At 58.9% G+C, this 57,091-nt stretch carries 54 protein-coding genes and 1 pseudogene (2 of these 55 running past the window's edge); 31 read left to right on the top strand and 24 right to left on the bottom strand.

All coding sequences use genetic code 11. The annotated features are described in order from the left end of the window. On the top strand, positions 1-133 hold the end of the coding sequence (cysD, locus tag ACI514_RS20795) for a sulfate adenylyltransferase subunit CysD (RefSeq protein WP_007912374.1). It extends 785 nt beyond the left edge of the window; only the last 133 of its 918 coding nucleotides appear in the window; its start codon lies beyond the left edge, outside the window; its stop codon occupies positions 131-133. A 9-nt stretch (positions 134-142) separates the two neighbouring features. Next, on the top strand, positions 143-2,041 hold the full coding sequence (cysN, locus tag ACI514_RS20790) for a sulfate adenylyltransferase subunit CysN (protein ID WP_160055889.1): 1,899 nt from the start codon (positions 143-145) through the stop codon (positions 2,039-2,041). A 171-nt stretch (positions 2,042-2,212) separates the two neighbouring features. Here the strand turns inward: cysN and ACI514_RS20785 are convergent, their stop codons facing one another. The 3 genes from ACI514_RS20785 to ACI514_RS20775 are packed head-to-tail and all read right to left on the bottom strand — an operon-like array spanning position 2,213 to position 5,605. Continuing rightward, a complete protein-coding gene (locus ACI514_RS20785) occupies positions 2,213-3,118 on the bottom strand; it encodes an acyltransferase (RefSeq protein ID WP_160055891.1) in 906 nt (301 codons plus the stop codon). After that, entirely contained in the window at positions 3,119-5,218 is a 2,100-nt protein-coding gene (gene pta, locus ACI514_RS20780; RefSeq protein ID WP_160055893.1) for a phosphate acetyltransferase, read from the bottom strand. 60 nt (positions 5,219-5,278) lie between these two features. Beyond that, positions 5,279-5,605 (bottom strand): DUF3565 domain-containing protein, encoded by a 327-nt coding sequence (locus tag ACI514_RS20775; RefSeq protein ID WP_077571443.1) that lies wholly within the window; start codon positions 5,603-5,605, stop codon positions 5,279-5,281. Here ACI514_RS20775 and ACI514_RS20770 point away from each other — a divergent pair. The 3 genes from ACI514_RS20770 to ACI514_RS20760 all read left to right on the top strand — a co-directional run bounded on the left by ACI514_RS20770 (position 5,574) and on the right by ACI514_RS20760 (position 7,964). Then, positions 5,574-6,059 (top strand): peptidylprolyl isomerase, encoded by a 486-nt coding sequence (locus ACI514_RS20770; protein WP_160055895.1) that lies wholly within the window; start codon positions 5,574-5,576, stop codon positions 6,057-6,059. The genes ACI514_RS20775 and ACI514_RS20770 overlap by 32 nt on opposite strands. Before the next feature lie 123 nt (positions 6,060-6,182). Then, entirely contained in the window at positions 6,183-6,665 is a 483-nt protein-coding gene (locus ACI514_RS20765) for a glutathione peroxidase (protein ID WP_160055897.1), read from the top strand. Positions 6,666-6,860: 195 nt separating this feature from the next. Then, on the top strand, positions 6,861-7,964 hold the full coding sequence (locus ACI514_RS20760) for an NADH:flavin oxidoreductase (protein WP_405122294.1): 1,104 nt from the start codon (positions 6,861-6,863) through the stop codon (positions 7,962-7,964). 109 nt (positions 7,965-8,073) lie between these two features. Here ACI514_RS20760 and ACI514_RS20755 read toward each other — a convergent pair whose 3' ends face one another. Together ACI514_RS20755 and cysZ are read right to left on the bottom strand one after the other, a co-directional pair. Then, positions 8,074-9,273 (bottom strand): glycosyltransferase family 4 protein, encoded by a 1,200-nt coding sequence (locus tag ACI514_RS20755; protein WP_405122293.1) that lies wholly within the window; start codon positions 9,271-9,273, stop codon positions 8,074-8,076. Positions 9,274-9,326: 53 nt separating this feature from the next. Continuing rightward, positions 9,327-10,079, bottom strand: coding sequence for a sulfate transporter CysZ (cysZ, locus tag ACI514_RS20750; protein ID WP_160055903.1), 753 nt, complete (start codon positions 10,077-10,079; stop codon positions 9,327-9,329). 311 nt (positions 10,080-10,390) lie between these two features. On the opposite strand from cysZ, the gene trxB reads away from it, so the two are divergent. Then, positions 10,391-11,353, top strand: a complete 963-nt coding sequence (gene trxB / locus ACI514_RS20745) for a thioredoxin-disulfide reductase (RefSeq protein ID WP_007912350.1) — start codon at positions 10,391-10,393, stop codon at positions 11,351-11,353. A 183-nt stretch (positions 11,354-11,536) separates the two neighbouring features. On the opposite strand, the gene ACI514_RS20740 is transcribed toward trxB, so the two are convergent. From ACI514_RS20740 to ACI514_RS20715, 6 genes are all read right to left on the bottom strand, one after another. Further along, positions 11,537-11,875 (bottom strand): HopJ type III effector protein, encoded by a 339-nt coding sequence (locus ACI514_RS20740; protein WP_160055907.1) that lies wholly within the window; start codon positions 11,873-11,875, stop codon positions 11,537-11,539. After that, positions 11,868-12,164 carry a DUF1244 domain-containing protein gene (locus ACI514_RS20735; RefSeq protein WP_160055909.1) on the bottom strand — a complete coding sequence of 99 codons (297 nt, stop codon included), beginning with the start codon at positions 12,162-12,164 and terminating at the stop codon, positions 11,868-11,870. The genes ACI514_RS20740 and ACI514_RS20735 overlap by 8 nt, the downstream gene beginning before the upstream one ends. 99 nt (positions 12,165-12,263) lie before the next feature. Beyond that, entirely contained in the window at positions 12,264-12,635 is a 372-nt protein-coding gene (gene folX, locus ACI514_RS20730) for a dihydroneopterin triphosphate 2'-epimerase (RefSeq protein WP_007914273.1), read from the bottom strand. Then, complete coding sequence (gene folE / locus ACI514_RS20725; RefSeq protein ID WP_160055911.1) at positions 12,636-13,196, bottom strand: GTP cyclohydrolase I FolE; 561 nt, start codon at positions 13,194-13,196, stop codon at positions 12,636-12,638. Between the two features lie 21 nt (positions 13,197-13,217). Beyond that, the gene (gene folM, locus ACI514_RS20720; RefSeq protein WP_405122292.1) at positions 13,218-13,928 is read right to left on the bottom strand and encodes a dihydromonapterin reductase; all 711 of its coding nucleotides are present in this window, start codon (positions 13,926-13,928) and stop codon (positions 13,218-13,220) included. Positions 13,929-14,061: 133 nt separating this feature from the next. Then, on the bottom strand, positions 14,062-14,628 hold the full coding sequence (locus ACI514_RS20715) for an antibiotic biosynthesis monooxygenase (protein ID WP_160055915.1): 567 nt from the start codon (positions 14,626-14,628) through the stop codon (positions 14,062-14,064). 213 nt (positions 14,629-14,841) lie between these two features. Between ACI514_RS20715 and ACI514_RS20710 the strand changes: the two genes are divergently transcribed. Beyond that, positions 14,842-15,801 (top strand): MerR family transcriptional regulator, encoded by a 960-nt coding sequence (locus ACI514_RS20710; protein ID WP_160055917.1) that lies wholly within the window; start codon positions 14,842-14,844, stop codon positions 15,799-15,801. Between the two features lie 3 nt (positions 15,802-15,804). On the opposite strand, the gene ACI514_RS20705 is transcribed toward ACI514_RS20710, so the two are convergent. Then, entirely contained in the window at positions 15,805-16,410 is a 606-nt protein-coding gene (locus ACI514_RS20705) for a hypothetical protein (protein WP_016987019.1), read from the bottom strand. Positions 16,411-16,482: 72 nt separating this feature from the next. Continuing rightward, positions 16,483-16,941, bottom strand: a complete 459-nt coding sequence (locus ACI514_RS20700; protein ID WP_160055919.1) for a PAS domain-containing protein — start codon at positions 16,939-16,941, stop codon at positions 16,483-16,485. A 154-nt stretch (positions 16,942-17,095) separates the two neighbouring features. Here ACI514_RS20700 and ACI514_RS20695 point away from each other — a divergent pair, with 154 nt between their 5' ends. After that, a complete protein-coding gene (locus ACI514_RS20695; protein WP_405122291.1) occupies positions 17,096-17,551 on the top strand; it encodes a flavodoxin in 456 nt (151 codons plus the stop codon). Here the strand turns inward: ACI514_RS20695 and ACI514_RS20690 are convergent. Next, positions 17,541-18,428, bottom strand: a complete 888-nt coding sequence (locus ACI514_RS20690) for a LysR family transcriptional regulator (protein ID WP_160055923.1) — start codon at positions 18,426-18,428, stop codon at positions 17,541-17,543. The genes ACI514_RS20695 and ACI514_RS20690 overlap by 11 nt on opposite strands. A 96-nt stretch (positions 18,429-18,524) precedes the next feature. On the opposite strand from ACI514_RS20690, the gene ACI514_RS20685 reads away from it, so the two are divergent. The 9 genes from ACI514_RS20685 to ACI514_RS20645 all read left to right on the top strand — a co-directional run bounded on the left by ACI514_RS20685 (position 18,525) and on the right by ACI514_RS20645 (position 32,596). Continuing rightward, positions 18,525-18,911, top strand: coding sequence for a CidA/LrgA family protein (locus tag ACI514_RS20685; protein ID WP_160055925.1), 387 nt, complete (start codon positions 18,525-18,527; stop codon positions 18,909-18,911). Beyond that, entirely contained in the window at positions 18,901-19,587 is a 687-nt protein-coding gene (locus ACI514_RS20680) for an LrgB family protein (protein ID WP_405122290.1), read from the top strand. Before ACI514_RS20685 ends, ACI514_RS20680 begins: the two co-directional genes overlap by 11 nt. A gap of 131 nt (positions 19,588-19,718) precedes the next feature. Beyond that, entirely contained in the window at positions 19,719-20,501 is a 783-nt protein-coding gene (locus tag ACI514_RS20675; protein WP_077571168.1) for a class II aldolase/adducin family protein, read from the top strand. Next, positions 20,501-21,403, top strand: a complete 903-nt coding sequence (locus tag ACI514_RS20670) for an alpha/beta fold hydrolase (RefSeq protein ID WP_160055931.1) — start codon at positions 20,501-20,503, stop codon at positions 21,401-21,403. Before ACI514_RS20675 ends, ACI514_RS20670 begins: the two co-directional genes overlap by 1 nt. Before the next feature lie 187 nt (positions 21,404-21,590). Continuing rightward, positions 21,591-22,502: an SDR family oxidoreductase gene (locus ACI514_RS20665; protein WP_186625405.1), complete on the top strand. Its 912-nt coding sequence runs from the start codon at positions 21,591-21,593 to the stop codon at positions 22,500-22,502. A gap of 528 nt (positions 22,503-23,030) precedes the next feature. Beyond that, the gene (locus ACI514_RS20660) at positions 23,031-24,824 is read left to right on the top strand and encodes a DUF1302 domain-containing protein (protein ID WP_160055935.1); all 1,794 of its coding nucleotides are present in this window, start codon (positions 23,031-23,033) and stop codon (positions 24,822-24,824) included. 23 nt (positions 24,825-24,847) lie between these two features. Beyond that, on the top strand, positions 24,848-26,215 hold the full coding sequence (locus tag ACI514_RS20655) for a DUF1329 domain-containing protein (RefSeq protein ID WP_077571173.1): 1,368 nt from the start codon (positions 24,848-24,850) through the stop codon (positions 26,213-26,215). Between the two features lie 138 nt (positions 26,216-26,353). Beyond that, a complete protein-coding gene (locus ACI514_RS20650; RefSeq protein WP_405122289.1) occupies positions 26,354-28,912 on the top strand; it encodes a LuxR C-terminal-related transcriptional regulator in 2,559 nt (852 codons plus the stop codon). 168 nt (positions 28,913-29,080) lie between these two features. Further along, on the top strand, positions 29,081-32,596 hold the full coding sequence (locus ACI514_RS20645; protein WP_405122288.1) for a dermonecrotic toxin domain-containing protein: 3,516 nt from the start codon (positions 29,081-29,083) through the stop codon (positions 32,594-32,596). Positions 32,597-32,648: 52 nt separating this feature from the next. On the opposite strand, the gene ACI514_RS20640 is transcribed toward ACI514_RS20645, so the two are convergent. Further along, entirely contained in the window at positions 32,649-33,437 is a 789-nt protein-coding gene (locus ACI514_RS20640; protein WP_160055941.1) for an IclR family transcriptional regulator, read from the bottom strand. Between the two features lie 164 nt (positions 33,438-33,601). On the opposite strand from ACI514_RS20640, the gene hmgA reads away from it, so the two are divergent. The 4 genes from hmgA (at position 33,602) to ACI514_RS20620 (ending at position 38,360) form a co-directional block, all read left to right on the top strand. Continuing rightward, on the top strand, positions 33,602-34,906 hold the full coding sequence (hmgA, locus tag ACI514_RS20635; RefSeq protein WP_160055943.1) for a homogentisate 1,2-dioxygenase: 1,305 nt from the start codon (positions 33,602-33,604) through the stop codon (positions 34,904-34,906). A gap of 3 nt (positions 34,907-34,909) precedes the next feature. Further along, positions 34,910-36,214: a fumarylacetoacetase gene (gene fahA, locus ACI514_RS20630; protein ID WP_405122287.1), complete on the top strand. Its 1,305-nt coding sequence runs from the start codon at positions 34,910-34,912 to the stop codon at positions 36,212-36,214. Positions 36,215-36,226: 12 nt separating this feature from the next. After that, positions 36,227-36,862 (top strand): maleylacetoacetate isomerase, encoded by a 636-nt coding sequence (maiA, locus tag ACI514_RS20625; protein WP_405122286.1) that lies wholly within the window; start codon positions 36,227-36,229, stop codon positions 36,860-36,862. A 142-nt stretch (positions 36,863-37,004) separates the two neighbouring features. After that, entirely contained in the window at positions 37,005-38,360 is a 1,356-nt protein-coding gene (locus ACI514_RS20620) for an aromatic acid/H+ symport family MFS transporter (RefSeq protein ID WP_160055949.1), read from the top strand. An 88-nt stretch (positions 38,361-38,448) separates the two neighbouring features. Here ACI514_RS20620 and ACI514_RS20615 read toward each other — a convergent pair whose 3' ends face one another. Continuing rightward, positions 38,449-39,252 (bottom strand): SirB1 family protein, encoded by an 804-nt coding sequence (locus ACI514_RS20615; RefSeq protein WP_160055951.1) that lies wholly within the window; start codon positions 39,250-39,252, stop codon positions 38,449-38,451. Between the two features lie 185 nt (positions 39,253-39,437). Here ACI514_RS20615 and ACI514_RS20610 point away from each other — a divergent pair, with 185 nt between their 5' ends. Continuing rightward, entirely contained in the window at positions 39,438-40,457 is a 1,020-nt protein-coding gene (locus ACI514_RS20610) for a Glu/Leu/Phe/Val dehydrogenase dimerization domain-containing protein (RefSeq protein ID WP_405122285.1), read from the top strand. A gap of 142 nt (positions 40,458-40,599) precedes the next feature. Here the strand turns inward: ACI514_RS20610 and ACI514_RS20605 are convergent. Then, positions 40,600-40,854, bottom strand: a pseudogene (locus ACI514_RS20605) (YebG family protein); the annotation flags it as partial. 327 nt (positions 40,855-41,181) lie between these two features. Here ACI514_RS20605 and ACI514_RS20600 point away from each other — a divergent pair. Further along, entirely contained in the window at positions 41,182-41,682 is a 501-nt protein-coding gene (locus tag ACI514_RS20600) for a phosphate-starvation-inducible protein PsiE (protein ID WP_026000737.1), read from the top strand. Here the strand turns inward: ACI514_RS20600 and ACI514_RS20595 are convergent. The 3 genes from ACI514_RS20595 to ACI514_RS20585 all read right to left on the bottom strand — a co-directional run bounded on the left by ACI514_RS20595 (position 41,679) and on the right by ACI514_RS20585 (position 45,065). Continuing rightward, a complete protein-coding gene (locus tag ACI514_RS20595; RefSeq protein ID WP_160055955.1) occupies positions 41,679-41,996 on the bottom strand; it encodes a DUF3509 domain-containing protein in 318 nt (105 codons plus the stop codon). The genes ACI514_RS20600 and ACI514_RS20595 overlap by 4 nt on opposite strands. 304 nt (positions 41,997-42,300) lie before the next feature. Then, positions 42,301-43,602 carry a serine/threonine transporter gene (locus tag ACI514_RS20590; protein WP_405122284.1) on the bottom strand — a complete coding sequence of 434 codons (1,302 nt, stop codon included), beginning with the start codon at positions 43,600-43,602 and terminating at the stop codon, positions 42,301-42,303. An 86-nt stretch (positions 43,603-43,688) separates the two neighbouring features. Continuing rightward, positions 43,689-45,065: an L-serine ammonia-lyase gene (locus ACI514_RS20585; protein ID WP_160055959.1), complete on the bottom strand. Its 1,377-nt coding sequence runs from the start codon at positions 45,063-45,065 to the stop codon at positions 43,689-43,691. Between the two features lie 135 nt (positions 45,066-45,200). On the opposite strand from ACI514_RS20585, the gene ACI514_RS20580 reads away from it, so the two are divergent. Beyond that, positions 45,201-46,148, top strand: coding sequence for a LysR substrate-binding domain-containing protein (locus tag ACI514_RS20580; RefSeq protein ID WP_160055961.1), 948 nt, complete (start codon positions 45,201-45,203; stop codon positions 46,146-46,148). A 200-nt stretch (positions 46,149-46,348) separates the two neighbouring features. Then, on the top strand, positions 46,349-46,753 hold the full coding sequence (locus ACI514_RS20575; RefSeq protein WP_116029519.1) for an HPF/RaiA family ribosome-associated protein: 405 nt from the start codon (positions 46,349-46,351) through the stop codon (positions 46,751-46,753). 388 nt (positions 46,754-47,141) lie between these two features. Here the strand turns inward: ACI514_RS20575 and ACI514_RS20570 are convergent, their stop codons facing one another. The 4 genes from ACI514_RS20570 to ACI514_RS20555 form a co-directional block, all read right to left on the bottom strand. Next, a complete protein-coding gene (locus tag ACI514_RS20570; RefSeq protein ID WP_160055963.1) occupies positions 47,142-47,510 on the bottom strand; it encodes an endonuclease domain-containing protein in 369 nt (122 codons plus the stop codon). A 299-nt stretch (positions 47,511-47,809) separates the two neighbouring features. Beyond that, positions 47,810-50,143 (bottom strand): TonB-dependent Fe(3+) dicitrate receptor FecA, encoded by a 2,334-nt coding sequence (gene fecA / locus ACI514_RS20565; RefSeq protein ID WP_405122283.1) that lies wholly within the window; start codon positions 50,141-50,143, stop codon positions 47,810-47,812. Between the two features lie 89 nt (positions 50,144-50,232). Next, a complete protein-coding gene (locus ACI514_RS20560) occupies positions 50,233-51,165 on the bottom strand; it encodes a DUF4880 domain-containing protein (RefSeq protein WP_405122282.1) in 933 nt (310 codons plus the stop codon). Next, complete coding sequence (locus ACI514_RS20555) at positions 51,162-51,650, bottom strand: sigma-70 family RNA polymerase sigma factor (protein WP_405122281.1); 489 nt, start codon at positions 51,648-51,650, stop codon at positions 51,162-51,164. Before ACI514_RS20555 ends, ACI514_RS20560 begins: the two co-directional genes overlap by 4 nt. Before the next feature lie 188 nt (positions 51,651-51,838). Between ACI514_RS20555 and ACI514_RS20550 the strand changes: the two genes are divergently transcribed. The 6 genes from ACI514_RS20550 to ACI514_RS20525 all read left to right on the top strand — a co-directional run. Then, entirely contained in the window at positions 51,839-52,144 is a 306-nt protein-coding gene (locus ACI514_RS20550; protein WP_038357590.1) for a DUF3649 domain-containing protein, read from the top strand. After that, positions 52,141-53,727, top strand: coding sequence for a PepSY-associated TM helix domain-containing protein (locus ACI514_RS20545; protein ID WP_405122280.1), 1,587 nt, complete (start codon positions 52,141-52,143; stop codon positions 53,725-53,727). Before ACI514_RS20550 ends, ACI514_RS20545 begins: the two co-directional genes overlap by 4 nt. Next, positions 53,727-54,053, top strand: coding sequence for a DUF3325 domain-containing protein (locus ACI514_RS20540; RefSeq protein ID WP_405122279.1), 327 nt, complete (start codon positions 53,727-53,729; stop codon positions 54,051-54,053). Before ACI514_RS20545 ends, ACI514_RS20540 begins: the two co-directional genes overlap by 1 nt. 1 nt (position 54,054) lies before the next feature. Next, the gene (locus ACI514_RS20535; RefSeq protein ID WP_160055976.1) at positions 54,055-54,621 is read left to right on the top strand and encodes an RNA polymerase sigma factor; all 567 of its coding nucleotides are present in this window, start codon (positions 54,055-54,057) and stop codon (positions 54,619-54,621) included. Further along, on the top strand, positions 54,618-55,607 hold the full coding sequence (locus ACI514_RS20530) for a FecR family protein (protein ID WP_160055978.1): 990 nt from the start codon (positions 54,618-54,620) through the stop codon (positions 55,605-55,607). Before ACI514_RS20535 ends, ACI514_RS20530 begins: the two co-directional genes overlap by 4 nt. 200 nt (positions 55,608-55,807) lie before the next feature. Then, on the top strand, positions 55,808-57,091 hold the 5' portion of the coding sequence (locus ACI514_RS20525; protein ID WP_160055980.1) for a TonB-dependent receptor. The gene runs 1,146 nt beyond the window's last position; 1,284 of the gene's 2,430 nt are visible here — the first part of the coding sequence; the start codon lies at positions 55,808-55,810; the stop codon falls past the right edge of the window.

Here is a 57,091-nt window from a genome sequence, read left to right as displayed (position 1 = left end):
GTCCGAGGCCGAAAGCCTGACGGACATCATCCAGGAAATGCTCCTGACGCGAACTTCCGAGCGCCAGGGCCGAGTCATCGACCACGATGGCGCAGGCTCGATGGAAGATAAAAAACGTCAAGGCTATTTCTAAGGGGCTGTCATGTCGCATGTTTCTGATTTGATCAGCGAGGACATCCTCGCCTACCTGGGCCAGCACGAACGTAAGGAACTGCTGCGCTTTTTGACCTGCGGTAACGTCGATGACGGCAAGAGCACCCTGATCGGGCGCTTGCTGCACGACTCGAAGATGATCTACGAAGATCACCTTGAAGCGATCACCCGCGACTCGAAGAAAGTCGGCACCACCGGTGACGATATCGATCTGGCATTACTGGTCGACGGTCTGCAGGCCGAGCGGGAGCAGGGCATCACCATCGATGTCGCCTACCGCTATTTCTCCACCGCCAAGCGCAAATTCATCATCGCTGACACGCCCGGCCATGAGCAGTACACCCGCAACATGGCCACCGGAGCGTCCACCTGTGACCTGGCGATCATTCTGGTCGACGCGCGTTACGGCGTGCAGACCCAGACCCGTCGCCACAGCTTCATCGCCTCCCTGTTGGGGATCAAACACATCGTCGTCGCCATCAACAAGATGGACTTGAAGGGCTTCGATGAAGGTGTGTTCGAGTCGATCAAGGCTGACTACCTGAAGTTCGCCGAAGGCTTGAAGATGAAGCCGACCAGCATGCACTTCGTGCCGATGTCTGCCCTAAAAGGCGACAACGTGGTGAACAAGTCCGAGCGCTCGCCTTGGTACAAAGGCCAGTCGTTGATGGAAATCCTCGAGACCGTGGAGGTCGCGGGCGATCGCAACTTCACCGATCTGCGTTTCCCGGTGCAGTACGTCAACCGTCCGAACCTGAACTTCCGTGGTTTCGCCGGCACGCTGGCCAGCGGCATCGTGCACAAGGGTGACGAAGTCGTGGTGCTGCCGTCGGGCAAAAGCAGCCGGGTGAAATCCATCGTCACTTTCGAAGGTGAGCTGGAACACGCCGGTCCAGGTCAGGCCGTAACGCTGACCATGGAAGACGAAATCGACATCTCCCGTGGTGACTTGCTGGTGCATGCCGACAACGTGCCGCCGGTCACCGACAGCTTCGAAGCGATGCTGGTGTGGATGGCTGAAGAGCCGATGCTGCCGGGCAAGAAATACGACATCAAACGCGCCACCAGTTACGTGCCGGGCTCGATTGCCAGCATCGTTAACAAGGTCGACGTGAACACGTTGGAAGAAGGCCCGGCGAGCGCGTTGCAGCTCAACGAAATCGGCAAGGTGAAGATTGCACTTGATGCGCCAATCGCCCTCGACGGTTACGAAAGCAATCGCACCACCGGCGCGTTCATCATCATCGACCGCTTGACCAACGGCACCGTTGGCGCCGGCATGATCGTCGCGCAGCCAGTGACGCATGGCACTGCCACGCACCACGGCAAACTGGCGCACGTGGCGACTGAAGAGCGTGCTCAGCGCTTCGGCCAGCAACCGGCGACCGTGCTGTTCAGCGGCCTGTCGGGCGCGGGCAAAAGTACACTGGCTTATGCGGTCGAGCGCAAGCTGTTCGACATGGGGCGTGCGGTGTTTGTGCTGGATGGCCAGAACTTGCGTCAGGACCTGAACAAAGGCCTGCCACAGGATCGCGCCGGTCGCACCGAGAATTGGCGTCGTGCCGCGCACGTCGCGCGTCAGTTCAACGAAGCAGGTCTGCTGACCCTGGCCTCGTTCGTCGCGCCAAGCGCTGAAGGGCGTGAGCAGGCGAAGGATCTGATCGGCAAGGATCGTCTGCTGACGGTCTACGTTCAGGCCTCGCCGGCCGTGTGCGCCGAGCGTGATCCGCAAGGTCTGTATGCCGCCGCTGGCGACAACATCCCGGGCGAATCCTTCCCGTACGATGTGCCGCTGAATGCCGATCTGGTGATCGACACGCAGACGCTGAGTCTGGAAGAAAGCGTCAAGCAAGTGCTGGATCTGCTGCGTCAGCGTGGCGCGATTTAAGCATTAGCTGCCAAATAAAAAGCCCGCCGATGAGTGATCATCGGCGGGCTTTTTTATTGGGGCCAACTCGGTCAATTGTAGGAGTGAGCCTGCTCGCGATAGCGGTGTGTCATTCAACATTGTTGGTGGCTGATCCACCGCTATCGCGAGCAGGCTCACTCCTACAGGGGGTTAGTGTTTGGCTGGATACTCGCGGTGCATCTGTTCGAGCAGCGCATCCTTGTCCAGCCACAGCTGGTTGATCCAGCCCTGAAACTGCAAACGATACTCGCCGTCCTGATCGTAGTTCTTGCCAATGAATTGCTGCGGAATCTTCAGCTCTTCAAAATGCACCACCACATCGCGCACATTACCGCAGAGCAAATCCCAGAACCCCGGACGCCCGGCCGGGTAGTGGATCGTCACGTTGACGATCGACTCCAGTTGCTCGCCCATCGCATCCAGAACAAACGCAATCCCGCCAGCCTTGGGCTTGAGCAGATATTTGAACGGCGATTGCTGCTGCGCATGTTTGCCTTCGGTAAACCGCGTGCCCTCGACGAAGTTGAAAATCCCCACCGGGTTATTACGAAACTTCGCGCAGGTTTTGCGCGTGGTTTCGAGGTCTTTGCCTTTCTTCTCCGGGTGCTTGGCGAGGTACGCCTTGGAGTAACGCTTCATGAACGGAAAGCCCAGCGCCCACCAGGCCAGACCGATTATCGGGACCCAGATCAGCTCCTGCTTGAGGAAGAATTTCAGCGGCTGAATCCGGCGGTTAAGCACGTATTGCAGCACCAGAATATCAACCCAGCTCTGGTGGTTGCTGGTGATCAGGTACGAGTGCTTGTAGTCGAGCCCTTGCAGACCGCTGATGTGCCAGCGCGTGCGCCGAACCAGGTTCATCCAGCCCTTGTTGTTGCTGATCCACGCTTCATGGGTGTGGCTCATCAGCCACAGTGAGGCACGCCGGGCGAGGTCGAACGGCAACGCTTTGATCAGCGCCACGCAGAACAGGAACGAGCACAGCAGAATGGTGTTGAGGGCCAACAGCAGCGAGGCGATCACGCCGCGCACGGGTGCAGGTAGAAAATCCAGCATTTACACATCCATAGGTCGGTTGGCGGCTTGAATCGCGGTGAGGGCGATGGTGTAGACGATGTCATCGACTTGCGCGCCGCGCGGCAAGTCATTGACCGGTTTGCGCAGGCCTTGCAGCATTGGCCCGAGGCTGACGCAATCGGCGCTGCGCTGCACGGCTTTGTGCGTGGTGTTGCCGGTGTTCAGATCCGGGAACACGAACACGGTGGCGCGACCGGCGACCTGACTGTTTGGCGCCAGTTGTCGGGCGACGTCTGCGTTGGCAGCGGCGTCGTATTGCAGCGGGCCGTCGATCAGCAGCGAATGCTGTTGTTCGTGGGCGAGGAGGGTGGCCTCGCGGACTTTTTCGACTTCTTCACCGGTGGCAGATTCGCCGCTGGAATAACTGATCATCGCTACGCGCGGAGTGATACCGAACGCGGCGGCCGAGTCGGCGCTTTGCAGCGCGATTTCGGCAAGTTCGGTGGCACTCGGATGCGGGTTCATCACGCAGTCGCCATAGACCAGCACTTCTTCCGGGAACAGCATGAAGAACACCGACGACACCAGCGTACAGCCCGGCGCGGTCTTGATCAGTTGCAGGGCTGGACGGATAGTGTTGGCGGTGGTGTTGATCACACCCGAGACCAACCCGTCGACTTCATCCAGCGCAAGCATCATGGTGCCGATCACCACGGTGTCTTCCAGTTGCTGCTCGGCCATCGGTGCATTGAGGCTTTTGGTCTTGCGCAGGGCGACCATCGGCTCCACGTAGCGCTCGCGGATCAGATCCGGATCAAGAATCTCCAGGCCCGGCGGCAACACGATGCCTTGGGCGCGAGCGACCGCTTCGACGTCTTCCGGTTTGGCCAGCAATACGCAACGGGCGATCCCGCGTTCCTGACAGATCGCCGCCGCTTGCACAGTGAACGGTTCGCTGCCTTCGGGCAGGACGATGCGCTTGTTGGCGGCTTGGGCGCGCTGAATCAATTGATAGCGGAACACCGCCGGCGACAGGCGCATCTCCCGTGGCGTGCCGCAGCGCTGGTGCAGCCACTTGGCATCGAGATGGCTGGCGACGAAATCGGTGATGATCTCCGCTCGCTCGCGGTCATCGATGGGGATTTCCTTGTTCAGACCGTTCAGCAGGTTGGCGGTGTCGTAAGAGCCAGTGCTCACCGACAACACTGGCAAACCGGCCTGTAAGGCGCCCCGGCACAGATCCATGATGCGCGGATCGGGCAGCGTGTCGCTGGTCAGCAACAGACCGGCCAGCGGCACGCCGTTGATCGCGGCGAGGCTGACGGCGAGGATGATGTCGTCGCGATCACCCGGCGTCACCACCAGCACGCCGGGTTTGAGCAGCTCGACGGTGTTGCGCATGGTCCGTGCGCAAATGATGATTTTGGTCATGCGCCGGGTTTCGTAGTCACCGGCATTGAGCACTTGCGCGCCCATCAGGTCGGCGACGTCGCGGGTGCGTGGTGCGTTGAGTTCGGGTTGGAACGGGATGCAACCGAGCAAGCGGAAATCACCGCTGCGCAGCAACGGCGAATGCTCTTTCAGACGCGTGGCGAAGGCGTCCATGCTCTCGTCGGTCTTGACCTTGTTGAGGATCACGCCGAGGACTTTCGGGTCTTTCGGCCCGCCGAACAATTGCGCCTGCAACTCGACGCGGCCAGACAGCTCGGCGAGCACTTCGTTTTCCGGCGCCGAGACCAGAATCACCTCGGCATCGAGGCTCTTGGCCAGGTGCAGGTTGACCCGCGCGGCGTAGCTGGCGCTGCGAGTCGGCACCATGCCTTCGACAACCAGCACGTCTTTGCCGATGGCGGCTTGCTGATAGAGGGCGATGATTTCTTCGAGCAGCTCATCGAGCTGACCGTCGCCGAGCATCCGCTCGACGTGGGCCAGACCCAACGGTTGTGGCGGTTTCAAGCCGTGAGTGCGCGACACCAGTTCGGTGGAACGCTCAGGGCCGGTGTCGCCCGGATGCGGCTGCGCGATCGGCTTGAAGAAGCCGACTTTCAGCCCGGCGCGCTCAAGCGTGCGTACCAGCCCGAGGCTGATGGAGGTCAGACCCACGCCAAAATCGGTGGGGGCGATAAAAAAAGTTTGCATGCGAATTCTCTAAAGTTGCATGGCAATGGCGATCATCTATCTCTGACAATCTGCCGAAATTCAGTCGCCAAGGTTAGCGCTAACCGAGCCTTGTGCGCACCAACCGCAGGCAAAGGGTTGGCCTATTTTTTCAATACGTTGCGCTGGGTCCAGCACCCAGGCGCGCGATTGCCATGGCGGCTGGTGGCGCAGGTGCTGGGTGTGACCACAGGAAAGCTCGGCCACCCAATGGCCTTCCTCGTCTTGATGGAAGCCTGCGATCGTCGAAACCCGTTTGTCCGGGTTGTGTTCGCTTTCGCGCGTTTGCTTCGCTAAACTTGGCCTTTCTATATTCTTCTGCAAAAGGTCTCGCCCCATGCTGATCGCCGCCAATAAGGCTGTCTCCATCGACTATACCCTGACCAACGACGCTGGTGAGGTCATCGACAGCTCCGCCGGCGGCGCTCCGCTGGTCTACCTGCAAGGCGCAGGCAACATCATCCCGGGCCTGGAAAAAGCTCTGGAAGGCAAAGCTGTTGGTGACGAGCTGGAAGTTTCCGTTGAGCCGGAAGACGCTTACGGCGAATACGCCGCTGAGCTGGTCAGCACCCTGAGCCGCAGCATGTTCGAAGGCGTTGACGAGCTGGAAGTCGGCATGCAGTTCCACGCTTCGGCGCCGGACGGCCAAATGCAAATCGTCACCATCCGTGACCTCGACGGCGACGACGTGACAGTCGACGGCAACCACCCACTGGCCGGTCAGCGCCTGAACTTCAAAGTGAAGATCGTTGATATCCGTGAAGCCAGCCAGGAAGAAATCGCTCATGGTCACGTCCATGGCGAAGGTGGCCATCACCACTGATTTTCTGCGCTAAGCTTCGAGTACTGGAGAGGCGCCTGCGGGCGCCTTTTTAGTCCGCGGCTGTCCTTGGTGGCCTCGCCAAGTGGCTGTTTCGAGTAGAACATCGGAATCCTGGAGTTCGTCATGAGTGCTTTTCACGACCTTAAGTTGACAGCCCTGGATGGTCAGGAGCTACCGCTGGCGCCGTTCAAGGGCCAAGTCGTGCTGGTGGTCAACGTCGCCTCCAAGTGCGGCTTGACCACACAGTACGCGGCGCTGGAAATCCTCCATCAGCAATTCAAAGGCAAAGGCTTCAGTGTGCTGGGCCTGCCGTGCAACCAGTTTGCCGGCCAGGAACCTGGCTCTGAAAAGGAAATTCAGGAGTTCTGCAGCCTTAACTATGGTGTGACGTTTCCGTTGTCGAGCAAGCTCGAAGTCAACGGCCACGAACGGCATCAGCTCTACCGCTTGCTGGCGGGCGAGGGCGCGGAGTTTCCCGGTGACATCACCTGGAATTTCGAGAAATTCCTGCTCGGCAAGGATGGTCGGGTGCTGGCGCGGTTCTCGCCGCGCACGGCGCCGGATGATCCGAGCATTGTTCATGCGATTGAAAAAGCGCTGAGCTGAAACAGCAAGATCAAAAGATCGCAGCCTTCGGCAGCTCCTACAGGTGACCTCAAAACCCCATGTAGGAGCTGCCGAAGGCTGCGATCTTTTGCTTTGCGTCTTTTAATCCTTAATCACCCAAATCAATAGTGCTGTTCAAAGGGTTCGCGCCTCCATATTATCGCCGTCATAAAGCCTTCTCTGTGGAGCCCTTCGATGCCCGTTCAAGCCTTGTTCAAACCGTTCCACCTCGGTGCCCTCGAACTGCCGACCCGTGTGGTCATGGCGCCAATGACCCGTTCGTTTTCCCCGGGTGGCGTGCCGAATTCGAAAGTCATCGAGTACTACCGCCGTCGCGCAGCAGCCGGGGTTGGCCTGATCATCACCGAAGGCACCACCGTCGGTCACGTTGCCTCCAACGGTTACCCGAACGTGCCGCAATTCTTTGGTGAAGCACCGTTGGCCGGCTGGAAGAAAGTCGTCGACGCTGTTCACGCTGAAGGCGGCAAGATCGTTCCGCAACTCTGGCATGTCGGCAGCGTGCGCCGCATCGGCACCGAGCCGGACGCCAGCGTGCCGGCTTACGGCCCGTCGGAAAAACTCAAGGACGGTCAGGTCGTGGTGCACGGCATGACCCAACAGGACATCAAGGATGTAATCGCCGCATTCGCCCAAGCCGCCAAGGATGCACATAGCATCGGCATGGACGGCGTGGAAATCCACGGCGCGCACGGTTACCTGATCGACCAGTTCTTCTGGGAAGGCAGCAACCAGCGCACCGATGAATACGGCGGCAGCCTGGCCAACCGTTCGCGCTTTGCCATCGAACTGATTCAAGCAGTACGTGCAGCGGTCGGTGAAGGCTTCCCGATCATCTTCCGTTTCTCGCAGTGGAAACAGCAGGATTACACCGCTCGTCTGGTGCAAACCCCAGAAGCGCTGGGCGAATTCCTCAAGCCGTTGTCCGACGCTGGCGTGGATATTTTCCATTGCTCGACGCGGCGTTTCTGGGAGCCTGAGTTTGACGGCTCCGAGCTGAACCTCGCGGGCTGGACGCGCAAACTCACCGGCAAGCCGACCATCACCGTCGGCAGCGTGGGTCTCGATGGCGAGTTCCTGCAGTTCATGGTCAACACCGACAAGGTCGCGCAACCGGCCAGTCTGGAGAACCTGCTGGAGCGCCTGAACAAGGAGGAATTCGATCTGGTGGCGGTGGGCCGTGCACTGCTGGTCGATCCGGACTGGGCACAGAAAGTCCGCGAAGGGCGTGAGCAGGATATCTTGCCGTTCAGCCGTGAGGCGTTGATGACGCTGGTTTAATCAGCGGTTGTACTGACGCCATCGCGAGCAGGCTCACTCCTACAATTGGAATGCATTCCACCTGTAGGAGTGAGCCTGCTCGCGATAGCGGTCTCCAAGTCGTTTGGATTCAAGGCAATGTCTGCGCATTCGGCACCATTTGCTCACCCACACAAGCCCCGCGCAAATGCTTTTCAAACTGCTCGATAACCGCCGGCCAGCCCTGGCGACTCGCATGCTGCCGCGCATTCAAACGCACGCAACGCAACGTCTCGTCCTCTTCCAGCAACCACGCCGCCGCCTCGCAAAACGCCTGCTCATCACCAGGCATCGCCAGCACGCCGTTGTAGCCATGGCGAATATGCTGCGCCGCCGCAGCCTGATCGTAAGCCACCACGCCCAATCCCGAAGCCAATGCTTCGAGCACCACGTTGCCGAAGGTTTCCGTCAGGCTCGGAAACAGAAACAGATCCCCGGATGCATAGTGCGCCGCTAACGCTTCACCGCGCTGCGCACCGCAGAAAACCGCCCCGGGCAAATCCTTTTCCAGTGCCAGCCGTTGCGGTCCGTCGCCGACCACGATCAGTTTCAGATTACGCTGTGGATAAGTGTCACGCAGATTTTCGAAGCAGCGTTTGAGCAGGCCAAGGTTCTTCTCCGGCGCGAGTCGTCCTACGTGAATAACCGCAATGTCCTGCTCGGACACGCCCCACTGCTCACGCAAGGCATTCAGCCGTTTGCTCGGATGAAACAACTGGCTGTCGACACCGCGCGACAACAGCGCCAATCGTTCGAAATGCCGCCGCTCCAGTTCCAGGCGCTGGCTGACACTGGGCACCAACGTCAGCGCCGAGCGATTGTGAAACCAGCGCAGATAATGCGTGAGCATCCGCGTCAGCAGACCGAGGCCGTACTGACTGGTGTATTGCTGAAAGTTGGTGTGAAACCCGCTGACCACCGAAATGCCCAGACGCCGCGCCGCACGCAGGGCTGATAACCCGAGCGGTCCTTCCGTGGCGATATACAGCACATCGGGACGCTGATGCTTCCAGCGCCGCAGCAGTTTGTGCATCGACGACTGACCCCATTGCAGCCCCGGGTACCCCGGCAGCGGCCAGCCCCGACACAACAGCAACGCGTCATCTTCGCTGCGCTGCGGATCGCCGGCCTGACGCGGGCGTACCAGTTCAACCTGATGCCCACGCGCGCGCAGTCCATCGCACAAGCGGCCAAGCGTATTGGCCACGCCGTTGATTTCCGGTGGGAAGGTTTCGCTGATCAGGGTGATATGTAGAGCTGTCGTCATGACCTCAGTGTCGGCTGAGGCCATGTCGTGCTTGTGACGTTCGGATGATGGATTTGTGACGCGCTATGGCTGGGGGCTCAGCGCTGAGTCACCAGATTCTCTGCACCACGCTCGCGCACCCAGAACAACGTCGCCCCGGCCACCGCCGCCGGCATCATCAGGATGTTGACCACCGGAATCAGCAGCACCAGATAGACGATTGCGCCAAAACTCATGCTCTGCCAGCGCTTCTCGCGCAGCCAGGCGAGCATCTCGTTCCATCCGAGTTTGTGGTTGTCCGCCGGGTAGTCGATGTACTGGATCGCCATCATCCACACGCCGAACAACAACCAAAGCGGTGCAGCAATGATGTTCACCACCGGGATGAACGATAGGATGAACAGACCGATCGCGCGGGGCAGGAAGTAGCCGAGCTTGCGCATTTCCCGGGCGAGGGTGCGCGGGACCATGGCGATCAGTTCGCCCCAGCTGAAGGCCGGGAAGTCATCAGTGCCACGCACCACCACTTCGACTTTTTCCGCGAGAAAACCGTTGAACGGCGCGGCGATCACGTTGGCGAGCATGGTGAAGGTGAAGAACACCATCAACGCCACCAGCACGACGAATAAGGGCCAGAGGATGTAGCTGAGGAAACTCAGCCATTCGGGCAGCGACGGCATCAGCGTATCGACCCACAGGCTGAACTGGTGGCCGGCCAGATAGATCAATCCGACGAACAGCACCAGGTTGATCGCCAGCGGCAGCAATACGAACAGGCGCAGGCCGGGGCTGAGGACCAGTTTCAGGCCTTCGCGCAGGTATTGCGGGCCGGACAGAACGGGGGCGGGCATAAGGTGCTCCGAGCAAGGGAAATCGCGCCGACCTTACCGGCTTTGCCACGGCGGCGAAAGCGCGGCAGAGCGATCGACATTCACTGTAACAAAGACGTCCATCTCGTCAGTGTGTCGGCATAGAGACCACCTATGAGCTGGATTGTTAAACCGTATTTCCTTAATCTTGCCCCCCTCGATACGCTGCACCCAACTTTTTACAGGACTGTCGAGCTCAAGCCTTCCCCAAGGTTATCCACAGTCCTTTTTTATTCCCGCCGGCAGTCCGGCGATCCGGGCCTGTTTTTCGGCCCGGTCAACAGGAGCAGGTCATGTCTGAAGTCCGTCATTCGCGAGTGATTATTCTCGGTTCCGGCCCTGCCGGTTACAGCGCCGCGGTATACGCGGCCCGTGCCAACCTCAAGCCACTGCTGATCACCGGCATGCAGGCTGGCGGTCAACTGACCACCACCACCGAAGTCGACAACTGGCCGGGCGACGTCCACGGTCTGACCGGCCCTGCACTGATGGAGCGTATGCGCGAGCACGCCGAGCGTTTTGAAACCGAGATCGTTTTCGATCACATCAACGCCGTCGACTTCGCCGCCAAGCCTTACACCCTGACCGGTGACAGCGCGACTTACACCTGCGACGCCCTGATCATCGCCACCGGCGCCAGCGCGCGCTATCTGGGCCTGCCGTCGGAAGAAGCGTTCATGGGCAAAGGCGTTTCGGCCTGCGCGACCTGTGACGGTTTCTTCTATCGCAACAAGCCTGTTGCAGTGGTCGGCGGCGGCAACACTGCCGTTGAAGAAGCGCTGTACCTGGCCAACATCGCCAGCACCGTGACCCTGATCCACCGTCGCGAAACCTTCCGCGCCGAGAAGATCCTGATCGACAAGCTCAACGCTCGTGTGGCCGAAGGCAAGATCATCCTTAAGTTGAACGCCAACCTCGACGAAGTCCTGGGCGACAACATGGGCGTGACCGGCGCGCGTCTGAAGAACAACGACGGCAGCTTCGACGAAATCACCGTCGACGGCGTGTTCATCGCTATCGGCCACACCCCGAACACTTCGCTGTTCGAAGGCCAACTGACCCTGAAAGACGGTTACCTGGTGGTGCACGGCGGCCGTGAAGGCAATGCCACTGCGACCAGCGTTGAAGGTATCTTCGCCGCCGGTGACGTGGCTGACCACGTTTACCGTCAGGCCATCACCTCGGCCGGCGCCGGCTGCATGGCGGCACTGGACACCGAACGTTACCTGGACGGTCTGCAGAACGCTTCGTTCTAAGATCGCAGGCATAAAAAAACCGGCTTCGGCCGGTTTTTTTGTGCCCGTTATTCCTGCTCCAACGCAATTCATTGTAGGAGTGAGCCTGCTCGCGATAGCGGTGTACTGGTCAACATATGAGTCGACTGATACACCGCTATCGCGAGCAGGCTCACTCCTACAGGGGGGGCGTTGCAGCTGGGATCAGCGGCGGGTCAGGGGTTGGGCGGTGAATTTGACGCCGGCCAGACCGTGCTGGATCAACGCACGGATGTTGCCGTGATCGCTGCCCTCTGGCGTTGCGACCACCGAGCGGTAATGCTCACCAAACGCCAACAGCGCTTCTTCATCGCTCAGACCTTCCAGCAGCGCCAGACCCAAGGTCTTGCACGAACCTTCGTTCTGCCCGGCGGCGTTTTCCACGCCACCGTTGCTGAAAGCCTGCGGCTGGTAGTCGTAACCGGCGGCGATGAAGGCCAGGGTGTCGGCGAAAGCGTGGTCGCCGCTGTTGAGGCTGGCGCGCAGGGTGTTCAGGTCACTCATGGGTTTTTCCTTTGGCGAACGCGGCTTGTTGCTCGGCGTTGGCTTCTTGCTGAAATTGGGCTTTCCACTCGGCGTACGGCATGCCGTAAATCACCTCGCGGGCGTCATCGAGGCTGACCTCGATCTGGCGCTCGTCGGCTTCGGCCTTGTACCACTTCGACAGGCAGTTGCGGCAGAACCCGGCGAGGTTCATCAGGTCGATGTTCTGTACGTCCTTGCGGCTGTCCAGGTGGGCGACCAGCCGGCGGAAAGCGGCGGCTTCGAGTTCGAGGCGTTGTTGATCAGTCATGGGGGTCTCTGCGAGACAGCTTTGAGCGGCAAGCTTCAAGCTGCAAGATTGGATCGGGGTCGGCCGTTAGCTTACCGCTTGCAGCTCGAAGCTTGAAGCTCAGCGGCTAGCCGCGAGCGTGATCGACACCGACTCGGCAAACCTCAGCGCATGTGGCTTGTCGACTTCGACTTCGGCGTACAGTACCGAACCGTTGCTCATCACCAGATCGAGCAATTCCTGCGTCAGGCGTTCTAGCAGGGCAAAGCGGTTGCCTTCGACGTGGGCGATGATCGCTTTGGTGATCGTGCGGTAGTTCAGTGCGTGATCAATGTCGTTGTCACGCACCGCTTCCTGCGCGGCGTACAGAATGGTCAGGTTGATCAGCACATCCTGCTTGTTGAGGATTTCGTCCTCGTTGATCCCGATAAAGGTGCGCAAGCGCAGATCCTTGACCCGGATGCGCGCCATTCCCGGCTGAAGTTGTGGCATTTACTTGCTCCGTCCAATCAATTGCAGGAACTCCTGGCGGGTGTTACTCGACTCGCGGAACGCGCCGAGCATGACCGAGGTGTTCATGGTCGAATTCTGTTTTTCGACACCGCGCATCATCATGCACATGTGTCTGGCCTCGATGACGACGGCGACGCCGGCAGCATCGGTGACCTGTTGCACCGCATCGGCAATTTGCCGGGTGAGGTTTTCCTGAATCTGCAGGCGCCGCGCGAACATGTCCACCAGTCGCGCGATTTTCGACAGGCCCAGTACCTTGCCTGTCGGAATATAAGCCACATGGGCCTTGCCGATGAAGGGCAACAGGTGATGTTCGCACAATGAGTACAGTTCGATGTCGGCGACGATGATCATCTCGTCGCTGTCCGAGGCAAACAGCGCGCCATTGACGATCTCGTCGACGCTTTGCTCATAGCCGTGACACAGGTATTGCATGGCCTTGGCTGCACGCACTGGCGTATCGAGCAATCCTTCACGGTCGGGATTTTCACCGAGACCGATAAGGATTTCGCGGTAATTTTCGGGCAGTGAGCGGGTCATGGACTTCCTCGCAGGCAGGCGTTATTTGACGTGCCTTCCGCCGTTGACGGTCAGGGTTGTCCCGGTGACATAAGGATTTTCGAGCAGGTAGCGCAGGCTCTGATAGATCACTTCGCTGCCCGGTTCGATGCCCAGCGCGGATTTGGCCAGGGCCTTGGCGCGGTAGGCTGCGTCGTCGTCGGCATTGAACAATAGCAGGGCCGGGGCGATGCCGTTGACCTTGATTGCCGGCGCATAGCGTGCTGCGAAGGACAGGGTCAGGCTGTCGAGTCCGGCCTTGGTCGCGCAATAGCCGATGTGCTTGCTGCTGCCTTTGCGGGTGACATCGTCGCTGATGTGGATGATGTCGGCGGGTGTCGAGCGCTTTAGCAATTCACCGCAGTGCAGGTTGATCAGGTACGGCGCGAGCATGTGCAGATTGAACATGCGCGTGAAGGCTTCGGCCTCGCTGTCCGGGGTTTCGGCCAGCCATTCGGAGGCGTTGTGCACGATGGCGCGCAGGCTTTCGCTGTGGTTTTTCAGTGTTTCGATGAAGGCGAGAATCCCGGTTTCGCTGGAAAAATCGGCGAACAGGCCGATGGCGCCCAGATCGCGCAGTGTCTGCACGCCGGGGCGTTCGCTGCGGTAGGTGAAGATGACGCGATAGCCTTCTTCGAGTAACCGCTGCGCGCAATGCAGACCGACACGCTGGCCGGCACCGGTGATGAGGATCGGGGCTGCGGAATTTGGCATGAACGGCTCGCATCGCGGTGGGAGCAAAAACTATAACAGCGACGAGCCTGAAAAGATCGCAGCCTGCGGCAGCTCCTACCCCGGTCTGTATTCAGTCCTGTAGGAGCTGTCGAGTGCAACGAGGCTGCGATCTTTAATGTTTTTGAGGTGTCGCCGAAACAGGCAGGCGCACCGGGGTGCTGTTCAGCCAATTCGCCAGCAAGCGCGTCGACAGCGGAATAAAGAAGTAAACCATCAACGGTGTCAGGCACGCCGTGCTGATCAACACACGCGGCAACAAACTCATGTCAGCGAGCAACGGGCCGAGGACAAAGTTGAACAGCAGCGACACCGGAAAGAACGCCAGCCAGATCGCGACAGCCTGCTTCCAGCGCGGTGGACGCTGACCGGCCGCGCCGAACCAGCCTTCGATACCGCTGACCCGATGCTCTTTCGGATGGGCGAAGAGATCGCTGCCACGGCTCAGCCACGCGGTGCGCGATGCCGAGTATTCCCACGCATGCAGCGTCTGTTCATCGACGAAACGGAAAATGATTTGAAACTCGTTATCACCGGGCGGCGGAGCGAGCACGCCAGAGCCGAGGTAACCGGGGAAGTCAGTGGCCAGTTGTTCGCCTTCGCGCAGCCAGGCGATCAAATCCTGATAACGGCCGTCGGCGACGCGACGGGCAACCATCAGCGTGACGGGGGAAGTAGACATTTTGTATCTCCGTATTTCGAGTGCGTCACTCCGGGTAGGAATTTCGCCTGACGCAGGGCCGGGGTAGAGGCCTGCGTTTTTCAACAAGCAAGGATTATTCCGGTTTTTCACGATTAAACCAGCGACTTTCGTCGCATTTCATCACTTGAACCCCATCGGGGCATAAGCGTTAGAATGGGATCCAATTGAACCGACATGGAAGTTGAACGCCATATGCCTGTCATCACGGACGCAAACCCCGCTACGCAGGCCTCTGTTGCGCTCGAACGCGCTGATCTGTTCCCGATCCGTGAGGTCGCACGTCTGACAGGCGTCAACCCGGTGACCTTGCGCGCCTGGGAGCGACGCTATGGTTTGATTCAGCCGACACGCACTGAAAGTGGACATCGACTCTATTCGATGACCGATATCGAGCGCGTGCGCAGCATCGTCGACTGGATTGATCGCGGTGTTGCCGTGAGCAAGGTCGGCAAGATCCTCGCCAAGACCGAACCGATGAAAGTGCTCGCGCACATCATCCCGGATGATCTGGTGCAGGCCGATTACCTGCAATGGCAGGAGCAGATCCAGCAGGCGGTCAGTGCGTTCGACGACCAGCAACTGGATCGCGTCTATGGGCAGATATTTTCTTCTTACGCGTTGCCGGTGGTGTTTCAGGACATCCTCATGCCGTTGTGGCTGCAATTGTTGCAGCGCCAGGAGGCTTTCGGGCAAACCAGCGAGTGGCTGTTCTTCGATGGATTCCTGCGCGCGCGCGTATTGCAGCGGATTGTCATGCTGCGCGGCACGCAACCGCGCCGGGTGGTCGTCAGTGCGCTGGCCGGGCAGTGTCGGGAGCTGGAATTGCTGGTGGCGGCGTTGTTTCTCAGCGACAGCAATGCCGGTGTTCGAGTGCTGACGACAGGTCAGCCGTTCGATGAGCTGACGCTGGTGTGCGAAAAGATCAAACCTGATGCGCTCGTGCTGTTTTCCAATCACGCGCCCAGCGCCGAATTACCTCGGCGTCTGAACCGGCTGGCGTTAAGCCTCGATTGTCAGTTGATGCTGGCGGGCGATGCTTCGGATCTGGCGCAGGATAGCCTGGCAGGATCCTCGGTAGCGTGTCTGGGGAATGAGGGGGCAAACATGCGTCAGCGTATGTTGCAGTTTCTCGCCGGCAATCTGGATACCTGAAACTCAGGTGTGAAGGGCAGGATGCGTCAGGCGATGTTGCTGCAGGATGAACTGGCGCAGGCGTTCGGTTTCGTCGGTGTCGGTCTGGCTCAGTTCGTAGGCGTAGAAACCACTTTCGGTTTCCCGTTCGAAATTGCCGCGCAATGAAATCCGCTCGTAACCCGATGGGCTGAACCACAGAGCAAAATGCTTGGGCGGTTTGGTCTTGTTGCGCACTTCCAGTAGCACACCTTTGTGCGAAACCTCGTGGACCCACAACGTGCCCGGCTGACCTTTGGCGTTTTCCAGGGCTACTGGCTCTTCGAGCGTCAACCGCCATGGCCGCACCATCGGGCCGTCTTCATAAATGCTTGGTACGCCAAGGCGCAGATGCAGCGCGTGAAACTCGTCCTCCACCAGATGCAACGGGAATGTCATTTGCTGATTTTCGAAGTTGGCCTGAATGGTCACTTGCTCGTGAGCGGCCAGGCGTGTGAGCAAATCACGGATCTGCGAACCGCCGTTAACCAGCAGACTCGACGTCGCATCCCGCACGTTCAGTTGCGGGTTGTGCTGCATGGTCTGGATGAAATCCAGCTCATCCTGAGTGAGGAGGGCGTCGCGCTGCATGGCTAACTCGAAAGATATAGATACAAAGTCATTGGTGATTGTAGTTAATGACAATTAGTTCGCTGTTTTGTTTTAACCGTTTGTCGCTTTCAACAACGCCAGTTCCGCTTCAAGGGCCGCGACCTTTGCTTCCAACAGCGCCACGCGCTGCTGGGCCTTGACCTGAACAGTCACGTCCTTCTGCACACCCACAAAATAAGTCAGCCCGTCATCGGCGTTTTTTACCGTTGAAAGCGACAGTTCATTCCAGAACGGCGTGCCATCCTTGCGGTAGTTGCGCAGGATTTCCCGGCACGATCCGTTGTTGCGCAATACATTGCGAATCAGCTCCAGGCTCTCCTGGTCACGGTCTCCGGCCTGCAGAAAGCGGCAATCCTGGTAGAGGATCTCTTCGCTGGTGTAGCCGGTCAGTCGTTCAAAAGCCGGGTTCACATAAATCAGGATATTGTCCTGCTCACCTTCCTTCTCTGCGACCACGATCCCGTCGTTCGACGCATTGATCACCATTTGCAGCAGGCTGGCGTTGATCATCTTTGAATTCTTTCAGAGTTGTCAGTGGCTCGCATTCTAGAAGAACCGCAGGCGCTGTCTACTGGCCATTACCGTCAATTGAGATCCAGTCGCAGCATTGCGTTTGAGGCTGTTACTATCGCCGCTCTTTTTTTCCAGTTTCAGGATCAGATTGATGAAAGTCGCCATCCTCTCCGGTTCGGTCTACGGCACCGCCGAAGAAGTCGCCCGTCACGCCGAGAACCTGTTGAAAGCCGCTGGCTTTGAAACCTTTTACAATTCGCGCGCCAGCCTGGCAGACATTCAAGCGTTCGGCCCTGAGGCGTTTCTCGCAGTGACGTCGACCACCGGCATGGGTGAATTGCCCGACAACCTGATGCCGCTGTATTCGGCGATTCGCGACCAGTTGCCGGCGGCGTGGCGTGGCTTGCCGGGCGCACTGATTGCCTTGGGCGACGCCAGTTACGGCGACACCTTCTGCGGCGGTGGCGAGCAAATGCGTGAACTGTTCAGCGAACTGGGCGTGCGCGAAGTGCAGGACATGCTGCGCATCGACGCCAGTGAAAGTGTCACTCCGGAAACCGACGCCGAACCGTGGCTGGCGCAGTTGGTCGACACGCTCAAGGGCTGATCGCCCGCTCGCGCAGCAAGCTTAGCCATGCCTGTGCGGCTTTTGACAGATAGGCGCCGCGACGCCAGATGAAAGCGATATCCCAGCGCAGATAATCCGGCGCGCGCAAGGCCAGGCGTACCACGCCTGGCCGCACCAGCCCGCGTGCGACCACGCTGGGCAACAGCACCACGCCTTGCCCGGCGGCCACCAACGCCGCGAGAAAATCCGCCTGACCGCTGCGTCCGCCTTCCTTCGGCGTGAAACCCAATTGCTGGCATGCCTGCAGCAAGCGGTCGTTGAGCACGAAACTGCGCTGATAGAGCAGAAACGGCGTCTCGGCCAATTCCTCCAGACCAATCTCGCCGCGATCGGCCAGCGGATGATCCACTGGCAGCAGGGCGTCAAGTTGCTCATCGCAAAATGGCTGACAGTCGAACTGTGGATTCTTGGGCAACAGACTGCCGCCCAATTCCAGTTCCCCGCTCAGCACAGCCTGCTCGATATTGCGGCTACCGCCCTCGAGCAACTGGATGCTGATATTCGGATAGCGCCGCCGGTATTCAGCAAACAGTTTGGCGAATAGCGCGTCGCTGCCGAGTAATGGCAGGCCGAGGCGCAGCTCTCCACGTGCCATATGACTGAGGTCGTCCAGCTCCGCGAGCAGTTCGTTGCGCAAACGCAGCATGCCCTCGGCCCGTTGCAGTACCACGCTGCCCGCGGCGGTCAGACGCAATTGCGAGCCGAGCCGTTCGAGCAAGGGGGTGCCGAGGCTCTGCTCCAGTTGCGCGATCTGTTTGCTGACGGCTGACTGGCTGATGTGCAGGGTTTTCGCCGCTTGGGTGAAACCGCCCTGATGCATGACTTCGACAAAACTGCGCAGCTGTTTGAATTCCATGGCCTGATTCCATTATGGAATGAGTTTGAGTCTAACAATTCGCTTCGGGGATGGCAGGTCACTTCGTAAAATAGGCTTCTGTAAGGAGCCAACCTCATGAACGCCGCCCGCTTCAAACAACTTTCCCGTCTCTTCGTCGAACTCGCCGTGTTACTCGGTCTCTACCTGCTCGGCTGCCAACTCGCCGCATGGCTAGCCTGGCCGATTCCCGGCGGCGTGATCGGCATGGCGCTGTTGCTGCTGGCGTTTGCCTTTGGCTGGGTCAAACCGGCAGCCCTGCAATTGGGCGCAGGATTGCTGATGGCCGAGATGCTGTTGTTCTTTATCCCGGCGTTGATGAGTCTGCTCGATTACGGCGCGTTGCTGCGCAATGACGGCTGGCGGATTTTGCTGGTGATCGCCGCCAGCACCTTGATGGTGATGCTGGTCACTGCGTTCACCGTGGAACTGGCCGTACGCGTGAGGCGCTCCCATGAAGATTGAATGGATGCCGATGTTCTGGCTGGCGTTCACCCTGTCGGCGTATCTGTTCAGCCGCTGGATTTATCGGCGCACCGGCCGCTACGTCTTTTCACCGCTGATTCTGGTCCCGGCGCTGTTGCTGGCGCTCGCCGTGCCGCTGCACACCGCGTATGCCGAGTATTCGAGCAACACCCACTGGCTGATGCTGGTGCTGGGCCCGGTGACCGTCGCGTTCGCCGTGCCGATCTGGCAGCAACGCCGATTGTTGATGCGGCACTGGTCGGCATTGATGCTGGGCATGGTTGCCGGCAGTGCGGCTTCAATTGGTACTTCATTCGGATTGGCCAAGGCGTTGGCGCTGGACAGTTCGGTGACGATGTCGCTGGTGCCGCGCTCGATCACCACACCGTTCGCTATGCCGCTGGCACAGAACCTGGGTGGCGTGCCGGAACTGACGGCGGTCTTTGTAATGTTCACCGGCGTGTTCGGTGCGATGCTCGGCGGCGTGCTCTTGAAGTGGTTGCCGTTGCGCAGTGCCTTGGCGCGCGGTGCGCTGTTCGGGGTTGGCGCGCACGGTGCTGGCGTCAGCCGCGCCCATGAAGTAGGGGGCGAAGAAGGCTCTGTCGCCGGGCTGGTGATGGTATTGACCGGTCTGCTCAATCTGTTTGCCGCGCCTTTGTTGGCGTCGTGGCTTTGACATGGATCCAAGGAGTTTGCCTGGCTGACCCGCTCAGTCATCAAGCTGGCTGGCAATGCAACTACGCAATGCTCTGCGCCTGACTAGACTGCTGACACGTGCAGAACAATAAGAACGCAGAGGTGCATACAGTGAGCGTAGCCCCCGTCCAATCGTCCCTTAATGTCAAAGACCAGGTCAGTGCTGCGGAATGGCAGACCCGAGTCGATCTCGCCGCTTGTTATCGTCTGGTTGCACTGCATGGCTGGGACGATCTGATCTTCACGCATATTTCCGCCAAGGTGCCGGGTACCGAAGACTTCCTGATCAACCCGTTCGGTCTGATGTTCCATGAGATCACCGCATCGAGCCTGGTGAAAGTCGATCAGGCCGGCAACAAACTCATGGACAGCCCTTACGAAATCAACCCCGCCGGCTACACCATCCACAGCGCTGTGCACGAAGTGCGGCACGACGTGGTTTGCGTGCTGCATACCCACACCGCTTCCGGTGTCGCGGTGTCGGCGCAAAAGCAGGGCGTGTTGCCGATCAGCCAGCAGTCGCTGTTTGTGCTGTCCAGCCTGGCTTATCACGCCTATGAAGGTGTGGCGCTGAACCACGAAGAGAAAGCGCGCTTGCAGGCCGACCTCGGCGAGAACAATTTCCTGATGCTGCACAACCACGGTCTGCTGACCTGTGGCGGCACCATCGCCGACACTTTTCTGATGATGTTCACCTTCCAGCGCGCCTGCGACATTCAGGTCATGGCGCAAACCGGTGGCGCTGAACTCATCGCCATCGAACCGCAAATCCTGGCAGGCGCCAAAGCGATGATCGCCGGTGTCACCAAAAGTGCTCAAGGCATGGGTGGCGCGCTGGCCTGGCCAGCGTTGCTGCGCAAACTCGATAAACAAGACCCCGGATATAAACTCTAATGCCTCTTGCCGAGATTCCTCTGTGTGTCTGGCGTAAACGCAGCCAGACGTTTGTCTTTCGTGGCCAGCCGATTCGCTACTGGACGGCGGGGCAGGGTGAGCCGCTGTTGCTGATCCACGGCTTCCCGACCGCCAGTTGGGACTGGCATTACCTGTGGCAGCCACTGGCCGCGCGTTATCGGGTGATCGCCTGTGACATGCTCGGGTTTGGCGATTCGGCCAAGCCGATCAATCACACCTACAGCCTGCTGGAGCAGGCTGACCTGCAACAGGCCTTGCTCGCGCATTTGCAGGTCGAACAACCGGTGCATGTGCTGGCGCACGATTACGGTGACAGCGTTGCGCAAGAATTGCTGGCCCGGCATTACGAGGATCGCCTCGAAATCGCCAGTTGCGTGTTCCTCAACGGTGGCCTGTTTCCGGAAACCCATCGTCCGGTGCTGATGCAAAAACTGCTGCTGAGTCCACTGGGCTGGATGATCGGTCGCGCGTTTACCCGCGATGCCCTGGTGAAAAGTTTTCGGCAGATCTTTGGGCCAAACACCCGGCCGACAGAGAGCGAACTGGATGATTTCTGGAGCCTGGTCGATACCAATCGTGGGCCACGGATCATGCACAAACTGATCAGCTACATTCCGGAGCGTCGGGTGCAGCGTGATCGTTGGGTTGCGGCGATGCAGCACGGTGAGATCCCGTTGCGGGTGATTGATGGCGAAGTCGACCCGATCTCTGGTGCACACATGGTGCAGCGTTATTGCGAGTTGATTCCTGATGCCGACGCTGTGCTGCTGCCGGGCATTGGTCACTATCCACAGACCGAAGCGCCGGTGCAGGTGCTCAAGCACTATTTGGAGTTTCGCGAACGTCAGGTGTTGCCGCCGCGCAAAGTTGCCTGCTCCTGAAGATCAAAAGATCGCGGCCTGCGGCAGCTCCTACACCGATCCCCTGGAGCTGCCGCAGGCTGCGATCTTTTGATCTTCACTATCCCCCAACCTTATTGCACACCATTCAGCCTCAGCCGTATTCATTGTGACCAAAAGCTGTGTGCCTGACACTCTGGCTCAATACTGGCCTGCTGGAGTTGCTGCGATGAATGAGTCTGTGCGTTTCGAAGATAAAGTCGTCATCGTCACCGGAGCCGGTGGTGGCCTCGGACGCGCCCACGCATTGTTGTTTGCCAGACAGGGCGCCAAGGTGCTGGTCAATGATCTCGGCGGCTCGACCCAGGGTGAAGGCGCTAATGCATCCGCGGCTGATCGCGTGGTTGCGGAAATCCGCGAAGCCGGCGGTATCGCCGAAGCCAACCATGACTCGGTCACCGACGGCGACAAACTGGTGCAAAACGCCCTTGATGTCTTCGGCCGCGTCGACGTCGTCGTCAACAACGCCGGCATCCTGCGCGACAAGACCTTCCACAAAATGGACGACGCCGACTGGGATCTGGTTTACCGCGTCCATGTCGAAGGCGCCTACAAAGTCACCCGCGCCGCGTGGCCGCACCTGCGCGAGCAAAACTATGGCCGGGTGATCTTCACCGCCTCCACCTCGGGCATCTACGGCAACTTCGGCCAGTCCAACTACGGCATGGCCAAACTGGGCCTCTACGGCCTGACCCGCACCCTGGCCATCGAAGGCCGCAAGAACAACATCCTCGTCAACGCCATCGCGCCAACCGGCGGCACGCGCATGACCGAAGGCCTGATCCCGCCGCAAGTGTTCGAGCAATTGAAGCCGGAGCTGGTCAGCCCGTTGGTGGTGTATCTGGCCAGTGAGCAATGCCAGGAGACTTCCGGGTTGTTCGAGGTCGGCGGTGGCTGGATGGGCAAAGTGCGTTGGGAGCGCAGCCTCGGTGCCGGGTTTGATCCGCGCGTTGGTTTCTCGCCGGAAGATGTCGCGGCGCACTGGCAGCAGATTTGTGATTTCGAAGGGGCGGCGCATCCGAAGGATAATATTGAGGCGCTGAAGGAAATGATGGCGAATTTGCAGAAGTATTCACTCTGATCCCTACGCATCACTCGACAGGATTCATCTGGGTCCTGTCATCCCTCTGAAAACCTCTTCTGTACAAAATTCATTGCCCATAAAAAAGGCCGCTGCAAACGCAGCGGCCAAGGTAAGACGTTGGATCAAGGAGCTACAAATCAACGTCAGTGAACACCGGGGCGATAAACCGAAGTCTTCGATTTATCTGAAATCTGTCGGCAATGGCATGAGTCGCTCAAAGGCCAGTGCTTCGTACTTTGCGGCGAGTCCCGTGAAAGCGCGTTCAGAATAAGGTCTTGATCGCGTGGGAAAAATACCGATTCCGGACATGCACTGTTGCGGGGCATGCAACAGTCTCGTGATCCGATATGCACCATGCGCTGCACTGATGATCCTCCATCCAGCCGATCCATGAGCGGCGCAAAGTCCCGTCGTGCAAGGCCATTCATCCTTTCGAGCGACAACACGAATACCTCCTTGGTGCGCTTATCGACGCGGTTGCCCGGCAGTAGGGTGGGGCCTTCTGTCACTCACCGGGGAAGACGCATGACAACAAAAACAATGCGCGCCATCTTCACACCGCAGGCGCTGGCAGCCGCGGTGGCTCTGGGTTGCTGCGCCCAGGCGCAAGCGGTTGCGTTCAACATTGGCGAGATCGAGGGCACGTTCGATTCGTCGCTGTCGATTGGTGCGAGTTGGGGTATGCGCGATGCCGACAAGTCGCTGGTCGGCACGGTCAATGGTGGTTCCGGGCAATCCTCGACCGGTGATGACGGGCGTTTGAATTTCAAGAAGGGCGAGACCTTCTCGAAAATCTTCAAAGGTATTCACGACCTCGAACTCAAGTACGGCGACACCGGTGTCTTCGTGCGTGGCAAGTACTGGTATGACTTCGAGCTGAAGGACGAGGACCGCGAGTTCAAGCCGATCAGCGACAGCGGCCGCAAGGAAGGCGCGAAATCTTCCGGCGCACAAATCCTTGATGCGTTCATCTATCACAACTACTCCATCGCCGATCTGCCGGGCACCGTGCGCGCCGGTAAACAGGTGGTGAGCTGGGGCGAAAGTACCTTCATCGGCAACTCGATCAACAGCATCAACCCGATCGACGTTTCAGCGTTTCGTCGCCCCGGTGCGGAGATCAAGGAAGGTCTGATTCCGGTCAACATGTTGTTCGGCTCGCAAGGCCTGACTGATCAACTGACCGTCGAAGGTTTCTATCAACTGGAATGGGACCAGACCGTTCTCGACAACTGCGGCACCTTCTTCGGCGTCGATGTGGCGGCGGACGGTTGCAACAACGGCTACACCGTTGGCAACCCGGCGATCGCGCCGCTGGTGCCGTTGACCACCGCGTTCGGGCAAGGCATTCAGGTGACTCGCGAAGGCGTGGTGATCCCTCGTGGTGGTGACCGTGACGCGCGGGATTCCGGGCAGTGGGGGACGGCGTTGCGCTGGCTCGGCGACGACACCGAGTACGGTCTCTACTTCATGAACTACCACAGCCGTACGCCTACGGTTGGCACGACCACGGCCGGTCTTTCGACATTGGCAGCATTGCCGGGCATGGTCGGCATCGCCAATGGTCTGGCCCCCGGCAGCGGCTCCGGTTTGGCCCAGAGTGTGATGCTCGGACGCGGCCAGTACTACCTCGAATACCCGGAAGACATCCGTCTGTACGGCGCGAGTTTCTCCACAACGCTACCCACCGGCACTGCGTGGACTGGCGAGATCAGCTACCGGCCCAACGCTCCGGTGCAGGTCAGCACCAACGACCTGACACTGGCGCTGCTCAACCCGATTGCCGGTGGCACGGCGTCGCCACTTTCGACGTCACCGGGAGCGGACAACAAAGGCTATCGGCGCAAAGAAGTCACGCAAATCCAGAGCACACTCACGCACTTTTTCGATCAGGTCTGGGGCGCTCAACGTTTGACCCTGGTCGGTGAAGCCGCCGTGGTTAGGGTCGGCGGCCTGGAGTCGCGCGACAAGCTGCGTTATGGCCGCGACTCGGTATATGGCCAATACGGTTTCGGCGGCGACACCGACGGTTTCGTCACCTCGACCTCGTGGGGCTACCGCGCTCGGGCGATCCTCGATTACGCCAACGTGATCGGCGGGATCAACCTCAAACCCAACCTGTCGTGGTCGCATGACGTCGCCGGTTATGGCCCCAACGGGCTGTTCAACGAAGGCGCGAAAGCGATCAGCGTCGGCGTCGATGCCGACTACCGCAACACCTACACCGCGAGCCTCAGTTACACCGACTTTTTCGGTGGTGACTACAACGTCCTCGAAGACCGTGACTTCGTCGCACTGAGCTTCGGCGTGAACTTCTGATCTGCCCGAGAAGGATGACTGCAATGCGCAAAATGATTCTGCAATGTGGTGTGCTGGCCCTGAGTCTGCTGGCGGCCAATGTGATGGCGGCGGTGTCGCCGGACGAAGCCAATAAACTCGGTACCAGCCTGACCCCGCTCGGCGCCGAGAAAGCCGGTAACGCCGATGGCTCTATTCCGGCATGGACCGGCGGCATCCCGAAAAATGCTGCTGCGGTGGACAGCAAAGGCTTTCTTGCTGACCCGTTCGCCAATGAAAAGCCGTTGTTCACCATCACCGCGGCCAACGTCGACAAGTACAAGGACAAGCTCTCCGACGGCCAGGTGGCGATGTTCAAACGTTACCCGGAGACTTACAAGATCCCGGTCTATCCGACCCACCGAACCGTCGCCGCACCGGCGGAAATCTACGAATCGGCCAAGCGCAGTGCGCTCAACGTGACCACCATCAACGATGGTAACGGCCTGGCCAATTTCACCGGCAATCGCTATTACGCCTTTCCGATACCGAAGAACGGCGTCGAGGTGTTGTGGAACCACATCACCCGTTACCACGGCGGCAACGTCAAACGCATCATTACTCAGGTGACCCCGCAGACCAACGGCAGCTACACGCCGATCCGCTTCGAAGAAGAGATCGCCGTGCCGCAACTGATCAAGGATATCGACCCGGAAAAGGCCGCCAACGTGCTGACCTTCTTCAAGCAGTCGGTGACTGCGCCAGCGCGTCTGGCCGGTAACGTGTTGCTGGTACACGAGACCCTCGATCAGGTGAAGGAGCCGCGGCTGGCGTGGATCTACAACGCCGGTCAGCGTCGTGTGCGTCGTGCACCGCAAGTAGCCTATGACGGCCCGGGCACCGCCGCCGATGGCCTGCGTACCTCGGACAACTTCGACATGTTCTCCGGTGCACCGGATCGCTACGACTGGAAACTGGTCGGCAAGAAGGAAATGTACATCCCGTACAACAGCTACAAACTCGATTCGCCGAAGCTCAAGTACGACGACATCGTCAAGGCCGGGCACATCAATCAGGACCTGACGCGCTATGAGTTGCACCGGGTCTGGGAAGTGATCGGCACCGTCAAACCGAATGAGCGGCATATCTACGCCAAACGCCACATGTATATCGACGAGGACAGTTGGCAGGTTGCACTGGCCGACCACTATGACGGTCGCGGTCAACTCTGGCGCGTAGCCGAAGGGCACTCTGAATATCACTACGAGCATCAGGCACAGGCATACACACTCGAAGCGCTCTACGACATCATTGCCGGCCGCTACATTGCCTTGGGGATGAAGAACGAGGAGAAGCACAGTTACGAATTCGGCTTTGAAGCCAAGGCTGCCGACTACACGCCAGCGGCCTTGCGTGCAGAGGGTGTGCGGTAACGGTTCTGATACATCAGTGGACAAAAGGCGACCGCTCGGTCGCCTTTTTTATGGGCGCCAATCAGCGCGCTGAATACTCGTCAACAAGTACAGAGGAGAGGACTAGGGTGACTGCACAACGATAAAAAGGCTCACCCGATGACCGCCATGACTGCCTGTCTGGATCGCCCCGGATTTCTGCCCAGACTTTCTTCTCATCATCAACTTCGCCCTCGATTGAGTGAGCCTCTGCTGACATCGGTCGCACGAATCAGGCTGATCTGCGCGCCGGCGGGCAGTGGTAAAAGCGCTTTGCTCTCTGAGTGCCTGTCACAGGCACCGGCGCGTTGTCCGGTGCACTGGCTGCCATTGATGGGCATGTCCTTGAGTGCTGACGAATTCTGTCAGCGGCTGAGCCTGGCGCTGGGGCTGGCCGAGATGGCTGAAGCGCAGTTGGCGGTAGCTCTGGCACGCTGGTCGACGCCCACCTGGTTGTTTCTCGACGATTACTGTCGGTTGCCCGCCCCGGCACTTGATGCGCTTCTTGACCGCCTGCTGGCGCTCAGCAGCCCGGCATTGACCTGGTGGATCGGCACGCGACGACGGCCGCAATGCAATTGGCCTCGGTTGCTACTGGACGACGAGTTGTATGAGTGCGAAAGCACGACGCTGGCGCTGACACAAGACGAAATCGCCTTGGCCTTGAAACACTTGTCAGCTGAGCAGGCCGCCAGTGTGGCCGCACGGATCGTTCATCGAACCGGTGGCTGGTGCGCCGGCGTGCGCATGGCGCTGCTGCAAAAATGCGACTGGGCGCAAAGTACCCAACCGCAGCAACGGGTGGAAACGTTGCTTGATTACCTGCAACACGAATTGTTCAGCAGTCTGACGCCGGAGTTGGCGGAAGTCTGGCGGGTGCTGGCGAATCTGCCGCGCTTCAACGCTGAGTTGTGTGAGTACTTGTTCGGTGCCGGAGAGGGCGCGGACTACCTGCGAACCCTGCAAACGCTGGGTTGCTTCATCGAACCATGGAATGACTCGTCCCAGTGGTTGCAGATATTTGCACCGTTGGCTCAAGTAATGCGTGATGAGCGCTGGCCTGCGGCCCGTTCATGGCATCGTCGAGCATGCCAATGGTTCGCCGGTGCCGGGGACTGGCGCTCGGCTTTCGAGCAGGCGTTGTTTGCCGAGGAATTCGAAACGGCAATCAGTCTGTTGCAGCACTTCAACTTTGAGCATCTGTTTGAAGAGCAAACGGTGGTGCTGTTGTTGCGCTTGCATGAATCTCAGGGCGAAGGATTGACCTTGGGATCACCGCAGTTGGTCGGGCTGATTACCGCAGCTCTGCTGTTTGCCGGGCGGTTTGAACAGGCGACGCAGTGCATCTCGCATCTGGCGAGGTTCATGCCGCAACCTTCGGCGGCACTGGAACGACAACTGATTGCACGCTGGCAAGCGCAACAAGGTTGGCTGATGCATTTGCAGGGATGTATGACGCCTGCGCACGAACTCTTTCAACAAGCTCTGGAAGCGCTCGATGGCGATGCCTGGGCCGCAAGGCTGCTGTGCCTGTCAGGGCTGACTCAACAGGCCTTGTTATGCGATGAACTCGAACAAGCGCATGCCATCAGCCGTGAAGCATTGCGTCTGGCGCGGGCACAAGGCTCCTTGCTGTTTGAAGGCTTGCTCGAACTTGATCACGCGCAGTTGCTTGAGCAGCGTGGAACTCCCGCCCGCGCTGACAACCTGCTGCTGAGCGTCGAGCAATTGCTTGGCCAGCGCGCCGAGCGGCCATCACCGCTGCTCGGTCGCATCGCCCTGCGTCGTGGTCGATTGGCATTGGCCATGGGGCTGGAGGAGCAAGCCGCCGTTCTGTTCAAACGTGGCCTGGAGGATTGTCTGCGCAGTCACGATAAACGGGTGTTGTTCGGCTATCTGGGGCTGGCGCAGATAGCGGCCAACCACTGTGAATACACGCAAGCATTCGAGCGCTTGCACGAGGCCGAGCGGTTGATGCAGCAGCGCAGGATTCCAGACACGGTTTACCGTGGTGTGTTGTTACAGGTCAGTAGCCAGATCTGGCTGCAGCAGGGGCGGGCGCAATTGGCGCATGAGGCGCTGAGCCGGGTGCTGCGTCACTATCAACCACCGAACGCATTACAGGCGCCTCCGGCGACAGTTCAATTGATTGCGCGTATCCAATACTTGTTGATATTGGCCACGGCATATTTGCAACGGGCCAGTGACCAGCCAAAGCAACTTCAGTTGTTGCTGGATAAAGCACGTAAGTGTGGGGCGCAGACACTTGAAGCGGAGTTGCATTTTGCCTTGGCCGAAGTGGCATTGCTGCACAACGATTCGTTACGAGTAGTTGAGCATGTGGATTGCGCATTAAGGATCGTTCGGCGCTCGGGGTCGCAATTGCTGATACGGCAGGTCACTCTGCGCTCACCGAAAATATTTGATCCGACCATTGTGTCGGACGAAAAGCAGAAAGTTATAAATGTAACTGAAACCGAAAGTTCACTGAGTCAGCGCGAGTTGCAAGTGTTGGCCTTGATTGCGACAGGAGATTCCAATCAACAAATCGCAGAAAAGCTTTTCCTTTCATTGCATACCGTAAAAACACATGTCCGAAGAATTTATATAAAGTTGGGGGTGATGCGTAGAACTCATGCGGTGGCGAAGGCCAGAACATTGGGTTTGATGTTGGGGTGAGCTTGTTAGATATTTGTAGTTGTAACGTCGAAGTTTGTTGTTGTCGTGATTCCACATTGTTGGAAACAGTGTAGTGGGTATCTTTCTGCTCTTGATCTGAATTAGTTTGATTTGGCGAGGCAAGTTCTATTGATTACTTGCCATCATCAAGCTGATAGAGAATCTATTGTGAAAATTAATAAAGAAGCCGAAAGCCAAAGTCTGCGCGAAGTGGGGGAAGCCCTGGAAAGTATCTCGCAAGAATTGATGCGTGTTCCGTCATTCTCGGTGGTACTGCAGGACACTTTGCGTGAAGCGTTATGGAAAGTCTCCGAAGGTGTGCGGCTAAGCAGCCTGTTCGTCAATGTTGTAGCGGGCGCCAAACCGACAAATAAACAGCCGGTCGGACGTTTGCTGGATGTCGCGCTTGAGTGCCTGCGAAGTGGTCGGGCGCCAAACTATGATGTCAATGATTATGGCGTTTTCGATCACCCGAGTTTTACCAGTCGTGAAGACTTGCTTGCGCAAGTGCCGATCTCGGCAGTTGAAAAACTGCTAGCAGATTTGCTGAAGAAGCTTGCAGTTGATTACACGGCGGCTGTACGGCAGTACTGGGAAAACCCGACTGTTCAAAAGGCCGGTGGGGCTTATCCCCAGTTATCGCGGAAGTCTGCTCTAGGCGTTCTCGAGGCTAACCTTTTCACTCGTGAACTGGAGGCGTTGGCGATTCAGGGCCTCCTGACTGCGCAAGAAAGGGCGTTAGTCAGTACAACAGTGCAACCTGGTCTGACAGGCACTGGTTACGGTGTATTTATTGAAGGGCAGAATGGCAAATACATCGAACAGAACGCGATGTTTGTATTACCCCTTAAAGAACCTGTTTACGAACAGTTGGTTCCAGGTGTGCAGGGTGCTGTTGTGCTGTATAGCGCAAGTCGTGGTCTTGAGGTGTTTTCCTCCACATCGATACTCGAACAGACGCTACTAAAACGACTGGGCGCTCCGGAGGCTCAGGAGGAATTTCTGCAAGCGCTGCCGCTTAGTGAGCGAGCGGGATTTGCCTATGTTCACGCTATTCGCTTTTTGAAAGTTCGTGCGAATTTGTTTGAGCGTTTCGCGGAAAAACGGCTTCAGACGATGTACAGCGACGTCGCTGGGTATCTTCAAACCGTCGGTATGCCTAGTACTGACCTTGATAAAATTGTTGTCGCTGTTGAAGCTGCACAATCCTTGCCAGCTATTATTAGCCAGGCAAAGCAGCGCCAAGTACAACTGCTTAAGCATATAGAGCGCAATGCTTGGCCTCAGTGGTTGAAGAGTACCTCCGAAGCCAATCAGGAAGTCTATGTTTCTCTGCAAACGCAGTTGCTGGAAACCGAGGTCAAACATCACGATGTCACTCACGGTGTTTCTTCCCTGAAAGACTATGCGCGATTAGTCGTAGAGGACTTCATATCACCGGGTAAAGATGAACGAATCGATCCGGATACCTTGTTCGTGAAAGTAACTCATACCGTGCCTCTGGCGGACGGCAAGAAAGTGGAGCTCATCGAGCGCAAAACACTGACTCAGGCCTTTATGCACGGTACTCATGATTTGGCAGGGCAATATCAGATCGTTCCGGAAGTCCCCAGCAGTCTTCCAAAACTGAGCCCTTCCAGCATCCTCCGTGCTATCCAGACGTTGAATGTTCGTGTTGCTTATACTTCGGCGCAACGTCTTCTATATTCTACAGAAGAGTTTTCCGAATCTCTTCGAGAGGTCTTTGGTCGCCGAACTGCGCTATCCATGTTCTCGGCGATCCTGCAGAAGCACGTGAGTCCGGCTGCGCAGGATCTGGTGACGCGTTACAACTTCGGCGACGTATCGATTGAAACGCTGGGCGTGGCACTCAAAAATTGGTTCAAGCCCTTCAATGGTTTGCTGGTTTATCGCAGGAAAGGTGTGGCAGCCGATCATAGCGCTCATGTCCTTCATATGCCGGGTTCGCCAGTCGGGCAGGACTGGTTCGAGTTCGCTGACCTGAAAAGCCTGCAGCACAAGCTGGCGCAATGGGCGACCAAACCTGAAATCTGGGCGTACATGTTGAGTCAGGCACACGCCAGCGACAGTGCCGAGATGCAACGTGATTATCTAAGCAAAAAACCATTTGAGATACTGAACGAATGGTGGTGGTCGAAGATCAAGTTGGTCGATTTAGCCGAGAAGGGGCCTTTGTTCGGCGCCGTTAAAAATCACATCACGTGGAATATCGATCAAACCGAAGTCGCTACCCCCCAATGGTACAGAAAGGCTAATTCGAGCGATCAGCAACTACTAAATCGTCTGAGTCATGATTTCAAGGCTATTCATCATCATTCCCGGGAGACACTGGCGGTCGAGCCGTTCAAACAATTTGCCAGCCAACTGGTGAAGCAGGAGCTGAAGCAATATTTTGCGCGGACAGGTGCATCTGTGGACATTAACCCTGATGAGGTCTGGGTCAACTTTCACGCCGATTCGAAAATCAGCCTCACCGATCTGTTTATTCAGTGGCATACGTGGCGCAGTGACGTAAGCGCGTTTGAGAAATTTTTCACTTGGGTGAACCCTCTATTGGCCGGACTTGGTGAATTGAGAGAGCAGCTCAGAAAAGCCACTTTCTGGACGTTTACCGGTCAGCGCATTGACCAACTGGATGCCAAAATCATCAATGACCTCATTGATCTGAGGCCGGGTGAAAAATATCTTCAATATCTAAAGGACAAATTCCTCAATGCATCCGATATTGACCTGAAGGCAAGCCTGTATCGAAAAACAAAACAAAACGAAATGCTTCGGTCTGCATTGATACAGAAAATCAAAGGCGAGCTGTCGGTCGACCAATACAACTGGTTGCAGGCACTCATTAACGGATTTGATCGGGATCTGCCTCGTCAGGACACCGTCACCACGGCTAGTAAGCCGGGCATTGGTGTTTACGAGTTCACCCTTAGGGGACGCGCCCTTGTCGGAGCTTACGTTTTTGGGCGCAGAGTCAGTGGGCGTGATGAGTTTTTTGTCTATATTCCCGATACGCCTGATGGCAAGGATTTCTTCCCTGTGCAGGAACTTGCTGGTCGGTTGAAAAGCGTGACCTTCAACAAAAAGGTCTTGAGCCTCGCTCGTCTGGAACATCAGCAGGAAGTGAAAAATCTCCTGGACACTTACTGGGACTCGATCCCCGTAGCGACCGGCACTCCGGAATTGACCAACAGTTATCCAGTACTGGCTTTCAAACAGGAGTACCTGGCTAAAATCGGGCAGCTCGTCGCCGATGTGGACTTTCAGACGACCAGTTATCTGGAAGCGCTGTGGAAAGATGTGAGGGTGCTGGCCGAATTTGCCCTGGATGTGGCTTCAATGTTCATTGCGCCACTTGGCCTCGCACTGACCGTATTGCGCATTACTGAGTCGGTTGTGCTGGGCATTGTGGCTTCCAGTCAGGGCTCCGATGAGGCTGCGAACGCACACTTTGCATCGGCGTGGAGAGGGGCGATTCTGTTGTACGTTGGCAAAGTGGCGGCGATCGGCGCGCCCGTTAACCCGATTGCACTCCTATCGAGCGTCAGGGACTTTGCTGACGTGGTGAAAGGCGTCACCGGCGTTGAAGTCAGCATTAGCTACGTGACCGCAGTCACGGCACCTCCTGCGGTCGTGAACAGCACCACTCGCCTGCTCAACTGACAGGTGAAACCGCGCGAGTAACGGACCTCGTTACTCGCTCGATTGGCGCAGTTCAGGCCAGCAGAGGCTCATAACCCATCCGCCAACTCACGGCCCGTGTCGCAGCCAACAACCGCTGCGCCGCCGGGCCGTTTTCGTCGGCGTGGAACAACGAGGTCGGACCGACGATGGTCAGCACGGCGGCGACTTGTCCAACGGCGTTGAACACCGGAGCGGACAACGCATCCACACCCGGCATCAGCAGACCATGCACATGATGCAGACCGCGTTCGCGGATCTGTTCACACAGCGTTAGGTAAGTCTTCTCGTCCTTCAGCGGATGATCGGCAGCGGCAATCTCTCGCACGCGCAAATCATCGGTTTCGCGATGTGGCAGATAGGCACTGAATACCAGTCCGGTCGATGAACTGAGCAGCGGCAGCACTGAACCCAATTGCGTCACCACTGTCACCGCGCGCACTGCCGGTTCGATGTGCACCACCGTTGCGCCCTGATTGCCCCACACCGCCAAAAAGCAGGTTTCGTTGAGTTCGTCGCGCAGTTCGGCCAGCGGCAGGGCAGCGACTTTCAGCACGTCCATACTGTTGAGTGCAGCCAGGCCTACACGCAGCGCTTCGCGGCCGAGACCGTAGTGGTTGGTGGCGGCGTTCTGCTCGGCAAACCCCGAGGCGATCAGTGCCTGCAGATAGCGGTGAACCTTGCTCGCCGGCATCTGCACATGTTCGGCCAGTCGCGACAACGAGGTCGATGGCGACAACTCGGCCAAGGCCTTGAGGATGTCGGTGCCGACTTCGGCGGAGCGGACTTTCTGTTTGCCGTTGCTGTCGCTGGTTTTTTCCATGGTGCGGCCGGGTTCCGAAACGAATGGGCGTCTTTATAGCTTGACGCTGGATAGCGAGCAAATTACGTTATGCGTAATCGAATTACGATAATAACAACCCCGGCGTGCCGAAACCTCTGAGCCAGAGCGATGGGCCACTGCCGACTCCCTGTTCAGGAGGCTCCATGAACCTCGATTCAACCGCTCAGGCGCTGGCGTATCAGTCCGGTTTCGGCAACGAATTCAGCTCTGAAGCGTTGCCCGGCGCGCTGCCCGTCGGCCAGAACTCCCCGCAAAAAGCCCCGTACGGCCTTTACACCGAGTTGTTTTCCGGCACCGCGTTCACCATGACCCGCAGTGAAGCGCGGCGCACCTGGATGTACCGCATTCAGCCGTCGGCCAATCACCCGGCCTTCGTCAAACTGGAGCGACAACTGGCCGGTGGCCCGTTGGGTGAAGTGACGCCCAATCGCCTGCGCTGGAATCCACTGGAGATCCCGGCCGAACCAACCGATTTCATCGACGGACTGGTGAGCATGGCCGCCAACGCTGGCGCGGAAAAACCGGCCGGCATCAGCATCTACAACTACGCCGCCAACCGTTCGATGGAGCGCGTGTTCTTCAATGCCGACGGCGAACTGCTGCTGGTGCCGCAACTTGGCCGTCTGCGTATCGCCACCGAACTGGGTGTGCTGGAAGTCGCACCGCTGGAAATCGTCGTACTGCCACGCGGGCTGAAATTTCGCGTTGAACTGCTCGACCCGCAAGCGCGCGGTTACGTCGCCGAAAACCATGGCGCGCCACTGCGTCTGCCGGATCTGGGACCGATCGGCAGCAACGGTCTGGCCAATCCGCGCGATTTCCTGAGCCCGGTCGCCGCTTACGAAAACCTGCAGCAACCGACCACACTGGTGCAGAAATTCCTCGGTCAGTTGTGGGCCACCGAGCTCAATCACTCGCCGTTGAACGTAGTCGCCTGGCACGGCAACAACGTGCCGTACAAATATGATCTGCGCCGTTTCAACACCATCGGCACGGTCAGCTTCGATCACCCGGACCCGTCGATTTTCACCGTATTGACCTCGCCGACCAGCGTCCACGGTCTGGCCAACCTCGATTTCGTGATCTTCCCGCCGCGCTGGATGGTCGCCGAAAACACCTTCAGGCCACCATGGTTCCACCGCAACCTGATGAACGAATTCATGGGCCTGATCCAGGGCGAATACGACGCCAAGGCTGAAGGTTTTGTGCCCGGCGGTGCCTCGCTGCACAGCTGTATGAGCGCCCACGGCCCGGACGGCGAAACCTGCACCAAAGCGATCAATGCCGAGCTCAAGCCGGCGAAGATCGACAACACCATGGCCTTCATGTTCGAGACCAGCCAAGTGCTGCGCCCAAGCCGCTTCGCCCTCGACTGCCCGCAACTGCAATCCACTTACGACGCTTGCTGGGCCACGCTGCCCGCCACGTTCGACCCGACCCGGAGATAACCCATGACGCAGAATTCCATCACCCGCAGTTGGGTCGCCTCGGCCAACGGCCACGCTGATTTCCCGTTGCAGAACCTGCCGCTCGGCGTATTCAGCATCGCCGATTCGGCACCGCGCGCTGGCGTGGCGATTGGCGAACACATCTTCGATCTGCAAGTTGCGCTGGAAGCCGGGCTGTTCGACGGTGTCGCGCGCAGTGCCGTGGAGGCCATGCATGGCGGCCAGTTGAACGCGTTCTTCGAACTGGGCCGCGAGGCACGCGTTGCTTTGCGAGAGCGTCTGCTGGAACTGTTCAGCGAAGGCAGCACTCACCGTGGCAACATCGAAGCCCAAGGCGCGAAACTGCTGCCACTGGCCGCCGATTGCCAACTGCATCTGCCGGCACGCATCAGCGATTACACCGACTTCTACGTCGGCATCGAGCACGCGCAGAATGTCGGCAAACTGTTCCGTCCGGATAACCCGCTGCTGCCGAACTACAAGCACGTGCCAATCGGTTATCACGGTCGCGCCTCCACTGTGCGTGCCTCGGGTACCGATGTGCGTCGCCCGAAAGGCCAGACGCTGCCGGCCGGTCAGACCGAGCCGACGTTTGGCCCGTGCGCACGTCTGGACTATGAGCTGGAACTGGGCATCTGGATCGGCCAAGGCAACGAGATGGGCGATTCGATCGCCATCGGTGACGCCGCTGATCATATCGCCGGTTTCTGCCTGCTCAACGATTGGTCGGCACGCGATATCCAGGCTTGGGAATACCAGCCGCTGGGGCCGTTCCTGTCGAAGAGTTTCATCACCAGCGTGTCGCCGTGGGTCGTCACTGCCGAAGCGCTGGAGCCATTCCGTACCGCGCAACCGAAGCGTCCTGAAGGTGATCCGCAGCCGCTGCCGTACCTGTTCGACAAACGCGATCAGGACGGCGGTGCCTTCGACATCGAACTGGAAGTGCTGCTGCTGACCGAAGCCATGCGCGAGCAGAACCTGCCCGCCCATCGCCTGACCCTGAGCAACACCCGCTACATGTACTGGACCGTCGCGCAAATGGTCGCGCACCACAGCGTCAACGGTTGCCAGTTGCAGGCCGGTGACCTGTTCGGTTCGGGCACTTTGTCCGGCCCGGAAAACGGCCAGTTCGGCAGCCTGCTGGAAATCACCGAGGGCGGTAAAAAACCGATCGAACTGGCCACTGGCGAGGTGCGTAAATTCCTCGAGGACGGTGACGAAATCATTCTGCGCGCACGTTGTGCCCGTGATGGTTTTGCTTCGATCGGATTCGGCGAGTGCCGTGGCAAAGTGCTGGCGGCGCGCTGACAGGAGCGGCTCATGGATCTCTATACCTATTACCGTTCCACTTCGTCGTACCGGGTGCGGATCGCGCTGGCGCTCAAAGGTTTGGACTACCAGGCGCTGCCGGTCAACCTGATCGCACCGCCGGGTGGCGAGCATCGGCAAGCGGCGTATCTGGCGATCAATCCACAGGGCCGGGTACCGGCCTTGCGCACTGATGAGGGCGGTTTGCTGATTCAATCGCCGGCGATCATCGAGTACCTGGAAGAACGTTATCCACAGGTGCCGTTGCTGCCTGAAGATCTGCTCGCCCGTGCACAAGTGCGCGGTGTGGCGGCGGTGATCGGTTGCGATGTGCATCCGCTGCACAACGTCAGCGTGCTCAATCGCTTGCGTCAGTCGGGGCAGGACGAGCCTCAGGTGGTCGAGTGGATCACTCACTGGATCAGCCAAGGGCTGGCGACGGTGGAGCAGTTGATTGGCGACGAGGGATTCTGTTTTGGTGAGTGGCCGTGCGTGGCGGATGTTTATCTGATTCCGCAGTTGTATGCGGCAGAGCGGTTCAACGTCAGCCTTGAGGCGTATCCGAAAATTCGTCGGGTCGCCGCACTGGCGGCTGAACATTCAGCATTCATCAAGGCCCATCCTGCCAATCAACCAGACACCCCATAACCCTGTAGGAGTGAGCCTGCTCGCGATGAGGGAGTGTCAGTCACTCATGTTCTGACTGACCCACCGCTATCGCGAGCAGGCTCACTCCTACAAGGGAATATCGCCGTTCACATAATCATAAAAACAAAAAAGGTACCTTGCGATGCACAACCAGATTGCCAGCTTCCGCGCGGCACTCGACGCCCGTCCTGTGTCCCGCTATCAGTGGTTACTGTTGATCCTGCTCGCGCTGTTGCTGGTCACCGACGGCTATGACGCCCAGGTGCTCGGTTACGTGGTGCCCGCGCTGGCCCAGGACTGGGGCCTGGAAAAATCTGCGTTCGGGCCTGTGTTCAGCGCCAATCTGCTCGGTCTCACTCTTGGTTCACTGGCGGTCACGCCGCTGGCTGACCGCTTTGGCGTGCGCCGGATCCTGCTCGCTTGCGTATTGATCTACGCCACACTGACGGTGCTGATGGTCTTCGCCGACTCGCTCAACACGCTGATGATCGCGCGCTTCATCTGTGGCATCGGCATGGGCGGGGCGATGCCCAGTGCCATGGCGTTGATGTCGGAATACTCACCACCGCGTTTGCGCACTTTGATGGTGACGCTGGCGGCGTGTGGCTTTTCGTTTGGTGGGGCGGCGGGTGGTTTTGTTGCCGCCGGGTTCATCGACCAGTTCGGCTGGCAAGCGGTGTTCCTCGCCGGTGGTGTCACGCCGTTGCTGCTGTTTCCGTTTCTGTGGTGGATGCTGCCGGAGTCGCTGCCACGCCTGCTGCGTGATGCGCCGCCATACGCGCGACTGCGCAAAGTCACCGCGCGGATGTTGCCGGACTGGCAAGCACCTGCCGCAACCCTGGAGCAGAACGAGCGCGAGCAGGGCAGCAAACTGACCGTGGTCGAGTTGTTCCGCAATGGCTACGCGCGGCCTACCTTGCTGATCTGGGCGACGTTTTTTGTCAGCCTGATTTTGCTGTATTTCATGATCAGTTGGTTGCCGACGCTGTTGCTGGAAAGTGGCTTGAAACTCAACGAAGCCAATCTGGTGACGTCGATGTTCCTCTTCGCCGGTACTTTGGGCGCGATTAGCATGGCGTGGTTCGCCGATCGCTTGAAGCGCAAGGTGCGTCTGTTGTCAGCGGTGTTGGCAGGGGCTGCGCTGTGCACGATTCTGCTGGGACTCAATCATGACAATCCGCGTTATCTGGTGGCCTGCGTCTTCGCCGCCGGGTTCTGCATCATCGGCGGGCAACTGACGCTGAATGCGTTTGCCAGCAATTTCTACCCGGCGCATGTGCGTGCGACGGGTACCGGTTGGGCATTGGGCGTGGGGCGCTTCGGTTCGATTCTCGGACCACTGTTCGGCAGCCTGCTGCTGGCGATGCACATTCCGGTGGCGCAGATTTTCTTCTTCTGCGCGATCCCGGCGGTGATTGCCGCGCTGCTGATTATTCAAGTACGTTCGCCCTCCGAAGGCAGTTCAGCAGCTGGAGTGGGGATGTCTGTCAAATCCTGAAGAGCAAAAGATCGCAGCCTTCGGCAGCTCCTACAGGGAAATACATAATCCCAATGTAGGAGCTGCCGAAGGCTGCGATCTTTTGCTTTTAATGGACGACCGAGTTGGGCGGCAGGTGCCCGAGGCGTTCGGTCAGGCGCAGGCGTTGAATCGGGTCGTCGCTGAGCATCAGCGCGTGTTCCAGATCAAAGCGCTCGGCATTCGGACAGTCGAGCCGCTGATAAAGACTGGCTCGGGCCAGGTAATCAGCAGCTCCGGCGTCACCCAGTTCGAGCACACGTTCGGCATCAATCAGAGCGGCAATGAAGTCATCATGCGTCAGGTGTAACTGCCGCAGGTTGCGCGACAGGCGTTGAAGCATCTGCTGGGGGGAGGCGGTCAGTAGATGCTCGGCATTGAGTTTCATGTTCGGCCCGTACTGGCGCTGCAACAGTTCACGACAGTCATTGGGGTACAAGCGCCGGCCGCCGCACGGATCCAGCAAGTGATCAGCGCCGGGCACCCGCAACAGGAAGTGTCCGGGGAAGTTGACCCCGACCAGAGGAATCTCCAGGCCACGCGCCAGCTCCAAGGCAATCAGCGCCAACGCCAATGGCTGGCCGCGACGGGTCTGCAACACTTTGTGCAACAGCGCAGCCTGCGGACGCAGTGGCAGAAAATCGTCCTGTGCAAAGCCCAGGTCGGTCATGCGGCGTAACAAGGGTTGCGCCAGTTCACTTACCGGCAGCATTGGCAAGCCGTAGCTGACCCGCTGTTGCAAGTCCTTGAGGTCCTGCAGCAACGCTTCTGGGTCGATCGCTTTTTCGTGCTCGGCCGCCATCCACAGCGCGGCTTCGAACAGCGCGGGCGGTGAACGGTGCAGGCATTCGAAAAAACGTTGACGCGCACTCATCGAAATCTCCGGGGAATGCCTCGTTTTAGCCCGGTCCGTGTCATTCGTCCAGTGCCTCGCGACACCGGTGTCGGGTTATGCCGCAAAGCCGTTGTCGACGCGGGCGCTTATTCCGGTGTGCTCCAGCAATTTTCAGGCGCAGGCCTATACTGGCGTTCTACAAGAAGTGATTCGGGAGCCCAACGATGTTTGCGCTCATGCAAAGCACTCGCCTGGAATCGCTGCACCTTAGCGTTGACCCGGTCTCCGGGTTGAAGGCGGTCATTGCCATCCATAACAGTCGCCTCGGGCCAGCCTTGGGCGGATGTCGTTATCTTGCCTATCCCAATGACGAATCCGCCGTTGAAGATGCCATTCGCCTGGCTCAGGGCATGAGCTACAAAGCCGCGCTGGCAGGGTTGGCTCAGGGTGGTGGCGTCGCGGTGATCGTGCGTCCGGTTCATGTGGAAAGTCGTGGCGCGCTGTTCGAAGCCTTTGGCCGCTGCATCGATCAGCTCGATGGCCGCTACATCACCGCCATCGACAGCGGCACCTCGGTTGCGGACATGGATTGCATCGCCCAACAGACCCAGCATGTCACCAGCACCACGTCAGCCGGCGACCCGGCACCGCATGCTGCCATGGGCGTGTTTGCCGGCATTCGCGCAACGGCGATGGCCCGGCTGGGCAGCGATAACCTCGAAGGCTTGCGCATTGCGATTCAGGGGCTGGGCAATGTCGGTTACGCATTGGCCGAGCAACTGCACGCTGCCGGGGCGGAATTGCTGGTCAGCGATATTGACCACGGCAAAGTGCAACTGGCGATGGAACAACTCAACGCCCATCCGATCGCCAACGATGCATTGCTCAGCACGCCGTGCGACATCCTTGCGCCGTGCGGTCTGGGTGGCGTGCTGAACAGCCACAGCGTCACTCAACTGCGTTGCTCGGCGGTGGCGGGTTCGGCGAACAATCAACTGACGCATCTGGATGTCGCTGATCAACTGGAACGGCGCGGGATTCTGTATGCGCCGGATTATGTGATCAATGCCGGTGGTTTGATCTACGTCTCGCTCAAGCATCGCGGCGAAGAATTGACCACCATTACCGCGCACCTGTCGAAGATCAGCTCTCGACTCACCGAAGTATTTGCCCATGCACAGGCGGAAAAACGTTCGCCGGCGCGGGTGGCCGACGAGTTGGCCGAGAAAGTTTTGTATCGCTGAAACGCAAAAGATCGTCCGATCGCGGCCCGAGCCTTCGGACGATCTTTTGATGTGGCGCTGATTACTTCGCGGCTTTTGCCGCTTTGGCAGGTTTGGCCGGCGTTTCAGCAGGTTCTGCAGCTTCGGCATTATCGACCGGTTCGGCCGGTGCATTGAGCAGCTCGGACAGCGCATCCGGCTGGCTCTTGAACGCCCGGGCGAACACATCGCGATTCTTCGCCATGTAGATCCCGGCTTCTTCCACTTGTTGTTCAGTCAGGGACGGAACGGCTTTTTGCAGCACATCGGCCAGATATTCGGCCAGTTCGAGCATTTTGTCATGACGGTCAGCTTCGGCTTTATCCATGAACAAGCGCTCCAGATCTCGGCTGCTGCGGTATACCACTTCGACGGCCATTCACCACCTCACATGCCTTCACATTAAGTTGTCTTGACGACTACTGTATCCATATACAGCGAAAAGGATAAGCGAATCCCTGCGCTATGGGTAGTGGCTTTTCAATGTAGACCGGATTTCGGGTTTGTCAGGGAGACCGTGTCGCTGCATTCGCGAGCAGGCTCGCTCCCACAAAAGCACAGCGGTGCGACCAAACGCCACGGCGCGGGTTTGGCGGCGTCTCGCCATGATGGCGTGGCCTCTTTTCTGCATGAAAACCGTTACGTGCAGAAAACCGTCACGTCCAACACGCATCATCCGCTCGCATTCGAGCTAAGGAACATCATCGTGAAAATAAACTGGGCCGAGAAACTGCGGCAAAACGTGCATCAACTGGCCGAGTCCCTGGGTAACCTGTTCGTCGAGACCTTCCATTATCTGGCGCTGTTTGCCATTGGTGCGGTGACGGCGTGGGCGGCGGTGATGGAGTTTCTCGGGATGCTCGAGGAAGGCCACATCAAGATCGATGACATTCTGCTGCTGTTCATCTATCTCGAACTGGGGGCGATGGTCGGAATCTATTTCAAGACCAACCACATGCCGGTGCGCTTCCTGATCTACGTGGCGATCACCGCGCTGACCCGTTTGCTGATTTCCAACGTCTCGCACCACAACCCGCCGGACATGGGCATCATCTACCTGTGCGGCGGGATTCTGCTGCTGGCGTTCTCGATTCTGGTGGTGCGTTACGCCTCGTCACAATTTCCTTCGGTGAAGATCGAGAAACCACAGCGCAAACTTGGCGCCGGCTCCAGCGAGCATCCGGAAGTCGAGAAAGGCGAACTCTAAAGCCCGGCCGCAGGTCGTGGCCGGCCGATGACGCGTGGCGGTGGCGGGGTCAGCCCGGCGCCGCTGGTCATCGCTTCGAGGATCGCCATGGCGCTGTGGCCCTGTTCGATGGCGATGCCGAATTGAATGCTTTGCACCAAGCGTTTGAGGCGCGCGGGATCGTTGCGCTGTTCGGCGCTGATCATGCGTTTGGCCACGATCCGACCGCTGTTGGACAGGGTCAGCATGATGCTGCCGTCCAGGCCCTGAATGCTCAGGTTGATCTGATAGTCCGGCGCGAAGGCATCGGTAATGATCTGAAAAGGATTGTCCATGATGCGTCACCGCCTGATTGAACGTGCAGTTGTTGACCGGCCGTGATCGGGTTGGTTCGCCAAACCGGATCATCGGCCATTCCGTGGCCTGTATTTGCTGCTTCATGTAGGAGCTGTCGAGTGAAACGAGGCTGCGATCTTTTGCTCTTCAGTGTTTTGATTTCGGTCATGAAGAGCAAAAGTTCGCAGCCTGCGGCAGCTCCTGCAGGGACTTAGCAAGGGCTGTGCCGGGAAAATTGTCGAACAATGAACACGGGCATAAAAAAGGCGAGCCACGCGGCTCGCCTTTTTTAATGGCGCGTTTTCAGGGCAGAACCGAGTAGATGATCGCTGACAGTGCAATCAGGCCGATCAACACCACAAACACGTTGGATACCTGGCCCGAATACTGGCGCAAGGCTGGCACGCGGCGGATGGCGTACATCGGCATCAGGAACAACAGACAGGCAATCACCGGCCCGCCGAGGGTTTCGATCATGCCGAGGATGCTCGGGTTGAAGGTCGCCACGGCCCAGCAGCTAAGGATCATGAATACGGCGGTCGCGCGGTTCAGCCAGCTCGCCGACATCACCCGGCCACGGCTGCGCAGGCTTTTCACAATCATGCCTTGAAAGCCTTCGCTGGCGCCGATGTAGTGGCCGAGGAAGGATTTGGTGATCGCCACCAGCGCAATCAGCGGCGCGGCGTAAGCGATCACTGGCGTCTGGAAGTGGTTGGCCAGGTACGACAGGATCGAAATGTTCTGCGCCTTGGCGGCAGCCAGATCTGCCGGCGACAACGCCAGCACGCAGCTGAAGCAGAAGAACATCACCGTCACCACCATCATGCCGTGGGCCATGGCGAGAATGCCGCTGCTTTTGCGTTCAGCCTGTTCGCCGTAGCGTTGTTTCTGCTCAACCGCGAACGCAGAAATGATTGGCGAATGGTTGAACGAAAATACCATCACCGGGATCGCCAGCCACATTGTCTTGAAGAAAGCGGACATTGGCATGGCTTCCTGGGCGCTGGCGAAAAACGCGCCGTTCCAGTTCGGAATCAGGCTGAGCGCGAGCAGCAGCAGGGCGGCAACAAACGGGTAAACCAGCACGCTCATGGCTTTGACGATGACGCTTTGGCCGCAACGCACGATCGCCATCAAACCGAGGATCAGCGCCAGCGAAAGGATCGCCCGAGGCGGTGGGGCGATGTGCAATTGGTGTTCGAGGAAGCTGCTCAGGGTGTTGGTCAGCGCCACGCTGTAAACCAGCAGGATCGGGAAGATCGCAAAGAAATACAGCAGCGTGATCAGCTTGCCGGCACCGATGCCGAAGTGTTCTTCGACCACTTCGGTGATATCCCCGGAGCGCCCGGACAAGACAAAACGGGTCAGGCCACGGTGAGCAAAAAACGTCATCGGGAAGGCCAGAACAGCGAGAATCAGCAACGGCCAGAAACCGCCGACACCAGCGTTGATCGGCAGAAACAAAGTCCCTGCACCGATAGCCGTGCCGTACAGGCCAAGCATCCAGGTGGTGTCGAATTTGCTCCAGCCCGTGTGGGCCGTTTCTGTGTTGCTTGTGCGGTCTACAGCGGGATTTTCGGCAGCAGGTGTACGTACATCGGTCATCGGTATCGCCTCGTTATTATTTTTGCTCGGGCTCACGGTTGGCAGACCGTCGAATGCGGTCTGCCGGGGCAGTCAGGGAATGCGCCTCAGCACTCCACCCAGTTCACAGCCAGGCCACCCCGTGAAGTCTCTTTGTATTTGTCATGCATGTCGGCGCCGGTATCGCGCATGGTGCGGATCACCCGGTCGAGGGAAATGAAGTGGTTGCCGTCGCCGCGCAGAGCCATTTGCGTGGCGTTGATCGCCTTCACGGCGGCGATCGCATTGCGTTCAATACACGGCACCTGCACCAGGCCGCCGACCGGGTCGCAGGTCAGGCCGAGGTTGTGTTCCAGGCCGATTTCGGCGGCGTTTTCCAGTTGCTCCGGGGTGGCGCCGAGCACGTCGGCCAGACCGGCAGCCGCCATCGCGCAGGCCGAACCGACTTCACCCTGACAGCCGACTTCGGCGCCCGAGATCGAGGCATTTTTCTTACAGAGAATGCCGACGGCGGCCGCACCGAGAAAGAAAGCGACCACGTCATCGTCAGACGCATCCGGGTTGAATTTCATGTAGTAGTGCAGAACTGCCGGGATGATCCCGGCTGCGCCGTTGGTCGGCGCGGTGACCATGCGCCCGCCGGCCGCGTTTTCTTCGTTGACGGCGAGGGCGAACAGGTTGACCCACTCCATCGCCGACAGCGTTGAGCTGATCACGTTCGGCTTGCCGATTTCCAACAGGCTGCGATGCAGTTTCGCCGCCCGGCGCGGCACATTCAGACCACCGGGCAGGATGCCTTCGTGGCGCAGGCCTTGTTCGACGCACTCGCGCATTACCGACCAGATGTGCAGCAGGCCTTGGCGGATTTCGGCGTCGGTACGCCAGGCGCGCTCGTTGGCCATCATCAGTTCGGACACGCGCAGATTGTGCTGTTTGCATAGTGACAGCAGTTCGGCGGCGCTGGAAAAATCGTACGGCAACGCCACGTCACCGGCCGGTGCGACACCGGACTCAGCTTCTTCCGCTTCGATAATGAAACCGCCACCGACCGAGTAGTACGTCTGCTCGAACAGCTCGGCCGTTTCGCCAAAGGCTGTCAGGGACATGGCGTTGGGATGGTAGGGCAGACTCTCGTCGAGCAGCAGGAGATCACGCTGCCAGTCGAAGGCGATTTCTCTTTGCCCGGCGAGGGACAGTTGGCCTGTCTCGCGCAGTTGCTGAATGCGCGGATCGATGGTCGCCGGATCAATGCTGTCCGGCCATTCGCCCATCAGACCCATGACTGTGGCGCGGTCGGTGGCGTGACCGACGCCGGTGGCTGACAGCGAGCCATATAAACGGATTTCCACACGACGCACATCGTTCAACAAATGCTGATCAATCAGCGCCTGAGCGAAGGTCGCTGCCGCCCGCATCGGGCCGACGGTGTGGGAGCTGGACGGGCCGATGCCGACTTTGAATAGATCGAAAACACTGATAGCCATGCTAAACCCTTACAAGCAATGGAGTACGAATCGCTGCCATTTTTTGTAGGACAAGCGCAATGTCGGCGATACTGCCTACCTCGGTCCTACGTGACTAACGAAACTTCCTAAGTAAGCCTTTAGCAGGACTAAACGATGAGTCGTCAATTGCATGCCCAGACCTATGTCTGGCTGCAGGTGTTTTCCTGTGCCGCGCGGCACCTGTCGTTCACCCGTTGTGCCGAAGAACTGCACATCACCCCGGGGGCGGTCAGCCAACAGATTCGACAACTGGAGGAGCGTCTGGGCTTTCGTCTGTTTCATCGGCGCGCGCGCGGTGTGGAATTGAGTGCAGAAGGGCAGCGGTTGGCCATTACCGTCAATGAGGCGTATGGCAGCATCGATGCGGAATTGCGGCGACTGGATGCCGGAATGATCAGCGGGATTCTGCGCCTGCGCTCGATTCCGTCATTCCTCAGCAAGTGGCTGACGCCCCGTTTGCCGCGCCTGCAACAGCGTTACCCGGACATTCAGCTACGGCTCGTCGCCGAGGACAGCAGCGTGCCGTTGCACGAGGGCGACTTTGATCTGGCGATAGATCTTAACGACGGCAGTTACCCGGGATTGTTATCCACAGCCTTGCTCGACGAGCAGATTTTCCCCGTATGTGCACCGAGCCTGTTGCGTGGGCGTCCACCGTTGCACGGGCCGGCGGATCTGGTGCATTTCCCGTTGCTGCATGACATCACTGCCTGGCGTGGCAGTTATGAATACGCAGAGTGGGAATTCTATTTGAACGCGATCGGCTTCGAGGGCGCCGACGTGAGGCGCGGGCATACGTTCAATCGCAATCACCTGACCATCGAAGCGGCGATTGCCGGCATGGGCGTGGCGATTGCCAGACGCACGTTGCTTAACGATGAGCTGGAGCGGGGGACATTGATTGTGCCGTTTGGCCTGTCGGTGCCCAATCACAAACGCTACGTGTTGCTGTATGCGCCGGGGGCGTTGAGCCATCCGGGCGTACGGGCTGTGCATGATTGGTTGGTCGAGGAAGCGGGGATTTTTCGCAGTTTGCATCCGTTGAATGACGGGCAATTGTGAGCAAATTTTGCCGGGTTGCGAGTCAACCCAACTCCCGACCTTACCAGCGCTTTGCTCGGTTGTCCGGCTTTTTTTGCGAATGAATATTTATCTTTTTTCAGGGGTTGAAATGTTCGCCGGTCGGGCCGATTGTTGTAACCAGGAGGTCAGGAAATTCAACTCAAGGCCTCTGACGAGCTAGCTGAAATAAGGGATGAACTATGCAAATCCAAGTCAACAGCGATAACCATATTCAAAGTAGTCAACGACTGGAGGAGTGGGTACGTACAACCATTGAGAGCACGCTCGAACGTTATGAAGAAGACCTGACCCGCGTCGAAGTCCATCTGGCCGACGAGAACGGTGACAAACCAGGTCCCCATGACATGCGCTGCCAACTGGAAGCGCGGCCAAAAGGCCATCAACCGATTTCCGTGACCCATAAGGCCGATTCGCTGGAACAAGCGATCGACGGCGCTGCCGAAAAACTCGAGCACGCCCTGGAGCACCTTTTCGGCAAGCTGCGAGGTAAGCCACGCGCGGCTGTGGTGCCATTTAGCAAGGCGAATGACGCTCTGCTGGAGGAAGAATTTCTTGAGAACGAACAGGCAGCGATCAACAGTTGATGCGCTGATTTCATAAGCCACCCAATGAGAACGGGCCTGCGAATGCAGGCCCGTTTTTGTTTGTGGCGGTTTTTGCGCAGGGCATAAGAAAGCGGCCCCTCACCCCAGCCCTCTCCCTCCGGGAGAGGGGGCCGACCGAGGTGTCTGAAGAGGTACTTCGACCTGAAAGACCGGGTCGATTATGGATTCGGCAAAGCGGTTTCAGGTCGATGTATTTCTGAAGCATCCCGTAATCAGTCCCCCTCTCTCCGGGAGGGGGCCGACCGAGGTGTCTGAAGAGGTACTTCGACCTGAAAGACCGGGTCGATTATGGATTCGGCAAAGCAGAATCAGGTCGGCGTAGCTCGCAAGCATCCCCCGGTCAGTCCCCTCTCCCTCTGGGAGAGGGTTAGGGTGAGGGCATTTTTCGATTCGCCGCAATTCTTATGATCTGCTCTAGCACATTGTCCATCTGCTGGATCACCTCGAGGTTACTGAAACGCGCGACTTCAATGCCCTTTTGATTCAGATAGTGCGTCCGGCGTTGGTCATGAATCAGTCCCGACGTTTCATAGTGCTGACCACCGTCCAGTTCAATCGCCAATTTCAGTTCGGCACAGTAAAAGTCCAGCACATAGGGCGGACAGGGAAACTGCCGGCGAAATTTCAGATTGGCGATTTGGCGGGAGCGGAGTTTTTGCCAGAGCAGCTGTTCGCAATCGGTTTGGTTGACACGTAACTGGCGGGCGAATTGGGCGAGGGTGGGGCGGGTTTGCATGCTTCACGATCCTTGTGAAGTTGGTTTGAAGTTTTACTGTAGACCATGACCCAGCTGACCCAGCTGACCCGCTGACCCTCACCCCAGCCCTCTCCCAGAGGGAGAGGGGGCCGACCGAGGTGTCTGGTGTTGTACATCGACCTGAAAGACCGAGTCGATTATGGATTCGGCAAAACGGTTTCAGGTCGAGTCGATTATGGATTCGGCACAGCACTTTCAGGTCGGCGTACCTCGCAAGCATCCCCCAATCAGTCCCCTCTCCCTCAGGGAGAGGGTTAGGGTGAGGGGCTTTTCAACCCTCAGAACGCCACAGAAGTCTGCACATAAACTGTCCGCGGCTCACCCACATACTTGCCCTTGTTATTGTCATCAAACGAGCGCGTGAAGTACTGCGTGTTGAAGATGTTCTTCACCCCTACCGCCACGTTCAAATCCGACAACTGCGGGCCGAAGTCATATCCGGCGCGGCTGCTGAACAGCATGTAACCCGGGATCTTGCCGGTGCTGCCATCAGCACTTTCCTTCGAGGTGTTGGCGTTGTCAGCGAACTGGTCGCTCTGGAAGCTGCTATCCAGATTCAGCTTCCATGGCCCCTCGGTGTAACCGACGCCAATCGTGCCTTTGTGTTTCGAGGAGAACGGCACGCGATTGCCTTTGTTCGGCCCGTCTTCGCGAATGGTTGCGTCAACATAGGCGTAGCTGGCGTACACATCGAAACCGGCCAGCGCCGGACTCAAATCATCCAGCGCGTAATTGACGCTGGTCTCGATACCTTGATGACGGGTTTCGCCACGGGCAATCACCGAATCGTTGGTCTGATTACTTTCGTACTGATTGTCGAAGTTGATCAGGAACGCGCCGATCTCCGCGCGCAATGCGCCATTGTCATAGCGCGTGCCGAGTTCCCAGGTGCGCGCCTTTTCCGGTTTCACTTCGCCGCTGGTCACACGGTTGGGCATCTGGCTGTATTGCACGCTGCCGAACGAGCCTTCGGTGTTGGCGTACAGATTCCAGCTGTCGGTCAGGTGATAGAGCACGTTCAACGCCGGCAACGCGGTGTTGTAGTCGCCCTTGTATTTGACGTTGGTCAGGTTGTTGGTCTGCTGCGACTCGATCATCTCGTAGCGCACGCCCGGAGTGATGGTCCATTTGCCGATGTCGATGCGATCGTCGACGAAGAACGCATTGGCCTCGGTGCCGCCACGGGTATCGCGGTCGTTGCGGCTGGCAGTGGTCGGATATTCGTTGCTGGTGATCGGCGTGCGATAGCGCAGTTCGTGGCCGGCCTCGTTGATGTAGCGATAGCCGACGCCGACTTCATGACTGGTCGGGCCGAGGTCGAAGCCTTGGGCGAAACGGGTTTCCAGACCGCGCACCCAATACTCGCGCGGCGACAGGGAAAGGAACGTGCCTTGATCGAGATAACCGCTGCGCAAGGTCTTGGTGAAGAAGGTGTTGGCGGTGAATTCGCGGCGATCTTCCTGATAGCGATAGCCAAAATTGAACATCGTCCGACGGCCCCAGAACTGATCTTTCGGTCGGGTCGATTGGTACGGGTCGGCGTCGTAATCGGCGACGTTCAAACCGCCGGGCATATCAGCCTTGCCTTCGTAGTACTGGGCCATGGCGTTGAAACTGTTGGCCTCGTCGAGCTGGTATTTGCCCTTGAGGATCAGGTCGTCGATCTCGGTGTCGCTGTGTTCGCGCCAGTCACCGCCACGGGTGCCGGAGTAGAGCAACGCACCGCCGAGGCCATTGGCATTGGTGCCGCCGGCCAGCAGATTGGCGCTGGTCTTGAAGCCATCATGGCTCGACGAAGGGCTGGTTTCCGTCTGGAAGCCGCCCTTGACCGTCGGCTCGTCGGGAATCGCCCGGGTCACGAAGTTGACCACGCCGCCGACGTTCTGCGGGCCGTAGCGCACAGCACCGCCGCCACGTACCACGTCCACGGCATCCATGTTGCCCATGCTGATCGGCGCGAACGACAGTTGTGGCTGACCGTAAGGCGCGAACGGCACCGGAATGCCGTCCATCAACACCGTCGAGCGTGCGGCCAGGCGTGGATTCAAGCCACGGATACCGAAATTCAGCGCCATATCGTGGCTGCCGGTGCCGTTGTTTTCCGGGGCGTTGACGCCGGGGATGCGGTTGAGCACATCGCGCGCCTGCGTTGCGCCTTGACGTTCGAACTCCTCGCGGCGGATCACGTCGCGAGCACCGGGATGTTCAAACACGTTGATTTGCGCGGCGTCACCCAGCCAGTCGCCGACGACTTTCGACGTGTCCAGTTCCAGCGCGGCATCCGCCACCGGTTGCAGACTGAACGCATTGTTGCCCTCGGCGCGTGCTTGCAGACCGGTGCCTTCGAGCAGCGCATTCAGACCTTGCTCAGGCGTGTAGCTGCCCTCCAGGCCTCGACTTTGCACGCCGCCGGTAACTTGCGATCCGAAAGAAATCAACACGCCCGCTTCACGGCCAAACTGGTTGAGGGCGTTTTCCAGTGACGACGGCGCGATGTGATAGGCCTTGGCATCGGCGGCCATCGCAGCGGGCAGGGCACTGAAACTCAGGCTGGCGCCGAGGACAAGATTGCGCAGGCTGCGGGCCAGTGGCGTGAGGCGGGTGGGGTGCATGTGGATGATCCTGAGAAGGTTGAATCAAGGGGGCTTTCCTTCTCTGTCACGCCAGATCTGAAAAACGGCTCATTAATTTTTGAGTTTTTTCAAACCCGCGCTTCGACGCTCACCCAGTAGCGGGTAAAGCGCTTCACCTTCACCGGCAAACTGATTTCCAGCAGGTCGAGAATCCGCTCGCTGTCGTCCAGTGGATACGTCCCGGAGATCAACAGATCGGCGACGTTATTGGCGCAATTGAGCTGGCCGCGACGGTAGCGGCTGAGCTCGTCGAGGAAGTCGCCGAGGCGCATGTGCGCGGCCACCAGCATGCCGTCGGCCCAGGCGCCGCTGTTGGCATCCAGCGGTTTGGCTTCGCTGACAGATGTAGCGGTGAAGTTCAGTTGCCGCGCGACCGGCAGCCAGATCGGCGCCCGTCCATTGGCACTCAGTTCGACTCGGCCTTCAAACAGCGCGACTTGGGTGCGATCGGCAAACTGGCGCACATTGAGGCGCGCGCCGTGAGTTTTCAACAGGCCCTGAGCCGTGCGCACTTCGAACGATTGCGCAGCCGTCAGGAGGATTTCGCCTTCGAGCAAACGGATCAGTCGCGCCGAAGCGTCGATATCCGCGGCGCTGGCGGTGTTGAGTTGCAACTGATCGCCAGCACCGAGCGCCACCTTGCGTCGTTGTCCGATCGGGCTGCGGTAATCAGCGAACAGCGACGGCAGCGGATTGTGCTCACGCATGCCCCAGGTGACGGCCGAACCGGCACCGAGAATCAGCAACAGCTTCAGCATCTGACGACGACTGCCGGACTTCGCCCCGTTCAACGCCGCGTGCGCCAGTGGAGAAGACACACCGCGCAAACGCTGATTGACCCGCTGAATATGCTCCCACGCCCGCCGGTGTTCGCTGTGCGCCTCCAGCCATTGTTGCCAGGCCTGTTGCTGGCGCGGAGTGAGCGTGCCTTGCTGCATTTCCATCAACCAATGCACGGCCTGCTCAGCCACTTGGGAGGAGAAATCCGGCGCGCGGTTCATAGGGCGAAGTAGCAGCGCATGGCTGCCTTGTTCAGATGACGTTTGACCGTGGCCACGGAAATGCCGAGTTCGATGGCAATCTGTGGATAGGTCAGGCCATCGACCTGCGCCAGCAAAAAGGCGCGTTTGACCTGACGCGGCAAACCGTCGAGCAACTCATCCAGCTCCATCAGGGTTTGCAGGATGATTGCCTTGTCTTCCTCCGACGGCGCGGCCATTTCCGGCATCTGCGCGAGGGTTTCGAGGTAAGCGCGTTCCAGGTCCTGACGGCGGTAATGATTGAACAGAACACGCTTGGCCAACGTCGTCAGAAAGGCGCGCGGCTCGATGATCAGCGGTGGCTCACGAGCGGTCAGCACCTTGATGAAGGTGTCTTGCGCGAGGTCCGCCGCGCTGTCCGGGCAGCCGAGTCTGCGCCGCAGCCAGCCGGTGAGCCAGCTGTGGTGGGCCTGATAGAGCGATTCGACGGGATGGGCAGACGACAACGGTGGACTCCGGGCGCTTTCGTGACGCGGTAGAGTGTGCGTTAGAGAACAAGAACTGTTCGCATTGTAGGCGGGCAGGACATCAGCCGGCAATCAGATGCTTTTGCGTATGAGAATATTTATCATTAATATTGCTCGCCTGTAGGTTCGGCTCACCGGCCGGACGTTTTTCGTTTCAGGGTCGAAACATGAAAGGCAAACTCGCCACACTTCCCATGTCCTATCGTCTGGCCGTCACCTCACGGGTGCTGGCCGCGGTATTTGGCGGCTATCTCGTCGCGGCACTGGCCAGTGTCACCCTGACGCTGTGGCTGCCGTTGAACCGAGCCGAAGCAGTGGTGACCGGCATGACCATTTCCTTTCTGGTCTATCTGGTAGCGGTGCTGTGGTGCTTTGCCTGTCGTACGGCGTGGTCGGCATGGGTTGGCTTGCTGGTGCCAAGCGTGATTCTGGCAACCATTTCCGGCGCAGCACGTGGATTGGGACTGGCATGAAAGAGGGCTTTCGTCAGGCGATGGCCTGGCTGCACACCTGGGCCGGACTGCTGTTCGGCTGGTTGCTGTTCGCGATTTTCCTGACCGGGACGCTGGCCTATTTCAAGGATGAAATCAGCCACTGGATGCAGCCGGAAATCCCTGCTCGATCGGTGAGTGCCGAGACCAGCCTGACGCTGGCCCAGGATTATCTGCAACAACACGCGGCGGGCGCTTCACGCTGGCTGATCGATTTGCCTGATGCCCGAGATCCCGGCCTGACCGTGCGCTGGCAGCCAGCGCCGGCGAAGCCCGGTGAGCGCGGACGCTTTGAATCGAAAACCCTCGACGCGCAAACCGGCGCTGAAGTGCAGGGCCGCGACAGCATGGGCGGCGAGTTCTTTTACCGCTTCCACTTCCAGCTGCAAATGCCTTATCCGTGGGGCCGTTGGCTATCGACCATCGCTGCCATGGTGATGTTCGTCGCGCTGATCACCGGGATCATCACTCACAAGAAAATCTTCAAAGACTTTTTTACCTTCCGCCCGCGCAAGGGCCAGCGCTCCTGGCTCGACGGGCATAACGCGGTGGGTGTGCTGGTGCTGCCGTTTCACTTGATGATCACCTACAGCAGCCTGGTGATTTTCATGTCGATGGTCATGCCAGCGAGCATCGTCGCGTCTTACGGCAGTGACGTGCGCACGTTTTATGACGAAGTTTTCCCGGCGTCGAAGACCCCGGAGCGCGCCGATATCGCGGCGCCGTTGATGTCCATGGCGCCGCTGTTGAGCAAGGCCAGCGAGCAATGGGCGGGCGGCCACACGGCGCGTCTGTCGGTGAGTAATCCGGGTGATGCCAATGCCACGGTGGTGCTGTCGCGTGCCGGCGATCGCGTGGTGCATGATTTTGGCCGCGCCGTGACGTTCAACGGGGTGACCGGGCTGATGCTCGGCAGCACACCGGAGCAGCCAATGGCGATGGCGGTGGGCGGCGCGTTCTATGGTTTGCACATGGGCCACTTTGCCGGGCCGGTGTTGCGCTGGCTGTACTTCATCTGCGGGCTGGCCGGCACGGCGATGATCGGCACCGGGCTGGTGATCTGGCTCGGCAAGCGTCAGCTCAAACATGCCAGGAGCGGGGTGATGCCGTTCGAACTGCGGCTGGTGGAAGTACTGAACATCGCCAGCATGGCCGGGCTGGTGTCGGCGGTGGCGGTGTTCTTTCTGGCCAATCGTCTATTGCCGGTGAGCCTCGCCGGGCGCGCAGATTGGGAGGTGAACGCGTTCTTCATGGCCTGGGGCCTGAGCGTGCTGCACGCGATGTTACGACCGGGGCGCAAAGCCTGGGTCGAACAGTTGGTGTTGGGGGCGGCGCTGTTTGTCGCGGTGCCGCTGATCAATGCGCTGACCACCCCTTGGAATCTCGGCGTCGCGTTGATGCAGGGTGACTGGGCGTTGGCCGGTTTTGATTTGACTTGCCTCGCCACAGGTTTTTTCCTCGCCTGGGCTGCATGGAAAATGCAGCGCGCCGGCAACACGGTTAGCGTAAAAAAGCCACGTCGCGAAACGCCACGGCCGATCACTCTTGAGCAAGGGGTTAACTGATGCTGCTGGCCCTGTTGCTCACCTACGCCGGATTCACCGCGTTGTGCCTGTCGATGCCTCGGCACCACGATGAATTGCTCGGTCACAAACCGTCCACGCGTCGCCGTCAGGGCCTGAAAGTCGGCGGATGGTTATTGCTGTGTTTGTCGCTTTGGGCGGCGGTGAAGGCCAACGGCTGGAGTTTCGGCCTGGTTGACTGGTTCGCCGTACTGATGCTCAGCGCCCTGGCGTTGGTATTGCTGCTGCCGTATCGCCCACGTCTGGCCTTGGCGCTGGCCGGTGTCAGTCTGCTGGCCAGCCCGGTCGCCGCATGGGCGCAGTGCTGAAGTGCTGATCGGCCTGCCGCCGGAATCCCGCGACGACGAGCCGCGCGGGGCGCGTGCGCATTTTCTGCAGGTGTTCCTGTCCCAGCGTTCGCAAATGGAGGCGCTGGTGAACCGTCGCGTCGGTTGTCGGGCGACGGCGGCGGACCTGGTGCAGGACCTGTTTCTGCGTTTCTGGCGGCGACCGCTGGTGCAGGTCGAAGAACTCAGCACCTATCTTTTGCGCTGCGCCGGCAACATCGCCATCGACCATCTGCGCAGCGAAGGCACACGCACGCGCGTCAACGAAGGCTGGCAACCGGACGAACCGGACAGCCACGGCAGCGAACCACAAGCAGCGCTGGAAGCGGGCAATGATTTGAAACATGTCGAAGCGGCGTTGCGCGCCTTGCCCGAGCGCACCCGGCAGATCTTTTTGCTCAATCGCATTCACGGCCGCAAGTACGCGGAAATCGCCAAAGCCATGGGCTTGTCCCAAAGTGCCGTGGAAAAACATATGATGCGCGCCCTCGAGGCCTGCAAGGCCAGCCTGCGCGAACCCGCGCCACGCCTGCCAGGGAAAGCACCGTGAAGCCATCCGACTCCATTATTCCGACGCCCGCGCAAGAGCAGGCCGCGTTTGCCTGGCTGAGCCTGTTGCATGATCGGCCGAGCACCGGCGATCAATTGACATTCAGCCAATGGCTACGGGCTGATCCGGCGCATGCCGAGGCTTACGCGCAGGCGCAGGTGCTCTGGGAACTGAGCGAAAGCCCGGCGCGAACGCTGGCCGATGAAGAGGCTTTGGCGTTGCAGGGGTATCTCGATGCGATGGATCGCCCGCGCCGTCCGCAGCTTTTGCGTTGGTCGGGGGCGCTGGCAATGGCGGCCTGTCTGCTGCTGATGGTCAGCCTCGGCAGCGGTTGGCAGCCGCAGCGCTGGATCGATGATCTGGGCGCCGATTACGTTTCTGCGCCTGGTGAAATCCGCACGGTGACACTCGCCGATCAATCGCAAGTGACACTGGATGCCGACAGCGCGATCGCCGTGGATTTCACTCAGGGCGAACGGCATGTGCAATTGCGCCGCGGCGCCGGATTTTTCAGCGTCACCCACACCGGCGATCCGTTTGTGGTCGCGGCCGAGAAGGGCGAGGCGCGGGTGCTTGGCACGCAATTCGAAGTGCGTCTGCAACCGCAGGGCGCGCAGGTGACGGTATTGTCCGGTCGCGTCGGTGTCACGGCAGAGCGTGGCGCCGTGCAGCAGATTCTCATCGCCGGCCAGCAGGTTGCTTACGCTGGAGGCACGGCAGAAAAACTGCATGTGGCGGACGCTGAGGCGCAACTGGCCTGGCGTCAGGGCTGGTTGACTTATTACAAGTCGACACTGGCTGATGTGGTGGAGGATTTGCGCCGTTATTACCCCGGGCGGATCGTGTTGCTCAACGATGAGCTGGCGGCGCGCAAGGTCAGTGGCAGTTTTCCGAGCAAGGATCCGCAGGCCGTGCTCAGTTCCCTGCAGGGGGTGATGGGGTTTGAGCAGCATCAGGTGTTGGGTCATCTGATTATTTTGCGCTGAAGGAAAAGTCAAAAGATCGCAGCCTTCGGCAGCTCCTACATTGGAATGCGATCTCCTGTAGGAGCTGCCGAAGGCTGCGATCTTTTGATCTGCAAAAATATTTTCAGATTTGTGGTGAGGTAAACCCGAGCCCCATCCGTGTAGTGACTGAAACTGCGAGTCATTCGCATCCGTTGCGGTTCTACACAGGTCATTGAGTCATGAAGTCAAGGGCAAAATCGGGTTCGGTCAAACAGTGGTTAAGCGTGTCGGCATTGAGTTTTTCGGCATTGGCATTGCTGCCGATAAGCGTGTCTCTGGCCGCTGAAACCGTCAGCAGCCAGGCGCAAAAGCAGTTCAATTTTTCCCTGGCCGCCAAACCGCTGCCGCAAGCCTTGAGCGACTTCAGCCGCGTCACCGGGCAGAGCGTGGTCTACACCGACGAAGCGCCGTACGGCCTCACCGCGCCGGCGGTCAATGGCCAGATGAGTGCCGAGCAGGCACTGCAACGCTTGCTCAGTGGTTCTGGCCTCAACTTCCGCCGCACCGATAGCCGCACGCTGGCGCTGGAGCCGAAGCCTACCGAAGGCGCGTTGAATCTCGGTGCTACGACCATCACCTCGATCCGCGACGAATCGATGAGTTATCAGCCGCCGGAAACCAGTTCGGTGATGCGTTCCTCAGCTTCGCTTCAGGAAATCCCGCAGACCGTCAACGTCATCCCGGCGCAAGTTATCCGTGATCAGGCGCCACGCAATCTGGATGACGCCCTGGCCAATGTCAGCGGTATCACCCAAGGCAACACCTTGGGCAGCACTCAGGATTCGGTGATGACCCGTGGTTTCGGCGACAACCGCAACGGCTCGATCATGCGCGACGGCATGCCGATCGTGCAGGGGCGCGGCATGAACGCTACCGTCGACCGTGTTGAAGTGCTCAAAGGCCCGGCCTCATTGCTGTACGGCATTCAAGATCCCGGTGGCGTGGTCAACCTGGTCAGTAAAAAGCCTGAGCTGACGCAATACAATGCGCTGACCTTGCGCGGCTCGACCTATGGCGAGGGCAAGAACGGCAGCGGCGGCACTCTCGACAGCACTGGCCCGCTGGGCGATTCCGGGCTTGCCTACCGTATGGTGCTCGATCACGAAGACGAAGATTACTGGCGCAACTTCGGCACCCACCGTGAAACCCTGATTGCGCCGTCGCTGGCCTGGTTCGGCGAAAGCACCAAGCTGTTGTTCGCCTACGAGCACCGCGAATTTCTCACGCCGTTCGATCGTGGCACGCTGATCGATCCGCGCACCAATCACCCACTGGACATCTCGCGCAAACAACGCCTCGACGAGCCGTTCAACAACATGGAAGGCCGTTCGGATCTGTATCACTTTGAAGCCGACCATGACCTCAACGACGATTGGAAAGCCCACTTCGGTTACAGCTGGAACCGCGAAACCTACGACGCCAGCCAAGTCCGTGTTACCGCCATCGACACCAAAAAAGGCACG

Origin of the sequence: Pseudomonas sp. M20, from assembly GCF_045037865.1 — a bacterium.
GTDB lineage: Bacteria > Pseudomonadota > Gammaproteobacteria > Pseudomonadales > Pseudomonadaceae > Aquipseudomonas.
The sequence above is the reverse complement of the archived record's forward strand: the minus strand, read 5'-3'. Positions and strand labels throughout refer to the sequence as shown.

Coding starts and splice junctions, on each gene's coding strand:
- cysN (WP_160055889.1), top strand. CDS start 143: ATGTCGCATGTTTCTGATTTGATCAGCGAGGACATCCTCGCCTACCTG.
- ACI514_RS20785 (WP_160055891.1), bottom strand. CDS start 3,118: ATGCTGGATTTTCTACCTGCACCCGTGCGCGGCGTGATCGCCTCGCTG.
- pta (WP_160055893.1), bottom strand. CDS start 5,218: ATGCAAACTTTTTTTATCGCCCCCACCGATTTTGGCGTGGGTCTGACC.
- ACI514_RS20770 (WP_160055895.1), top strand. CDS start 5,574: ATGCTGATCGCCGCCAATAAGGCTGTCTCCATCGACTATACCCTGACC.
- ACI514_RS20775 (WP_077571443.1), bottom strand. CDS start 5,605: ATGGAGACAGCCTTATTGGCGGCGATCAGCATGGGGCGAGACCTTTTG.
- ACI514_RS20765 (WP_160055897.1), top strand. CDS start 6,183: ATGAGTGCTTTTCACGACCTTAAGTTGACAGCCCTGGATGGTCAGGAG.
- ACI514_RS20760 (WP_405122294.1), top strand. CDS start 6,861: ATGCCCGTTCAAGCCTTGTTCAAACCGTTCCACCTCGGTGCCCTCGAA.
- ACI514_RS20755 (WP_405122293.1), bottom strand. CDS start 9,273: ATGGCCTCAGCCGACACTGAGGTCATGACGACAGCTCTACATATCACC.
- cysZ (WP_160055903.1), bottom strand. CDS start 10,079: ATGCCCGCCCCCGTTCTGTCCGGCCCGCAATACCTGCGCGAAGGCCTG.
- trxB (WP_007912350.1), top strand. CDS start 10,391: ATGTCTGAAGTCCGTCATTCGCGAGTGATTATTCTCGGTTCCGGCCCT.
- ACI514_RS20740 (WP_160055907.1), bottom strand. CDS start 11,875: ATGAGTGACCTGAACACCCTGCGCGCCAGCCTCAACAGCGGCGACCAC.
- ACI514_RS20735 (WP_160055909.1), bottom strand. CDS start 12,164: ATGACTGATCAACAACGCCTCGAACTCGAAGCCGCCGCTTTCCGCCGG.
- folX (WP_007914273.1), bottom strand. CDS start 12,635: ATGCCACAACTTCAGCCGGGAATGGCGCGCATCCGGGTCAAGGATCTG.
- folE (WP_160055911.1), bottom strand. CDS start 13,196: ATGACCCGCTCACTGCCCGAAAATTACCGCGAAATCCTTATCGGTCTC.
- folM (WP_405122292.1), bottom strand. CDS start 13,928: ATGCCAAATTCCGCAGCCCCGATCCTCATCACCGGTGCCGGCCAGCGT.
- ACI514_RS20715 (WP_160055915.1), bottom strand. CDS start 14,628: ATGTCTACTTCCCCCGTCACGCTGATGGTTGCCCGTCGCGTCGCCGAC.
- ACI514_RS20710 (WP_160055917.1), top strand. CDS start 14,842: ATGCCTGTCATCACGGACGCAAACCCCGCTACGCAGGCCTCTGTTGCG.
- ACI514_RS20705 (WP_016987019.1), bottom strand. CDS start 16,410: ATGCAGCGCGACGCCCTCCTCACTCAGGATGAGCTGGATTTCATCCAG.
- ACI514_RS20700 (WP_160055919.1), bottom strand. CDS start 16,941: ATGATCAACGCCAGCCTGCTGCAAATGGTGATCAATGCGTCGAACGAC.
- ACI514_RS20695 (WP_405122291.1), top strand. CDS start 17,096: ATGAAAGTCGCCATCCTCTCCGGTTCGGTCTACGGCACCGCCGAAGAA.
- ACI514_RS20690 (WP_160055923.1), bottom strand. CDS start 18,428: ATGGAATTCAAACAGCTGCGCAGTTTTGTCGAAGTCATGCATCAGGGC.
- ACI514_RS20685 (WP_160055925.1), top strand. CDS start 18,525: ATGAACGCCGCCCGCTTCAAACAACTTTCCCGTCTCTTCGTCGAACTC.
- ACI514_RS20680 (WP_405122290.1), top strand. CDS start 18,901: ATGAAGATTGAATGGATGCCGATGTTCTGGCTGGCGTTCACCCTGTCG.
- ACI514_RS20670 (WP_160055931.1), top strand. CDS start 20,501: ATGCCTCTTGCCGAGATTCCTCTGTGTGTCTGGCGTAAACGCAGCCAG.
- ACI514_RS20665 (WP_186625405.1), top strand. CDS start 21,591: ATGAATGAGTCTGTGCGTTTCGAAGATAAAGTCGTCATCGTCACCGGA.
- ACI514_RS20660 (WP_160055935.1), top strand. CDS start 23,031: ATGACAACAAAAACAATGCGCGCCATCTTCACACCGCAGGCGCTGGCA.
- ACI514_RS20655 (WP_077571173.1), top strand. CDS start 24,848: ATGCGCAAAATGATTCTGCAATGTGGTGTGCTGGCCCTGAGTCTGCTG.
- ACI514_RS20650 (WP_405122289.1), top strand. CDS start 26,354: ATGACCGCCATGACTGCCTGTCTGGATCGCCCCGGATTTCTGCCCAGA.
- ACI514_RS20640 (WP_160055941.1), bottom strand. CDS start 33,437: ATGGAAAAAACCAGCGACAGCAACGGCAAACAGAAAGTCCGCTCCGCC.
- hmgA (WP_160055943.1), top strand. CDS start 33,602: ATGAACCTCGATTCAACCGCTCAGGCGCTGGCGTATCAGTCCGGTTTC.
- fahA (WP_405122287.1), top strand. CDS start 34,910: ATGACGCAGAATTCCATCACCCGCAGTTGGGTCGCCTCGGCCAACGGC.
- maiA (WP_405122286.1), top strand. CDS start 36,227: ATGGATCTCTATACCTATTACCGTTCCACTTCGTCGTACCGGGTGCGG.
- ACI514_RS20620 (WP_160055949.1), top strand. CDS start 37,005: ATGCACAACCAGATTGCCAGCTTCCGCGCGGCACTCGACGCCCGTCCT.
- ACI514_RS20615 (WP_160055951.1), bottom strand. CDS start 39,252: ATGAGTGCGCGTCAACGTTTTTTCGAATGCCTGCACCGTTCACCGCCC.
- ACI514_RS20610 (WP_405122285.1), top strand. CDS start 39,438: ATGTTTGCGCTCATGCAAAGCACTCGCCTGGAATCGCTGCACCTTAGC.
- ACI514_RS20595 (WP_160055955.1), bottom strand. CDS start 41,996: ATGGACAATCCTTTTCAGATCATTACCGATGCCTTCGCGCCGGACTAT.
- ACI514_RS20590 (WP_405122284.1), bottom strand. CDS start 43,602: ATGACCGATGTACGTACACCTGCTGCCGAAAATCCCGCTGTAGACCGC.
- ACI514_RS20585 (WP_160055959.1), bottom strand. CDS start 45,065: ATGGCTATCAGTGTTTTCGATCTATTCAAAGTCGGCATCGGCCCGTCC.
- ACI514_RS20580 (WP_160055961.1), top strand. CDS start 45,201: ATGAGTCGTCAATTGCATGCCCAGACCTATGTCTGGCTGCAGGTGTTT.
- ACI514_RS20575 (WP_116029519.1), top strand. CDS start 46,349: ATGCAAATCCAAGTCAACAGCGATAACCATATTCAAAGTAGTCAACGA.
- ACI514_RS20570 (WP_160055963.1), bottom strand. CDS start 47,510: ATGCAAACCCGCCCCACCCTCGCCCAATTCGCCCGCCAGTTACGTGTC.
- fecA (WP_405122283.1), bottom strand. CDS start 50,143: ATGCACCCCACCCGCCTCACGCCACTGGCCCGCAGCCTGCGCAATCTT.
- ACI514_RS20560 (WP_405122282.1), bottom strand. CDS start 51,165: ATGAACCGCGCGCCGGATTTCTCCTCCCAAGTGGCTGAGCAGGCCGTG.
- ACI514_RS20550 (WP_038357590.1), top strand. CDS start 51,839: ATGAAAGGCAAACTCGCCACACTTCCCATGTCCTATCGTCTGGCCGTC.
- ACI514_RS20545 (WP_405122280.1), top strand. CDS start 52,141: ATGAAAGAGGGCTTTCGTCAGGCGATGGCCTGGCTGCACACCTGGGCC.
- ACI514_RS20540 (WP_405122279.1), top strand. CDS start 53,727: ATGCTGCTGGCCCTGTTGCTCACCTACGCCGGATTCACCGCGTTGTGC.